The following is a 54,693-nucleotide window of genomic DNA, read 5'->3' on the forward strand; positions in this document are numbered from 1 at the left end:
TGCTGCAGCACAACGCCAAACCGAAGCCCTTCGTCTGGAGCAAGACCGCCGATGATATCATCACCCGCGAGCGCCGCGCGCTCGATGCTCTCGATGAAATCAGGGGAAATCGGTAGCAAATGTCAGACTCGGAACACTAGAGTCTGTCCGGCGCAGATAGAAGCGCCAGACAGGCTCCAGCTTCCTGGTTGGTCGCCCATCATGCGCCAAAACCGGCGCCCACTTTTGTCGGACAGGCTCTAGCGCCGCCCGCCCCCGGCGCAGCCGATGCAGCCCTGCACCCGCGGGTCAAGATCGAGCCGGGCCAGGCCGATGAACGCGCCGCAACTGCTGCAACAGCCGAAATCTTCGCCATCAAGGCGGGCAAGTGCTGCGCGGGTTGCGGTGATCTGGCCCTGCCGTCTTGTCTCACCCGCGGCCGCCATCGCCTGCCCCTGCATCGCGTCCATGCGCGACAGCCGACCGACCGCCTGCTGATCCAGCTCGACCGGGCGGCGGCTTGCGGCGGTATCGGATGACGCGCGCAGCAATTCTTCCATCTCGGCGCGCAGCCGGGCGGCGTAGCGGGCGCGAAGGGCTTCGGGCGTGGGTTCGGGCGCGGGCTCGGGGGTCATGCCCCATCCGACACCAGCAGCCCGCAGGGCGCAAGCCCTGCCTCAGCCAAGCGGTTGCGCGCGCTCTACCAGACGGGCAAAGAAACTCGCCCCCACCGGTGCCACGGCGTCATTGAAATTGTAGGCGGGGTGGTGCAGCCCCGCCCCCGGCCCCTGACCGAGAAAGAGATAGGCACCGGGGCGGGCTTCGAGCATGTAGGAAAAATCTTCCGCCCCCATCTCGCGCCCCGCCGCATCATTCACGCCCGCAGCCCCCGCCACCTCGCGCGCCACTTCGGCGGCAAAGGCGGTTTTCACGGGGTCATTCACCGTGGCCGGGTAGCCTTCGTGATAGTCCAGCCGCGCCGTCACCTCATAGGCCGCGGCCTGCCCGGCGACGATCTCGGCAATGCGCTTGCGCACCATGGCACGCACCGGCGCGCGGAAGGTGCGCACGGTGCCGTTGATCCAGGCGGTATCGGGGATGATGTTGTCGGCGGAACCGGCATGAATTTGCGTGACGCTGACCACCAGATCGTCAAGCGGCATGTGATTGCGGCTGACAATGGTTTGCAGCGCGCTCACAATGCCCACCGCCGCCACCACCGGGTCGGCAGTTTCGTGCGGGTAGGCTCCATGCCCGCCACGCCCCTGCACATGCACCTCGAAACTGTCCACCGCCGCCATCAAGGGGCCGGGGCAGGTATGAAAGCTGCCCTCGGCCTGCCCCGGCGTGTTGTGGATGCCGAACACCTGCGCGATCGCGAACCGCTCCATGATGCCCTCTGCCACCATCACCCCGGCACCGCCGCCGTTTTCCTCGGCCGGCTGAAAGATCAGCGCCACGCGACCGGCGAAATTGCGGGTTTCGGTCAGGTATCTGGCGGCACCAAGCAGCATCGTGGTATGGCCGTCATGGCCGCAGGCGTGCATCTTGCCGGGGTTCTGCGAGGCATAGGGCAGCCCGGTGATCTCGGTCAGCGGCAGCGCATCCATATCGGCGCGCAGGCCGATGGTCGGCCCCGGCGCGCGGCCATTGATGATCGCCACGATGCCGGTTTTCGCGATGCCTTCGTGGATTTCGTCGACCCCGAATTCGCGCAGCCGTGCTGCCACGAAAGCCGCCGTTTCGTGGCATTCGAAGGTCAGTTCGGGATGGGTGTGCAAATGCTGGCGCCAGGCGGCCATTTCGGGGGCATAGGCGGCGATGCGGTTGAGAACGGGCATGGGAACTCCGGTAGCTGTTTGGCGCACCCAAGCGGATCGGGCGACCGGATGCAACCGGGAACGGCGCGAAACGGGGGCGTCTGGCGGCCAAGCGCGGTGCCAGGTGCCGGGCTGAAACAGAAGGCGCGGGTTTCCGCCGAGTTTTTCGTGCGCAGCAGGCGCGTTGCCGGAGGAGACCTATGGCAGGTGGGCCCGGAACGTGGTATATATGTTTCAGTCGTGCACCAACCGAGGCCCTGCGGTTGCAGAGCGGCCGCACGTTCACCAGATCTACCCAGTCTTTCACAACGATCAGAATGAGGCGAGCACATGACGAAATTCACGATTTCCACCGCGGCGGTTATGCTTGCGGCGATGACGACTACGGCATTTGCGGGCGGCTACGTCGCCCCGGTGACCGAAGCGCCGGTCTATGCGCCGGTCGCGGTGCGCGCGCATGACTGGTCGGGTGCCTATGTCGGGCTGAAGGCTGGCCAGACTTCGGGCGACTGGGACTATAACAACTTTCTCACAGGCACGCTCGATTCCGGCACTACGATTGGCGGTTTTGCCGGCTACAACATGCAACGCGGCAATCTGGTATATGGCGCTGAAATTGGCCTGACCCATCTTGGCGTAACGGCGCCCACCTATCCGACTCTGGAATTCGGCAACGTCCTGGAAATCAAAGGCCGTCTGGGCTATGCCATGGACCGCGTGATGGTCTACGGCACGCTGGGCTACATGAGCGGCACCATCACCGATACCTCCGGCCCGACCGACTATGACGCGAACGGCATGACCTACGGTCTCGGCGCGGAATTCATGCTGACCGACCGGATTTTCGCCGGGCTGGAGTATCAGCGCGCCGCGCTGACCGGCACCTATATGGCGAACGAGGTCGCCGTCGATCTCGATACCGTCGCCCTGCGCGTTGGCTTCCAGTTCTGAACCAACCACTATCGGACCAGACCCGGCGAGCGTAACCCGCTCTGCCGGGTTTTCCTTTGCCGCCGGGGCCGCTAGGGTGCCGACACCAGCCGAGGAGCGCCCGATGCCCGCCGACCCGCAAGCCGACCCGTTGATCCATGACCCCGAGGGTGGCATTTCGCGGCTGCGCGCGATCATGGCGGCGCTGCGCGACCCCGCCAGCGGTTGCCCCTGGGACATCGCGCAAAGCTTTGCCTCCATTGCCCCCTACACGATCGAAGAGGCACATGAGGTGGCAGACGCGATCGCGCGCGGGGCCTGGGCCGAGCTTTCGGGCGAACTCGGCGATCTCTTGTTGCAAGTGGTCTATCACGCGCAGATGGCCGAAGAGGCGGGGCATTTCGGCTTTGACGCGGTGGTGCGCGGAATTTCCGACAAGATGGTGGCGCGGCACCCGCATGTGTTTGGCCAGGAAAGCCGCGACAAGACCGCGGACCAGCAGACCGCCGATTGGGAGCGGCTGAAGGCGGCGGAGCGGGCGGGCCGCGACGAGGCTGGCGTGCTTGACGGCGTGGCGCTTGGGCTGCCCGCGCTGACCCGCGCGCTCAAGCTGCAAAAGCGCGCGGCGCGGGTTGGTTTCGACTGGCCTTCGACCGATGAGGTGCTGGCGAAAATTGTCGAGGAGGCGGGCGAACTGGTCGCCGCACAGGAAAGTCTCGGGGCCGAGGCACTGGCCGAGGAATATGGTGATCTGCTGTTCGTGCTGGTCAACCTCGGGCGGCACCTGGGGCTGGATGCCGAGGCAACCCTGCGGCAGGCGAACACCAAGTTTACGCGTCGTTTCGGCTACATAGAAGCCGCTCTTCATGCTCGCGGCAAGCGCCCGGAAGCAAGCGATCTGGCCGAGATGGACGCGCTCTGGAACGCCGCCAAGGCGGCGGAGCGGGGCTGAGCGCAGGCCTCAGCCGAAAGCCTTGACCAGCATGTTGAGCGCCACCACCGCGAGGAACACGGCAAAGATGCGTTTCAGCGGCCTCGGGTTCAGCCGGTGCGCCAGCGCGGCCCCCCAGGGGGCGGTGATCAGGGTCATCGAAATCACCAGCAGAAATGCGGGAAGGTTGACCGCGCCGAATGTATAGGGCGGTGCCGAGGCCACCGGAACCGCCAGAAACGCCATCACCGAGGGCAGCGCGATGGTGATGCCAAAGCCTGCGGCGGTGGCCACGGCGCGATGAATCGGCACGCCGTGCAGGGTCATCAGCGGCACCCCGAAGGAGCCGCCGCCAATTCCCATCAGCACCGACAGAAACCCGATCGCCGGGGCCAGCGCCGCGCGCACCCGCGCGCCCGGCATGACGCTGCCAAGCCGCCACTCGGCGCGCCCGAAGGCCATGTACAGCGCAACGGTGAAGGCAAGCACGCCAAAAATCGCCTGTAGCGTCGGCGTGCGCAACTGCGCCACCACCAGCACCCCAAGCACCGCACCAACCGCAATTCCCGGTGCCCATTGCCGCAGGATCTGCCATTCGACCATGCCTTTTTTATGGTGCGAAAGCACCGAACGGGCCGAGGTCACGATGATCGTGGCAAGCGAGGTGGCAAGGCAGACCTGCATCAGCTCGGGGCTGGCGTAGCCGATGTTGGCGAACACATGGTAGAAGGCGGGCACCAGCACGATGCCGCCGCCCACGCCCAGAAGCCCGGCGATCAACCCGGCAAAGGCCCCCACCGCAAGCAAGGTGGCGATCATCGGGGCAAGGCTGGCAATCTCGGTCATGTGGGCGCTCCGGCTTGGTGCCACGCACTTAGCGCGGCGCGGCGACGAGTGCCAGACCGATCCTGCTGGCGCGGGCGGCACCGGGCCGCCCTGCCCCGGTCAGTCTTCGAAATAGCCGCGCGCGGCGTCGCGGTGGCAGGCGGCGCAGTTGGCCGGTGACTTGGCGCGTTCCCATTCGGCTTTCGAGACTTCGCCATCATGCTCGTTCTTCCACCACGGCAGGTCCGAAATCCGCAGCGGCGTCATGCTGTCGGTCACGTTGCGCAGGATGCGCGACGCGGTGCGCGCGCTGACCGCGCCCGAGTCGGTGGCATTTGCCACCAGGTAGGCGGTAATCGTCAGCCGGTTTGCCTCGCTGATCGTGGCATTTTCGCCGAAGTGGTCTTTCAGCCCGGCCATCACCGCCTCCCATGAGCGGGCCGGAAGAAAGCCTGCGGGAAAGGCCATGTGGCATTCGGTGCAATCGGTCAGCGTCGTCGGGTCGTTGACCGGGGTCATCTTGTCCTGTGCAGCGGCAGCAAGCGGCAGCGTGGCAAGCGCGAAGGCAAGCGGGGCAATGAAGCGGTTCATCGGTGGTCCTTTCGGTCAGATACTGGCGAAATAGGCAAGCACGTTTGCCTTTTCGGTTGCGGTGCATTCGCGGCCCAGAACGCTGTCGCAGTTGCGGCCAAACCACTTGTCGACAAAGGCGGTGTCGGTGAAACGTTTGGGGTTCACCGAAAGCGCCATCGGCGCGATCTCCTTGCCGGTGCGCGCCATGCCCGTCGCCTTGGGGTCGGCGGTGTGACAGGACGAACACGAAGGCGTATCGGCACCGCCGCCGCTTTGGGTTGCAAGGAAGAATGCCTTGCCGGTTTCGGCGTCGGCGGTGATGCCCGCTTCGGCCGCGAATTTGGAAATCAGCGCGGCGGCGCTGGTATCATTGGCATCCTGCGCGAAGGCAGCCGGGGCGGCGGCACAAAGTGCCGCGAGGGTGAAGGCAAGACGTCTCATTTCAAACTCTCCTTAGGAAGGTCGATGGCAAAGGGGCTGAAGCGCCCGGTTTCGGCGTCGGCATGGCAGGCTGCACAGTTCGAGCGGCTGCCGACCGCGCGGCTGGCAAAAAGTGCATCGGGGATGTCGTCGTGCAGGCGCTTCCAGCTTCGCGATCCGGTGATCGAATAGGGCGGCTGGGTTATGCGCGCGGCGATCCGGTAGGCGGGTTTGGTATCGGCGGTCTCTGAGGCATGGGCAACAAGCCAGTTGGTGATCGCCTCGACCTCGGCAGCGGGCAGACCGGCGTTTTCGCCGAAGTGGTCCTTCAGCCCCGCCATGATCCCTGACCAGGAGGCGGCGGGCAGCAGGCTTGGGTTATAGGCGATGTGGCATTCGGAACAGGCGGCCTTGTAGCCCGGATCGAGCGTGGCGACCGGCAGCCCGGGCACCGGGCGCGCCGCCTGGGCGCTGTTGAAAGCCCAGGCCCCGGCGGCAAGTGCCACGATCACCGCTGCGGCAAGCAGCGGGTGCGCAGGGCGCGGGCGGCTTTCATGGTCGCCCGGGCGCTTGGCCTTGGCCCCGGTCAGCATCGACCGGGTCAGGTTTTCGTGCGAGCGCTCGCTTTCGAACACCACTCCGGCAAGGTGCATGGCGACCAGCGCGAGAACGCCGTAGGCCAGCACCTCGTGCAGCCCCAACACAACCGAGCCTGCGCCAAAGCTGACGAATGGCGCGAAAGGACCGGATTTGTCGATGCCGCCGAGCACCAGAAGGCCGCTCACGGCAAGCCCCAGCACCAGCGCGAACAGCGCCAGCACCATCAGCGCGCCCAGGGGGTTATGGCCAAGGTGGCGGGTGCCGCCCGCAAGATGCGCGCGAATCGCGGCCCCGCTCGGCACAAAATCGGCAAAGCGCGCATGGGTCGTGCCGGTGAAACCCCAGACAATGCGTGCCGCTACCAGAGCCGCCGCCGCCAGCCCTGCGGATATGTGCAGGAGCAGAATGCGCGATTCGAGCATCAGCCCCGAAGCCGCTGCAATTGCCACCGCAAGCACCAGCGACCAATGGAAAACCCGCACGAAAATGTCCCAGACGCGGGTCTGGGGCTCGGTAACGGCGGGTTTGGGTGTGCTTTTGGCGGCGATTCCGGGGCTGGGCATCAGTCTGGCCTTATGCAAGCGGCCCTGTCGGGCGATCCTGCGCAATCCTTCGCATGGGGCACCTGACGCGCGCCTGACCCGCGTTGTCAGCAGTCTGTCAGATTGCGGCTGCGGGAAGGAGAAGGGCGGCGCGCAAGCCCGGTGCTGCATCGGAAAGCGTCAGCCCGCCACCCGCCGCCTCGGCAATTTCGCGGGCGATGGCAAGACCAAGCCCGGCACCCGCCGCGCTTTCATCGGCGCGCGCGCCGCGCGGCACCAGCGCCTCGATCTTGTCGGCGGGAATTCCCGGCCCGTCGTCGCAAACCTCGATCAATACCTGTTCACGCTGCCGCGTCGCGGTGAGGCGGACCGTCGCCTTTGCGTGCCGCGCCGCGTTTTCTGTGAGCGCCCCAAGCGCTTCGGTCAGATCGTCAATATCAACCGCGGCGTTCAGCCCCGGCGGCACATCGAAAATCCATTCAAGCGCGGCACCGCGCCCGCTGCGCCGGATCACCCGCAAGATCCGCGCCGCCGCCTCGGCCACATCCGCCCGCGCACTGGCCGCGCGCGCCGCGATACGGGCGCGTGAAAGCTCGCGGTCAATTGCACGGTGCATTTCGGTGGTGATTTCCTCGATCGCCCGCGCCGATTCCGGCTGTTTTGCCCGCCGCAGCCTTTCGGCCTCGCCCAAGAGCGCCTGCAACGGCGTTTTCAGCCCATGCGCAAGGTCGCCCGCCCGGGTCCGCGCTCGCGCCAACTCGGCCTCGCGCTCTGCCAGCAGCGCATCAACCTCGCCCGCGAGCGGCTGCAATTCGGTGGGAAAATCGGCACCAAGCCGCGCCAGCGCACCCGACCGCACCGCCGCCACCCGCGCTTTGACTGCGGCAAGCGGGCTGAGACCCACCCCGACCTGCACCCAGCCCGCCGCGATCAGCGCCACCGCGAGCAGCACCATATAGGGCGCAAGATCGGCCATGAAGGCGCGTTTTGCCGCCGCCAGTTCGTCCGCCGCCATCGCCACTGCGGCGCGCGCAGCAACGCCGCCAAGCCGCGCGGGCAGCCGCACCAGACGTTCGAACACCAAGAGCGGTTCGCCCGATGCCCCCGCCAGATGGTGGGTATGGCCCGCGCGGTCGTCCAGCACATCAACGGGCATCGGCAGGGTGTAATCCCAAAGCGAGCGCGAGCGCAGCACCGCTCCTTCGGCCTCGATCTGCCAGTAAAGACCGCCCAAAGGCCGCTGGAAACGCGGCTCGGCGGGCCCCGCTGCCACCTCGAGCGCGCCATCGGTGCCGCGTTCGATGCCCGCCAGAAGCTGGTCGAGGTGCACCCCGAGTTCCGCAACGGCGCGGCGTTCGACATGGGCGGCGAAGAGGTTGGACAGCGCCAGCGCCGCCAGGGCGAGCGACAGGAAAATTGCCCCGGCCCCCGCCAGCAGCAGCCGCATCCGAAGCGAAAGCCGCCTCATCCCTGCGCCTCCGCGCCTTGCAGAAAATAGCCAAAGCCGCGCCTTGTGCCGATGATGCCGGGGCCGAGCTTGCGCCGGAGCCGCGCCACCAGCGCCTCAAGCGCGTTTGCCTCGCGCGAGAAATCATCGCCATAGAGGTGTTCGAGCAACTCGCCGGGGGCCACAACGCGGGCATGGTGCAGCATCAGATAGCCAAGCAAGCGGTATTCGAGCGCGGTCACCGCCACTGGCACCCCGCGCCGCGCCACGGTCATGCGGTTGGCGTCAAGCGTGAGCTCGCCCGCGCTCTGCACCGCCCCACCCCGGCCTGCCGAACGGCGCACCAGCGCGCGGGCGCGCGCCACCAGTTCCTCCATCCGGAACGGCTTGGGCAGATAATCATCGGCACCCGCATCGATCCCCTCGACCCGCTCGCTCCAGGTGCCGCGCGCGGTCAGCACCAGCACCGGCATATCGCGCCCCGCTGCGCGCCAGCGCTTGAGCACGGTCAACCCGTCAAGCCGCGGCAGCCCGAGATCGAGCACGATCAGGTCAAAATCTTCGGTATCGCCCAGAAACCACGCAGCTTCGCCATCGGCGCAGGTCTGCACCACAAAACCGGCGGCCTGCAAGGCCGAGGTCAGATCGGTGGCGATGCGCGCGTCATCCTCAACCGCCAGAGCCCGCATTGCCTTCGCCCCCTTCGGGAACGGAACCGGGGTCGCCCTCGACCTTCAGCACCCGCCCGGTTGCCGCATCCACCTCGACCTCGATGATCCGGCCATCGGCGGTGATCAGCTTGAATTCATAAATATACTGCCCCTTCTCGCGCTCGAACTCCACCTTGATCAGGCGCGCATCGAACCGCGCCTCAATGAGCGCAAGCACCTCGGCCAGCGGCAGAACCTCGGCGCGGCGGAGCGCCTCTTGCGCGTCGTCATGGTCGTGCAGGCGCTTGCTGTCGGCAAGCGCCGGTTGGATCAGGCCAAGGGCGAGGGCAAGGGCGAAAGTCAAAGGGACGAGGCTGCGCGGCATGCGGCAGAAATAGCAGGGCGAGGCTGACACCGCGCTGACACAACGTATCAGGCGCGCGTCAGCACAACCATGGCAAGAAACCCGCACCGGGTGCCACCACACGCCCCTTTGCCGGAGGCTTCGAGAATGAGACGCACAATCCTGTTTTGTACCGCATTGGCCACCGCTGTCGCCTGTTTCGCACTGGGCAAGGCACAGGCAGAGGGTGCCGGAAACCCGCGCGCCGACACAGGCTTTCACATCGTTCTTGCCCCCGATGGAGCGCCGCTGCCCGATCCGGGCCTGTCGCCGCCATTCTGAGGCGCGTTCAGCCCAGCAGGTCGTGACAAAGCTCCAGCCCGCTGACCAGCGCATCAACCTCGGCGCGGGTATTGTAAAGCCCGAACGAGGCGCGGGCGGTGGCGGTCAGCCCAAGATGCGTCAAAAGCGGCATGGCGCAATGCGTGCCCGCCCGCACCGCAATGCCGCACTGGTCGAGAATCGTCGAAATGTCATGCGCATGCGCAGCACCATCGATCGTCAGCGAAAAGATCGCGCCCTTGCCCGGCGCGGTGCCTTGCAGGTGAAGCCAATTGAGCCCGGCAAAACGCGCCAGCGCATAATCGCGCAGATCGGCTTCATGGGCGGCCACATTACCCATTCCAAGCGCGCCGAGATAGTCAAGCGCCGCACCAAAACCGATCTGCTGCACGATGCCGGGGGTGCCCGCCTCCATCCGCGCGTAACCTTCGGCGTAGGTGGCGCTGTCGCAAGTGACTTCGCGGATCATGTCGCCGCCGCCGAGGAAGGGGCGCATTTCCGCCAAGCGGTCGCGCGCAATGAAGATCGCGCCGGATCCCGAGGGGCCGTAAAGCTTGTGCCCGGTGATGGCGTAGAAATCGCAGCCGATCTCGGCGACATTGACCGGCGCATGCACCGCGCCCTGACTGCCATCGACCAGAACCGGCACACCCCGCGCCCGCGCGCCACGGCAAATGGCACCGACATCGACCCTTGTGCCCAGCACGTTCGACATATGGGTAACCGCAATCAGCCGGGTGCGCGGCCCCACCGCCTCCAGCACCTTTTCGGCAGGCAGGCTGCCATCGGCTTCCGGTGCCACCCATTTCATCACCACCCCCTGCCTTTCGCGCAGGAAATGCCAGGGCACGATATTGGCGTGATGTTCCATCAGGCTCAGCACGATCTCGTCGCCCGGGTGCAGGCGCGGTGCCGCCCAGGCGTAGGAGACCATGTTGATGCCCTCGGTCGAGCCGGTGGTGAAGACGATCTCGTCTTCGCCCGCCCCGAGGAACCGCGCGACCTTGCCGCGCACCGCCTCATAGGCTTCGGTCGCAATCGTTGAAAGCGTATGCAAGCCGCGGTGGACATTGGCATAATCGTGTTCATAAGCGCGGGTCACCGCGTCGATCACCGCGCGCGGCTTTTGCGCCGAGGCACCGTTGTCGAGGTAAACCAGCGGCTTGCCGTGCACCTGCCGCGACAGGATCGGAAAATCGGCGCGGATGCGGGCCACATCATACATCGCTCATGCCCCCGCTGCGGGAACGAGGCCCAGCATGCCGAGCAATATGGCCACCACCAGAACCGCCATCAGAAAGGTCGCGGTGACCCCGAGGAATACCAGAAAACCGCTTTGAAAATCGTGCAGCGCTGCGGTGAACAGGGTCGTCATCCTGAGGAAAAGCACAAAGGCCACCAGCCCGAGCGCCGAAGCGAACAGCGGGAACAGCAGCATCAGCACCACCTGCGCCGCCTGCACACACAAAAGCGCCGCGTCGATCCAGACCGCCAGCGCCAGCGCCTGCGCATAGCGCCCTTTGCCGCCGAACACCCGCCCCAGCCCGGTCATCACCCCGGCCACCAGCAGCATTCCCGCCAATTGCACCAATGCCATGCGCAGGGGCGAGGCGGTCAGTGCCATCCAGGGGGTTTCGACCGGAACCGGAAAAAAGACTGTGGCGAACCAGCTCAGCACCGCCGAGGCGGCGGCCACCGCAACCGCCGCCTGCCCCAAAAGCGGCACCGGCAGGTCAAGCGCGATGACGCGCTGCGCCGCCTCGCGCGGGCGCTTCACGCTTTGCACCAGCAGGTCGGCGAAAAAGGCGATGTTGAGCGCCATCATGGTGCCTCGAACTCGGCGACCCGAAGCGAGGCACCCCAGATTGCAAGAAAGCCCACGCCCAGCGCCAGCCCGACGAGGTTGAGCGCCGGACCGGGGCCGATGAACCCCGCCACCAGCCCCTGCAACAACACCGCAGGCGAGACCGCAAGCATCGACCAGAACAACGCCATCCGCACCCGGAACCCGGTGCCGCGCCCACCAAAGGCACGCGCCACGATATGCGACAGCGCGGCGAGCGTGTAGGCGAGGAGTGGCCCGATGAAGATTGCCCCGAAAGCCGCACCGGCAATGCGCGCCTCAAGCGGAATGCGCTGCGCTTCGGGCAATGCCGCATCAAGATGCGCAAGCCGCGCCTGCGCGGGCCAGAGCGACACGAAGACCACCAGACAGGCGGCCATCAGCGTCGCCAGTGCCCAATCTTCGCGCGGACCGCCCGCCAGCAGCGCCCGCATCACCACGCGTGGCTGCCGCCAGCTTCGGAAAATGTTCGGAACAACCGCCATGCTACCCCCGATGCCCGGCCAGCCACTCTTCCAGCCGCGCCAAGATCTCTGCCGCAATCGCCGCATCGTCAACCTCGGCAATCGCGTCTGCAAGGAAGGAAAGCACCAGCAGCGCCACCGCCTCTTCGCGCGGCACCCCGCGCGAGCGCAGGTAGAAAAGCGCGGTTTCGTCGATGGCACCGGTGGTGGAGCCATGGCTGCATTTCACATCATCCGCATGAATCTCCAGCTCCGGCTTGGCCAGAAACTGGCATTCGTCATCAAGCATGAGCGCCTGGCTGATCTGGTAGCCGTCGGTTTTCTGCGCCCCCGGGCGGACCAGAATCTTGCCTTGAAAGACCCCCGTGGCACCATGCCGCAGCACCTTCTTGAACACCTGACGGCTTTCGCAGCCGACCGCACCATGGGTGATGAACACCGTGTCGTCATGGTGAAAGGCCCCATCGGCACCGTCGCCCAGGGCAGCCCCGGCGATATGCGCCACCGCACCATCGCCGATGATCTCGATCACCGCCTCGTTACGGGTCAACCGGCCATTCATGCTGAGCGTGAACGATTTGAACACTGCGCCCGCGCCCACCCGCGCGAAGATCGCGCTGATCACCCGGTGTTCGAGCGACCGCCCCTGCGGGCGGATATGGTGGAACCGCGCGCCCGCGCCGACATCGACCTCGAGCACCAGATTGGCCCGCGCACCGGCGGTGCCGGTTTCAAGCAGGGTCAGCTCCGCACCCGCCTCCAGCTTCACGACATGGTGGAGCATTGCCTCGGAAGTGCTTGAACTCTGGCGATAAGAAATGTGCACCGGTCGCGCTGCACGGGCGGTCACACGGATCATCAGCCCGGCTTGCGCCTCTGCCGTATTGCGCACAGCGAAAGGGCGGCGCACCGGCGACTGGCCCGCAGCTTCGAGGCGGCCGTAAAGCACCCCGGCCCATTCCGGCGCTTCGGACAGATGCGAAATCTCCACGCCTGCAAGCGCCGGGTCATCGGAAGCCGCGGCGTCGAAAACGCCGTCGGTAAACACCAGCCGCAGCTTGTCCATGCCGTCAAAAATCGGCTTGTCCACCCGGTAAGCCGCGGCTTCGGGCGTGGCTTGCTGGGCAAAAGCTGCCGGATCGGTCCAGCGCCAGTATTCATCACGCCGCCCCGGCAGGCCCATTTCGGCCAGCCGTGCCGCAGCGCTTGCGCGGGCGGCCTGCATCATTGAACCTCCGCCAGAATATCGGCGTAGCCGTTTTTCTCGACCTCGAGCGCCAGTTCCGGCCCGCCTGAACGGATGATCCTGCCATCGGCCATGATATGCACCACATCAGGTGCAATATGGTCCAGAAGCCTTTGATAATGCGTGATGACCAGGAAGGAACGCCCGGCATCGCGCAAGCCGTTCACGCCATCGGCAACCAGCTTCATCGCATCGACATCAAGCCCGGAATCGGTTTCGTCGAGAATGCACATGCGCGGTTCAAGCACCGCCATCTGCAAGATTTCGTTGCGCTTCTTCTCGCCCCCCGAAAAGCCGACATTGACCGGGCGTTTCAGCATTTCCGCGTCGATCTTCAGTATCTTCGCCTTTTCGCGCACCAGTTTCAGGAACTCGCCTGCCGCCACTTCCGGCTCGCCGCGCGATTTGCGCTGCGCGTTGAGCGCGGAGCGCAGGAACACCATGTTGCCAACACCGGGAATTTCGACCGGGTATTGAAAGGCAAGAAACAGCCCCGCCGCCGCGCGCTCCTCCGGGTCGAGTGCAAGCAGGTCCTGGCCGAGCAGCGTGGCACTGCCTGCCGTCACCTCATAGCCGTCGCGCCCCGAAAGCACATAGCTCAGCGTCGATTTGCCAGACCCGTTCGGCCCCATGATCGCATGCACCTGACCGGCACCGACGGTCAGATTCACGCCTTTCAGGATCGCTTTGTCTTCTTCCTGAAGTTTGACGTGCAGATTCTTGATTTCAAGCATTTATTCCTCGTTCAACGGATCATCCAGGGCGCAGGAACAGGCTGAGAAACCAGCCCATCCGCTGCGCGGGAAAAGGTTGCGGTGCAAGTTCGAAGCGCGCCATGCGACCGATCATCTCGGCGCGCGGGGCAAGGCTTTCAACCTCGTGATAGGCGGGGCGGTCGATATAATCATCGACCAGCACGGTCACCGGGCGCGTGATGCGCAGCGCCGCGGTGGCAAAACAGGCAGCGCGAAAGCGGCCATCGATCAGCACCACATCGGGGTGCACGAAATCTTCGCGGTCCCAGACCGAATTGGGGTAGCCCGGCCATTTGCGAAAGCTCGCATCATCAAGCGGTTTGCCCCATGGCCCGGTCGGGCCGATATCTGCATGGTGCAGGCGCAGATCGGCGGCAGGCGGATTTTCCGCAAACCAGCGCGCCATGCCTGCAAGCCACGCCTTGTCGCTTTCGACCGAAAACACCAGTTTGCCCGGCATTTCCGCCGCCAGAATGGTCGAACCGCCCGAACCGTATTCCAGAATGACCGCGGCACCCGCATAGGCGCGCGCCAGCGCCGCCGCCTCGTCGGGCGGCATGGTCAGCTTCGGGCGGACGGGCGCGGCAAGGTTCACCCGACGCTTCCTTCCAGTGAAATCGCAACAAGGCTCTGCGCCTCCATTGCAAATTCCATCGGCAAGGCCTGCAACACGTCCTTGCAGAAGCCATTGACGACCAGCGCCACCGCCGCCTCGGCATCCATGCCGCGCGAACGGCAATAGAAAAGCTGATCTTCATCGACCTTCGAGGTGGTGGCCTCGTGCTCGACGCGGCTCGAATGGTTCTTCACCTCGATGTAGGGAACCGTGTGCGCACCGCATTTGTCACCGATCAGCAAGCTGTCGCACTGGGTGTAATTGCGGCTGTTCTTGGCGCGCGGGTGCATCGAAACCTGGCCACGATAGGTGTTTTGCGCGTGCCCGGCCGAAATGCCCTTGGAAACGATCCGGCTGCGCGTGCCCTGCCCGAGGTGGATCATCTTGGTGCCGGTGTCGGCTTGCTGAAAGTTGTTGGCAATGGCGATCGAGTAGAACTCGCCCTGGCTTTCGTTGCCGCGCAGAATGCACGAGGGGTACTTCCAGGTGATGGCGGAGCCGGTTTCGACCTGCGTCCACATCACCTTGGCGCGGTCGCCCCGGCAGTCGGCGCGCTTGGTGACGAAATTGTAGATGCCGCCCAGCCCGTTTTCATCGCCCGGATACCAGTTCTGCACGGTCGAGTATTTCACCTCGGCATCTTCGAGAATGACGATCTCGACCACCGCCGCGTGCAGTTGCGCGATGTCGCGCTTGGGTGCGGTGCAGCCTTCGAGGTAGCTCACATAGGCCCCCTTGTCGGCGATGATCAGCGTGCGCTCGAACTGGCCGGTGTTTTCGGCGTTGATGCGGAAATAGGTGCTCAGCTCCATCGGGCAGCGGGTGCCCGGCGGGATGTAAACGAAGGAACCATCGGAAAACACAGCAGAATTCAGCGTGGCAAAGAAGTTGTCGGATTGCGGCACGACAGAGCCCAGATATTTCTTCACAAGCTCGGGATGCTCGCGGATCGCTTCCGAGATCGAACAGAAGATCACCCCGGCCCTGGCCAGTTCGGCCTTGAAGGTGGTGCCGACCGAGACCGAGTCGAATACTGCGTCAACCGCCACCCTGCGGGCATCGGCCGCAACCCCTTCGGCACCTTCAACCCCCGCCAGAAGCATCTGTTCCTTCAGTGGAATTCCGAGTTTCGCATAGGTGGCAAGCAGCTTCGGGTCAACGTCGTCAAGGCTTTTGGGCTTGGTCTCCATGCTCTTGGGCTTGGCGTAATAGTACTGGTCCTGATAGTCGATCACCGGGTAGCGGAGCATCGCCCAGCGCGGCTCGGTCATCTCGACCCAGCGCCGGTAGGCGGCCAGCCGCCATTCGGTCATCCACTCCGGTTCGCCGTTCTTCGAGGAGATGAGCCGCACGATGTCTTCGCTCACGCCCTTTGGCGCGTAATCCATCTCGATCTCGGTGGACCAGCCGTATTTGTAGCTGCCCATGCCCTGCACGGTCTCGACGGTTTCCCGGTCAACCCCTTCGCGGATCTCCTGCTCGCCGATCATTGCCTTGCCTTCCCGTCTTGTTCCAATGCCTTGCGGCCGGTTTCTCATGCGGCCCGCGCGCGGTGCCGGGCATAGGCTGTGCGCCAGCTTTCGGCAAAGCGCAAAACCTGATCGCGCGTCACCCCCGGCCCGATCGAAACCCGCACGGCAGAGCGCGCGGCCTCGCTGCCATACCCCATCGCCGTCAGAACGCGGCTGGCGCGCACCTTGCCCGAGGAACAGGCCGACCCTGCCGAAATGGCAAACCCCGCCAGATCCAGCCGCATCACCTGCGTCTCGCCGCGCCAACCGGGCGCGAGGATTGAACTCGTATTGGGCAACCGCCGGTTCCCCGAACTCTCCCGCCCGGGGAAAATAACATCATTGCCGCCAGCTTCCAGAGCGGATTCTAGAATATTTCTAATTTCGGCTACCTCGTCCCAGACCCCCGCCGCCAGATCGCGCGCGGCGGTCTCGGCGGCGGCTCCAAAACCGGCGATGCCGATCAGGTTCTCGGTGCCCGCGCGCCGCCCCATCTCTTGCCCGCCGCCCTTGATCTGGCTGGCAATCTCGGTGCCGCGACGCACCACCAGCGCGCCCACACCTTTCGGCCCGCCAAGCTTGTGCGCCGAAATCAGCCCGGCACCGATGCCGAGCCAGTTGAAGGCAAAGGGAATTTTCCCGAATGCCTGGGTCAGGTCGCTGACCGCGAGCGCTTCGGGCAGCACCTGCACCACGCCGGTTTCGGCATTCGCCAGTTGCAGCGCACTTTGCGCAGGATCGCTCACTGCCACTTGCCCAGAAGCATCGCAACGCAGCAGCGGATCGCACCATGCCCGCACCGCATCATGTTCGATGTCGGAACAGACGAGGCCCCGGCCCGCACATGCCAGCGCCGCCGCTTCGGTGGCCCCGGAGGTGAAGATCACATCGGCCCCTTCCGCGCCGAGCGCCGCCGCCACCTGCGCCCGCGCCCGCTCCAGCAGCCCGCGCGCGGCGCGACCTTCGGCATGCACCGACGAGGGGTTGCCGACCAGATCCATTGCCGCCGCCATCGCCGCGCGGGCCTCGGCGCGCAGCGGCGCGGTCGCGTTCCAATCGAGATAAACCCGTTCGCTCACGCTGCCCACCTCATTCATCGACCACCGCAAACAGCGTTGGCACCGCCTGGCAGGGTTTCAGCCCATTGCCGACCACATCGGCCAGCGTGGTCTGGTGCAAGAACACATAGACCTGCGCCGACAGGCTTTCCCAAAGCCGGTTGGAAAGGCTTTGCGCGCGGCTGCCTGATACACCGCCGGTCGCCCCCGCGCCTTTTTCCAGCGCCGAAACGGATTCATCCACCGCCACGAACACCTCCGAGATGCGAATCTCCGCCGGATCGCGCGCCAGCCGGTATCCGCCCCCCGGGCCGCGCACTGATCGCACCAGGCCCGCCCGTCGCAGCCGCACGAACAACTGCTCCAGATAGGGCAGCGAAAGATCCTGCCGCTTCGAGATCGCCGCCAGCGAGGTCATCTGATCCTCGCCCGCGGTCGCCAGATCGACCAGCGCCACCATCGCATAGCGTCCCTTGGTTGACAGTTTCACGCGCGCCTCCTGAACTCACTCGGTTCCGGGCCCCAATCGCCAGCGATGGCCCAACTTCCTTTAGCAGAGCATTGACCTTGCAAGGAAGGCCGCTTAACTCAATTCGACGCGGCAACCGGTTTTGGCCGGGAGTGCAACCGATCTAGGGTATCTGAGCGAATTCGTCAAGTATTTGCCGTGCCCGCAGCAGGAACAGGCGAACCCATGCCCGAAGTCATCTTTCCCGGCCCCGAAGGACGGCTGGAAGGTCGCTACCACCCCAATGGCGCACCCGATGCGCCGATTGCGATCATCCTGCACCCCGATCCGCAATTTGGCGGCACGATGAACAACCGGGTTGTCTACAACCTTCACTACAGCTTTCACCGCCTCGGCTTCACCGTTCTGCGCTTCAATTTTCGCGGCGTCGGGCGCAGTCAGGGCGAATATGACCAGGGCATCGGCGAACTCAGCGATGCGGCCTCGGCGCTTGACTATCTGCAGACGATGAACCCCAATTCAAAGCACTGCTGGGTCGCGGGCTTTTCCTTCGGTGCCTGGATCGGGATGCAGCTTCTGATGCGGCGCCCCGAAATCACCGGCTTCATTTCGGTTGCGCCGCCCGCCAACATGTATGATTTCAGCTTTCTGGCACCCTGCCCTTCCTCCGGCCTGATCATCAACGGCTCAATCGACCGGGTTGCGCCACCGAAAGATACCGCCAACCTCGTGGCCAAACTGCGCGAACAGCGCGGCATCACCATCACCCACGAACTGGTCGAAGGTGCCGATCACTTCTTCAAGGATGACGAGGCGCATATGAAGCCGATGATCGAGACGGTGCAGGCCTATGTGCGCCGACGTCTGGGCGAAGCCACGCGGTAACCTCATGGGACTTCTCGAAGACCTCGCCGACAAACTCGCCGCCGACACGCTCGACGCCATGGAGGCGCTTGATAACGACCGGCTTTATATCGACGTGGGCAAGGTGCTTGGCACCTCGTCGCCGACGATGCAGGAGACCTTTCTCACCTCGATCCGCATCCGCCTCGCCGAGCGGCGTGGTCGGCGTTACCTCGAAGCCACGGTCGCGGCGCTTCAGGCAGGCGCGCCCGCGCCCAAGGCCCCAAGGGACAGCGGGCTTTGAGCGACCGCCTCGCCGCGCAATTCGCCTTTCTTGACGAGGCCGACAAGCTCAAATCGGTGCTGCGCGCCAACACGCTTGCCGATGGGTCGAGGCGCGAGAATTCGGGCGAGCATAGCTGGCATCTGGCGCTTTACGCGCTGGTGCTGGCAGATCACGCCCCGGCCGGGGTAAATATCGACCGGGTGTTGCGGATGCTGATCCTGCACGATCTGGTCGAGATCGACGTTGGCGATGTGCCGATCCATTCGCTGAACGGTCAGGCGCACGGGTCTGCCGAAACCCAGGCCGCCGAAGCGCGCGCGGCGGCGCGGATTTTCGGCATGCTTCCCGGTGATCTCGGCGACGATCTTCTGACGCTCTGGCAGGAGTTCGAAGTGGCGACCAGCCCCGACGCCCTGTTTGCCAAGGCGCTCGATCGGGTGCAGCCGGTGATGCAGAACCTCGCATCGGGTGGCGGAACATGGAAAGACTACGGCGTCACCGCCGCGCAGCTCGACGCGCGCGTGGGGGTCAAGATCGCCCGCGCCGCGCCGCAGCTTTGGGCCTGGGTGCGCGGCAGGGTTCAACCCTGGTTTGAACAAACCTGACGGTACTGCCGCAGTTGCCTGTCCTGGCCCAGATTGCTTCGCGCTCGTGTCAATGTCGTTGCCGGGTCCTGATACGGTGCCCCCCCCCACCGCCTTGTGGTTCTTTGCGGCCCCACCTGCCCCATCGATGCCGTCGGGGCGATCACGTCGCAAGCGCCCGGTGAACGGCCCCCCGGCGCAAGCAGCCCGCGCAGGCGTCATGTTGTTCACCTCTGTTGCCACAGGCGCGGGCGCGGCGAAGAGCTGCGCTGCCCGGTCACCCCCCGCCCGCGCCCGCCAGCTGCGCGAACAGGCAAGGAAGCTTCTCCCCAGTCGGGATTTCCACCAGGCGATGGGGCGAAAGCCCGGGTTCAGCTGCCAAGCCGCGCCAGGGGTTGAAACACCGGACCCTCGGGCGTGTCGGCGAAATGGGCCCGAATGTGAAAGACCTTGGCCAGAAGTTCTTGCGTCAGCACCTCGCGCGGCGCGCCATCGGCCACCAGCCGCCCCTTCGAAAGCACCCAGAGCCGCGTGCAATGCCGCGCCGCCAGCCCCAGATCGTGCAGCGAGGCGACCACCGCCCCGCCCGCCGCCGCAAGCTCGACGAAAACCTGCATGGTGGCAATCTGCGCCTCGGGGTCGAGCCCGGCAGTCGGCTCATCCGCCAGCAGCAGCGGCGCTTCTTGCGCCAGCGCGCGGGCGATCAGCACCCGCGCCTGTTCGCCGCCCGAGAGCGCGGTCGCCGCCCGCCCGCGCAACTCCTGCAAACCCATCCGCGCCAGCGCCCGTTCAACCGCCGCGGTCCCCCCGGCACCGTGCGGCAAGCGCCCAAGCCGCACCACGGCTTCAACCGGCATTCCCCAGGCGATCTCGCGCGCCTGCGGCAACCAGGCCGCGGCCCGTGCCCGCTGCCCCGGTGCAAGCAGCGCCAGCGAGGCGCGCCCCTCGTGCGGCAAGAGCCCGAGCGCTGCGCGCAAAAGCGAGGTCTTGCCGGCGCCATTCGGACCCAGAAGCCCGATCACCTCGCCCGCCCGGACCTCGGCGCTGACCCCGCTTACCACCGCCACCCCGCCGCGCCGCACGGTCAGATCTTCCAGCCGAAGCAGCATCATGCGCCCTCCCTGCCGATTTGCCGGATCATCCGCAAAAAGAACGGCGCGCCAACAAGCGCGGTCAGCACGCCAAGCTTCAGGTCTCGCTCGGGCACCACAAGGCGCGTCGCAATATCGGCGGCCAGCAGCATTGCCGCGCCGCCAAGCGCCGAGGCGGGCAGCAGACGCGACGGCGCGGCCCCCACCGCGCGGCGCAGAAGATGCGGCACGACAAGGCCCACAAACCCCACCGCCCCGGTCACCGCCGTTGCCGCCCCGACCAGCGCGGCGGTGCCAACCACCACCCCAAGGCGCAGCCGCGGCAGCGACACGCCAAGGCTCGCCGCCGCATCCTCGCCCAGCGTCAGCGCATCAAGCCCGCGGCCCTGGCGCAGCAAGACGACCGCGCCGATGGCGATGAAAGGCGTCGCCAGTGCAACGTGCAACATCGAACGATCAGCAAGCGAGCCCATCATCCAGAACACGATCTCGGCGGCGGCATATGGGCTTGGTGCAAGGTTCAGCGCCAGCGCGGTCAGCGCGCCCGCCAGCGACGAAAGCGCGATCCCGGCAAGGATCAGCGTCAGCGCCCGCGCCTCGCGCCCCGCCAGCGCCAGCAGCAGCGCCACCGCCAGCCCGGCACCAAGCAGCGCCGCAAGCGGCAACGCCAGCGCAAAGGCCGCATAGGCCCCGGTATGAATGGCGATCACCGCGCCCAGAGCCGCAGCGCCCGAGGTGCCGATCAGCCCCGGTTCCGCCAGCGGATTGCGCAAGAACCCCTGCATCGCCGCCCCGGAAAGACCGAGCGCCGCCCCCACCAGAACCCCGAGCAGCGCCCGCGGCAGCCGGATTTCGCGCAACACCAGCCCCGCCGCGCCTTCACCGGACCAGAACGCGGCAAGGCTTGCGCGCGGCCCGAGGTCAGATGCGCCCAAGAGCAGCGAGGCCAGAAAAAGCGCCGCCACGAGCAGGACGAGCGAGCTGAGCAATAGGCGGTACTTCATTGTTTTTTCATCGTTTATCCAGTTTTGGTTCGGTCAAACTCCATGCCCCCGGCAGGCCATGCCAGTGAAGATGCCGCGCCACGTCGCGCGCAGCCGGCTTGCGTCAAACGCTCAAAAAGCGCGAAGCTTGGGCGGTAGCGACATGTTTTCATCGCATTTTTCGACTTTCCGATGCTGTCCGCCCGGCGCGGCCTTGGCTCCGCCGCGCGGGCCTCTGGCAATCTCGCGACATCACCGCGCAACTCATTGCTTTTCCTCTTGTTTGGCAGCTTCCATTTGCCGTCCCATCGCCGCAAGCTCGGCGACCGCGCCCAGCATGGCGGGTGCCGCGCAAACCCAGCGCGAGTCGTGAAGCCGCCGCTCGATCGACAGACCGGCAAGCGCCGGATGCGCCAGCATCTCTTCGGCGCGGCTTGCGCCGGGGGCCCCGGCGATCACCAGATCGGGCGCAGCCAGCACCAGCCGCTCCAGATCTAGCCGCCCGCCCCAATCGAGCCCCGGCCCGGCAACGATGTTTTCAAACCCGGCGAGGACGAGCATCTGCCCCTCCAGCGTCGCCGGGCCATAGCCATAGCCGCCCGGCCCATAGACCGCCGCGCGGGGCGCGTGCTCGGGGCGCTCGATCGCCGCCAGCTGCGCGTCGAAATCTGCAAGCACCCGCGCGGCGCGGTCAGGCTGGCCAAGTACCGCCCCCATTGTCACGATTTTCGCGCGGATATCGGGCACCGAAACGCCGGGCGAAAACCGCTCGACCCAGACCCCGAGCCGTTCCAGCATCGCCACGGTTTCGGGGTCGGACCAGATATCTGCCAGCACCAGATCGGGGTGGCGCAGATAGATGTCCTCGGCGCGCCCCGAGGTTTGCGCATGGCCCGCCGCCGCCGCCGCCAGCGCCGACATCGCCGGATCGGTCGCCAGCGGCGAAAGTGCTGCAATCTGTGCAGGGTCGGCGATCAGCAGCAGCAACTGATCGGTGCAGACGTTCATCGAGACCACGCGCGCAGGCGGGCTATCGGCCAAGGCCGTGGTTGCCGCAACACCCACGGCAAGCGCCAGCACCCGCAGCAAGCCGCGCGTGCCGGCCCCCCGCCGGGGATCAGAAGCTTTTGCGCAAGCCCACATAAACCGCGCGCCCCGATGTGCCATAGCCGTTCACCGTCTGATAGTCCGCATCAAGCAGGTTTTCGATGCGCAGGTAGGCCTCGGTTCCCGGCGCGAGGTCATAGTGCAGCGCGGCGGAAACTACCGTATAGTCTGGCAACGCCGGGCGGTCCGCCACATGCCGCGCCGCGAGGTTCAGCCGCAGGCCCTCGGCAAGCCGCGCCTCCAGTGCCAGCGCCAGCTGGTGGCGCCCGAAGCCCGCGCTCCAGGTATTGCCAAAGCTCAGCGGCGGCGTGGTGGCATCGGTAAAGGTGTAGCTCGCGGTGGCATCGATGCGCGCACCAAGCGGCACTACCGCCTCGATCTCCACGCCTTGCCGCCGGGTCCGCCCAGGCACCTGCGCGTAGCGGTCATCGAGATAGTCGTAGGGCGTGCCCATATCGGAAAAATCGATCAGGTTGTCGGTGTCGATGCGAAACAGCGTGGCGCGCAGGAAGGCGTCGCCCCCGAGCCGCTTTTCGAGCCCGAGGTCGAAGGAAAGGCTTTTTTCCGGCTCCAGCCCGGCATACCCGTAGGGTCCGAACAGTTCATAGCCCGAAGGTGCCCGAAACCCGGTGCCGACGGCACCGCGCAGCGTGACATCGCCGGCGAGCTGCCAGCTTGCCGCCAGCCGCGCCGTGTTCTGGCCACCAAAGCGCGAATGCTCGTCGTGGCGCAGCGATGCAACCACATCGAGCCCCGCGCCAAAGCGCTGCGCATATTCCGCAAACACCCCCGCCACCTGCGAGGCGGCACCCAGATCGACCGGGCCATAGCCGGTATCCCCTGCCTGCGCGTAGCTTTCATGGGTGAGGTCGGCACCGAAAACCAACCTCCCCTGCCCGATGTCGGTGGCGGCTTTCCAGGCGAGCGTCGAGCGGCGGCCGGAATAGTCAAGGTCCATGGTGCGCAGGGTCGAGCCGGATACCATCCAGAACGCATCATAATCGAGATAGGTCTCGGTGCCGAACAGGCTGCGTGCCATCGCGTAGTGGCTGAAGCTCAGGCTGTGTTCAACTGATCCGGCCTCGAACAGCGCATAGGCGCGGATGCCGGCCGAATTCTGGCGCGAGGTTTCATCGAAGCTTTCGCCATCGCCGAGCGTCACGCTGAAGCTACGCGTCGGGTCGGCGTAATATTGCGGATCCCATCCGCCTTTTGCAGCTTCGGCAAAGGCGGCAAAGCCCAGCGTCACGCCGCTTTCAAGCGTGGTCTCACCTTTCAACGAAACCCGCGCTGAACGGAAGCCATCGGCCTCGCTGCCCGCTGCCGCCGCCGAGAACCCCTCGGTGTGCAGTCCGGAAACGGTCAGGCCAAGGCTGCCGGTGGCACTGCGGCGTGCATGTTCAAAGCTGGTCGCAACGGTGCCGTAGCTGCCCGCCTCAACCGCCAACACCGACCGGGCGCCGGGCACCAGAAGCACCGGGCTTTCAAAGCTCAGCACCCCGGCCACAGCTTGCCCGCCATGCACCGCCGATTGCGATCCGCGCAGCAATTCCGCACGACCGAAACCGAGGCTGCTGAGCCGCCCAATGTCGAACGCCACCTGCGGCCCCGAGGGGTCTGACACGTCGATGCCATCGACCAGCACCTTGACGTAGTTCTGGCTGACGCCGCGCAGGGTAAAACCTGTCTGCCCGCCCAGCCCGCCGCGCGCCAGAATGCCGATACCGGGCAGCCGCGCGAGAAATTCGGTCAGCTGCAATTCGCCGGTGGCCTGCACCGCGCGCGTGGTGACAGTGGTGACGGTGGCACCGGTGCGCCCGGCTTCGCGTGGCTCCTGCCCTGCGCTGATGATGATGTCATCAAGTTCGATCAGTTCCAGCGCGGTGGCGGGCAATGCCGCAACAGATCCGGCGAGAATCGCAAGTGCAAGGGAATGTTTTCGCATGGTCAGGTCTTTCCATTCGCGCCCCATTTGGCGCTGCCCAATTCAAGCCTTTGGAAAGATTTACTTTCCGCCGACGGTGCCTATCACCTCAAGCGGAATGCCCGCCCCTCCGCGCACCCCGCGCGGCGGAAAAGAGTGATCACCTCGGCAGGTCTCCTGGCTCGCGGGTCAGGGCTTGGGCCGGCCTTCCCGGGGTGTGGCCCCCAGTGGCATGTGTCGGCCTTCGCTCGCCGCTTACAGTTGCGGGGGCAGCCCCGGAGTAGGCAGCAAGCGCTGCCGCACCGGGTTCCCTTTTCATCCGCCCCTCACGAGGCGAAACCGAAGAGGCTCTTTGATCGCGCTACGGCGCGCGGCTGTCAAGGGTGCGATTGCTCGGCCTGCGCCTCAGCGCGGCTGGCGCGGTTATGGCGCACCGAAGAAACCAGCGACAGGCCGATGAAACCGGCACCGAGAAGCCCGGTGACCATTTCCGGAATGTGCCACATGGTCTGCGCGAACATGATGAGCGACAGCACGAGGATCGACCAGAATGCGCCGTGTTCCAGATAGCGGAACTCGGCCAGGGTGTTCCTTTCAACCAGCATGATTGTCATCGAGCGTACATAGACGGCACCGATGCCAAGACCTATGGCGATCAGGAACAGGTTCTGCGTCAGCGCGAAAGCCCCGATCACGCCGTCGAAGCTGAAGGAAGCGTCAAGCACCTCAAGGTAAAGAAATGCGCCAAGCCCGCCTTTGGCCGCGGCGGTCAAGGCCGCCGCTTTCTGGTCAAGCACCTGTCCCAGCACCTCGACCAGCAGAAAGGTGAGCAGCCCGGCAAGCGATGCCAGCAGAAATTCGTGTTCGCGGTTATCCGGCAAAAGCAGCGTGCAAAGCATCACCACGATCAGGACCAGCGCGATCTCCAATCCGCGCACCGAGGCACAGCGGCGCAACTGGCATTCGAGCATGCGGATCCAATCGACCTCTTTGCCCTCGTCGATGAAGTAGCGCAGCGCCACCATCATCAGGAAAGAACCACCAAAGGCAGCGATGGAAAGATGCGCGTCCCCGATGATGCGGGCGTATTCGTCGGGCCGCACAGCGGCAAGGTGGATTGCCTCGAATGGCCCGATCCCGGCGGCCACCACCACGATCAGCAAGGGAAACGCCACCCGCATGCCGAATACCGCTATGACGATGCCCCAAGTCAGGAACCGGCGCTGCCAGACCGGTGTCATTTGCTTGAGCTTGTTGGCGTTGACGATGGCGTTGTCGAAAGAGAGCGAGATTTCCAGCACCGCGAGCACGGCGGCAATCAGGAAAAACGAGATGCCACCGGCCAGGCCGCCATAAATCACCCCAAGCCAATAGGCGAGGATCAGACCGGCCGCGGTGAATGCAAAGGCCCATCTGAAATAGTGGAGGGAAGCTTTCATCCGGGCTCCGATGCAGCGCCGCTCTGCGCGTGGTGCCGAGATAGGGCTGGCCAGGGGCAACGGCAAGGGTCAGGAGGCGCAACGCCACAGCCTGCGGCACGGCGGCAACGCATCGGCAGGGGTGCAGCCGATTGTCGCAGGTTCATCAGCGCGATTCGGTTTTGCGGCAATGTGGTTTATAGGTCGCGCAGTGTGTGACATAAGGGAAACAGGCAATGCGCGCGCTTTTGGGCGCGCTGGCTTTCGCCCTGACCTTCGGCATGGCAGCCGCGCAGGGGCGAAATGAGGCTTCGCTGACCCAACTACCGGAACGGCAGGCCTTCTCCAAACTTGTCGGGCCCTATGTTGCGCCGCTGGAGGCGATGAATCGCGGCACGCTTGCCTACAACTCGGTCGTTGCCGAGAATGCGGCGATGAATTTGGCAATGCTGGTGCAACTCGACCAGTCGCCGCTCTGGGCCAATGCGACCTCGGCGGGCATCACCAAAGCCAGCCTGACCGGGCCGGGTACCGCGCCCATTCCCGCCGCCGACAGCCGCGGGCTTGACGACATGTCAGCGGCCATCGTGGCGCTGGCACCGGTCGCCGCGACCGGGCTTGCCCCGATGCGCGACGCGCTTGCGAGTGTCGGCAGCAGTTGCCGCTCGTGCCACGCGGCCTATCCCGAGGTCAACTGACCGCCGGGCTATGCCTGCCCGAGCTTTGCCTGCCGTGCCGCGCGCAGGCGGGCGAAATCGTCGCCCGCATGATAGCTGGATCGGGTGAGCGGGGTTGCCGAAACCATCAGGAACCCCTTGCCATAGGCGGCCCCCTCGTAACCCTTGAATTCCTCGGGGGTCACGAAGCGGTCAACGCGGTGGTGTTTGGGCGTGGGTTGCAGATATTGGCCGATGGTCAGAAAATCGACATCCGCGGCGCGCAGATCGTCCATCACCTGGCGCACCCCCTGCGCGTCTTCCCCGAGCCCAACCATGATGCCCGATTTGGTGAACAGGCCGGGGTCAAGCTCCTTGGCGCGCTGCAACAGGCGCAGGCTGGCAAAATAGCGCGCTCCGGGGCGCACCGTGGGGTATAGCCCGGGCACGGTTTCAAGGTTGTGGTTGAACACGTCGGGGCGCGCGGCAACGACAGTTTCCAGCGCCTCCGGGCCGCATTTGAGAAAATCGGGGGTCAGCACCTCGATCGTGGTGCCGGGGGCGCGGTGCCGGATGGCGCGGATCGTGGCGGCAAAATGCTCGGCACCGCCGTCGGCCAGGTCATCGCGGTCAACGCTGGTAATGACGACATGTTTGAGCCCCAGCGTCGCCACCGCCTGCGCCACCCGCCCCGGCTCAAACGCATCGAGCGTGTCGGGCTTGCCGGTGGCGATGTTGCAGAACGAGCAGCCACGGGTGCAGATGTCCCCCATGATCATCATCGTCGCGTGGCCCGCGCTCCAGCATTCACCGACGTTCGGGCAGCCTGCCTCTTCGCAAACGGTGACCAGCCGGTTTGACCGCAGCGTATCGCGGGTGGTCTTGTAACCCTCGGATGTCGGGGCCTTGACCCGTATCCAGGCCGGTTTCTTCGGCTGCTCCTGATCGGGCCTGTGGGCCTTTTCCGGGTGGCGTTCGCCGGGGATCTTGAGGTCGCGCGACATGCTGGCTCCTGGCTGGCGGCAGGGCCGCAGCGACTGATCTAGTGCATCGGACGGGTTTTGTCCAAGGGGCAAGCCGCGCGAAAGGTTTGCTCAGGGCAACCGGGCGCGGGCGGCGGCGATCAGCCCTTGCCCGGCAGCCGTCAGCGCCCCGGCAAGCGGTTCAAACCAGCCCTCGCCCGAACTCGCGGCGCGGCGCACAAGCAACAGCTCCCGCGCCGGTTCGGGGGCGGCAAAGCGCGCGCAGACAAGGCCGGGCGTGGCTTCGCCCGCCAGCGCCAGCTCTGGCAGAAAGGTCAGGCCCGCGCCCTGCGCCACCAGGCCGCAAAGCGTGGCCAGCGACGAGGCCCCAAGGTCGAGCCGGGTGGTCGAGCGCGTCAGACCGCAGACATCAAGCGCCTGATCCGCAAGACAGTGGCCTTCGTCGAGCAACAACAATTCGTCCGGGTCGAGCGCGCGCGGGCGCAACGCCTCGCGCGCAGCACCAAGCGCGGCAAGGCGCGCCGCGCTGCCCGCAAGCAAAAAGCGGTCTTCGAACAGCGCCTGCGTAATCAGCCCCGGGTCGTTCACCGGCCCGGCGATCACCACCGCATCAAGCGCCCCCTCGGCAAGTGCAGCCAGCAGAAGCGCGGTCTGCGCCTCGCGCAGGCGCAATTCGCCGGTGCCGGAGATTTCCCTGAAGCGGGGCAGCAATGGCGGCAAAAGATAGGGCGCGACGGTGGGGATGATGCCAAGGTGCAACGCCGCGCCAAGGCCGAGATGCCGCGCCTCCGCCGCAAGTTCCTGCACCTCTGCCAGCACCCGGGCGGCGCGGCGCGCCAGCACCCTGCCCGCCCGTGTCGGCACCAAGCCACGCGGCAGCCGCTCGACCAAGGCCAACCCTAGCGCGCCCTCCAATGCACGGATCTGCATCGAAAGCGCGGGCTGGGTGACATGCACCTTTTCCGCCGCGCGCCCGAAATGCCCGGTTTCGATAAGCGCAAGGAAATAGGAAAGCTGGCGGAGCGTGATGTTCATAAGGCAATCTTATCGCATGTAGCAGAATATGCAATTTCCATTGATCGTCGCATGCCGTTAGGTTGCCCCGATCACAAGGAGTTTGCCATGTCCCGCCTGACCACCACTGCCGGTGCACCCGTTGCCGACAACCAGAATTCCGAAACCGCAGGCCTGCGCGGCCCGCTTTTGATGCAGGATTACCAACTGCTCGAAAAGCTCGCGCATCAGAACCGCGAGCGCATTCCCGAACGCACCGTGCACGCCAAGGGTTGGGGGGCCTTTGGCACCTTTACCGTCACCCATGACATCACCCGCCATACCCGCGCCTCGATCTTTGGCGCGGTAGGCAAGACCACGCCGATGCTGGCGCGGTTCTCGACCGTGGCGGGCGAGGCCGGTGCCGCCGACCACGAGCGCGACGTGCGCGGCTTCGCGCTGAAGTTCTACACCGATGAGGGCAACTGGGACCTTGTGGGCAACAACACCCCGGTGTTCTTCATCCGCGATCCGCTGAAATTCCCCGATTTCATCCACACCCAGAAGCGCCACCCGCGCAGCAATCTGCGCTCCAACACCGCGATGTGGGATTTCTGGAGCCTGGTGCCCGAAAGCCTGCATCAGGTCACGATCCTGATGAGCGACCGCGGCCTGCCGCAAGATCCGACGCGGATGAACGGCTACGGCAGCCACACCTATTCGCTGTGGAACGCAAAGGGCGAGAGGGTCTGGGTAAAGTTCCATTTCAAGACCCGGCAGGGCCATGCACATTTCACCAATGCCGAAGGCAACGCGATGATAGCCCGCAGTCGCGAAGGCTATCAGGAGGCGCTTTTTGGCGGTATCGAGGCCGGGCGGTTCCCGCGCTGGACGCTGAAAATCCAGATCATGTCCGAGGCGGAGGCGCAGCAAACCGCCTTTGATCCGTTCGATCTGACCAAGGTCTGGCCGCATGCCGATTTTCCGCTGCACGAGGTCGGCTATTTCGAACTCAACCGCAACGCCGACAACTACTTTGCCCAGATCGAGCAGGCGGCTTTCAGCCCCTCGAACAAGGTGCCCGGCATCGGCTTCAGCCCCGACAAGATGTTGCAGGCGCGCGTTTTCAGCTACGCCGATGCGCACCGCTACCGGCTTGGCACGCATTACGAGGCGCTGCCGGTCAATCAGCCCAGGTGCCCGGTTCACCATTACCACAAGGACGGCGCGATGAACTTCGTCGGCCCGCAAACCGGCGCTGTCGATGCCTATTACGAGCCGAATTCGGTGGGCGGGGTCACGCAAGACCCCGGCGTGGCCGAGCCAGCATTGCCGGTGTCGGGTGCCACCGGGCACCATGCCCATGCGCAGCAGATTGACGATTACGCCCAGCCGCGCGCCCTGCATGACAAGGTGCTGAACGCCGGGGAGCGGGCGCGGCTATATGCTAACACCGCCGCGTCGATGGCCGGAGTGCCGCAGCAGATCATCGACCGGGCGCTTGCCCATTACGATGCCATCTCGCAGGCTTACGGCGCGGGCATCCGCGCGGCGCTTGCTGCGGCAAACTAGTCTCAAGACCGGCGGGGTGCCTGCGCGGCACCCCGCCAGCGCTTGCCGCAACGCCTTCGCCAGCTTAGCAATGCGGCATTCGCCGGGCACCCGGGCCCGGTCAGCATGCGAGGGCGGATTGTGATCGAGCTTTTGGGCAACCCGGCGGTCTGGGCTTCGTTTCTGACCCTGACCGTTCTTGAAATCGTGCTTGGCGTCGATAACGTCATCTTCATCTCGATCGCCGCCGAGCGTCTGCCTGTGGCGGAGCGTCGCCGAGCGCGCTTTATCGGGCTTTCGGGGGCGCTGGTGTTGCGCATCGGGCTTTTGTTCTCGATCACCTGGATCATCGGCATGTCGGAACCGGTGCTGACGGTGGCGGGGTTCGGTGCCTCGTGGCGCGACATCATCCTGCTTGCGGGCGGGCTCTTTCTGATCTGGAAGGCCGCGACCGAGATTTTTTCCGAGGTCGAGGGCGAGACGCATGCCACCGCAGGCGCGGCAAAGGCGACGCTCTTCGCGGTGGTGGTGCAGATCATGGTGCTCGACCTCGTCTTTTCGCTCGACTCCGTCATCACCGCGATTGGCATCGCTGACCACATCGAAGTGATGGTGGCGGCGGTCGTGGTGGCAATTCTGGTGATGATGGTCGCGGCAGAGCCGATCGCCGAATTCATCGCGGCGCATCCTTCTACCAAGATGCTGGCGCTGGCATTCCTGTTGATGGTCGGCATGGCGCTGGTATCGGACGGCATGCACCACCATGTGGAACGCGGCTTCATCTACGCGGCGATGGTCTTTGCCGGAGGCGTCGAGGGGCTGAACCTCTGGCGGCTAAAGCGGCGCAACACAAGGTTGGCGCAATAGCTCTGGCGGCGCGGGCGGATTTTTCGCCGCCCGCGCATTTTTCCCTTGCGGCGCGCGCCATGACTTTATACATCCCCCGTCACCGAAACCGCCGCAGGGCGGGTAAGGGAACGGAGCGCGGGCGTAGCTCAGGGGTAGAGCATAACCTTGCCAAGGTTAGGGTCGAGGGTTCGAATCCCTTCGCCCGCTCCAAAACACGAAAGGCCCTCGGGAATCCGGGGGCCTTTCGTGTTTTGCACCCCCTGCTTGACAAGCCATACCACGCAGCCTCAGGTGCCGCGAGCAAAGAGAACCAGAGGGGACAGCCGGAACCATGCAGCAAGCAATCGGTGCCGCAATTCTGGCGCTCTACCTTGTGTGCTCGGCGCTTCTGGCCCCGGTGTTTCGGGTAATGCTGGCGCGGCGTGCGGCGCGCGGGCGCGAAGACAAGCGGCGGTGGCGCGAAAAACTGGGCGCGCCGGGCGCGCGCCGCCCCGAGGGCCAGCTTTTATGGCTGCATGCAGCCTCGGTGGGCGAACTGGCCTCGGTCACCGGGCTGATTGCCGCGCTCGCCGAGGCACGGCCGCAGACCGCGCTGCTGGTTACAACCTCGACCATGACCTCGGCGCGCCTTGCCGCTGAGCGGTTGCCCCGGCGGGTGCTGCACCAATATCTGCCGCTTGATCTGCCGGGCGCGGTGACGCGGTTTCTCGACCACTGGAGGCCCGATGCGGCGGTCTGGGTGGAAAGCGAGCTTTGGCCAAGGCTGATCGGCCAGACTGCCGCGCGCAGGATACCGATGTTGCTGGTCAATGCCCGCATGTCCGACCGCTCGGCACGGCGCTGGCAGCGGGTGCCCGCACTTGCGCAGCGGCTTTTGGCGTGTTTTGCGCAGGTTTTCGCGCAAGATGCACAAACCGCTCGGCATCTTGCGGCCTTGGGCCTGCCGCCCGCGCGGCTGCAAAGCCTCGGCTCGCTGAAGGAAAACACCAGCCCCCTGCCCTTCGATGCCGCCGAACGCGGCAGGCTGGCTGCGGCATGGGCGGGGCGGCCGAGGTGGCTGGCGGCCTCGACCCACGCCGGAGAGGAGGCAATGGTGCTGGCCGCGCACCGGCTTGCCGGGGCCGCGATGCCGGGCCTGCTGCTGATCCTCGCGCCGCGCCACCCCGAACGGGGGGCATCGGTTGCCGCCATGGCGCGGGCAGCGGGCTTTGCCCCCGCTGAGCGCGCGGCCGGGGTGGGCGATGCGGCCACCGCCGAGGTCTATCTTGCCGATACGCTGGGCGAGATGGGGCTTTGGTTCGACCTTGCGCCGGTCGCCTTTCTCGGCGGATCGCTGATCGCGGTCGGCGGCCACAACCCCTATGAGCCGGTGGCGCAGGGGGCGGCGGTTCTGCACGGCCCGCACACAGCCAATTTTTCCGAAATCTATGCCCGGCTCGATGCGGCGGGCGGCGCGCGCAAGGTGGCGGATGCCGAGGCACTGGCTGCGGCGATTGTGGACCTTCTGGCCGATGGCGGTGCGGCAGCGGCGGCGCAGGCGCAAGCCGCGCGCGGGGCGGTTTCAGCCAGCGCCGATGCGGTGCAGGCGGCACTGGCGGCGGCGATTGCCGCAACACTCGACCCTGCCGGGGCCGGTGCCGCCAGGCGCGGATGAAGCGGCAGACCCGCGCCGTTGTAACAGCCCGAAAACTTGCGTGAAGCGGTTTCCCTTGCGGCGCGCGGCGGCTTCGCTAAAACGGGCCACGCGTAGAAAAAAGGCATTGCAATGGCTGTCGCCGTCATCGTCCTCGCTGCAGGCCAGGGCACCCGCATGAATTCCGACCTGCCAAAGGTGTTGCATCACCTGGGTGCCGCGCCGCTGATCGCCCACGCGCTCGCCGCAGCCACGGCGATCGAACCGGCGCGGGTGGTGGTGGTGGCGGGCCACGAAGCCGAAGAGGTGCGCCAGGCCGTAGCCCTGTTCTGCCCCGAGGCAGAGGTGGTCATTCAGGCAGAGCAGCTCGGCACCGGCCACGCGGTGGCAACCGCGCTGCCCAGGCTTGACGGTTTCGAGGAGCGAGTGCTGGTGATCTACGGCGACACCCCGTTCATCCGCCCCGAGACCCTGCGCGACATGGTCGCGGCGCGCGCCGATGTCGTGGTGCTGGGCTTCGAGGCGGCCGAGCCGGGGCGCTATGGCAGGCTTGTCACCAGCCGGGCGGGGCTGGAACGGATTGTCGAGTTCAAGGATGCAACACCTGAAGAACGCGCCATAACCCTTTGCAATTCCGGCGTGATCTGCGCCAATGCCGCGATTCTCGCCCGGCTGGTTGCGGGGCTGACAAACGCCAATGCCGCAGGCGAATACTACCTGACCGACATCATCGCCGCCGCCCGCGCCGAGGGTCTTTCTGCCGCTGTCGTCACCTGCGCCGAGGCCGAGACCATGGGGATCAACACCCGCGCCGAGCTTGCCCGCGCCGAGGCGCTGTTTCAGGCCCGTGCCCGCGCCGAGGCGCTGGACAACGGCGTTACCCTGACCGCCCCGGATACCGTGTTCTTCGCGCTCGATACATGGATCGGGCGCGATGCGGTGATCGGGCCGAATGTGGTGTTCGGCCCCGGTGTCACCATTGAATCGGGGGCAGAGGTGCGCGCCTTTTGCCACCTTGAAGGCTGCCATATCTCGCGCGGGGCTACCGTCGGGCCCTTCGCTCGGCTGCGCCCCGGCGCGGAACTGGCCGAAGATGTGCATGTGGGCAACTTCGTCGAGATCAAGAACTCCATCCTTGATGAGGGCGTCAAGGTTGGCCATCTCACCTACCTTGGCGATGCGCATGTGGGCGAGCGTACCAACATCGGCGCGGGCACGGTAACCTGCAACTACGATGGCGTGATGAAACACCACACCGAAATCGGTGCCGATGCCTTCATCGGCTCCGATACGATGCTGGTGGCCCCGGTCAGGGTGGGTGCGGGCGCGCTGACCGGCTCGGGTTCGGTCATCACCGCCGATGTTCCTGCGGGCGCGGTGGCGCTGGGGCGGGCGCGGCAGGAAAACAAGCCCGGACTGGCGGCAAAACTCATGGAGCGGTTACGCGCCGAAAAGGCGCGCCGGGCCGGGGGCAAGGCCTGATGTGCGGCATTATCGGGATTCTGGGAAATCATGAGGTTGCGCCACTGCTGGTTGAAAGCCTGAAGCGGCTGGAATACCGCGGCTACGATTCGGCAGGCATCGCCACGGTGAACTCCGGGCGGCTTGACCGCCGCCGTGCGGTGGGCAAGCTTGCCAACCTCTCCGACCTTCTGGTGCATGAACCGCTGCCCGGCAAGGCAGGTATCGGCCATACCCGCTGGGCCACGCATGGGGCCGCAAACGAGGGCAACGCGCACCCGCACCGGTCCGGCCCGGTGGCGGTGGTGCATAACGGCATCATCGAAAACTACCGCGACTTGCGCGCCGAGCTGGCGGCGGCGGGCCTTCACCCCGAAACCGAGACCGATACCGAAACCGTCGCACTTCTTGCGCGGCTTTACATGGACAGCGGCATGAGCGCGCGAGCGGCCGCAGCGGCCACGCTCGCCCGGCTTACCGGTGCCTTCGCGCTGCTGTTCCTGTTTGACGGCGAGCCTGACCTGCTGATCGCCGCGCGCAAGGGCAGCCCGCTTGCCATCGGCCATGGCAGCGGCGAGATGTTCGTGGGCTCCGATGCAATTGCTCTGGCACCCTTTACCGACGCAATCACCTATCTGGACGAGGGCGATCATGCCTTTGTCAGCCGCGCCGGTGCCGAGATTTTCGACGCGCAAGGCCGCCGCGCCAACCGGGAAATGCAGCGCATCGACCTTGGCCAGACCCGCGTTGAAAAGGCCGGTTACAAACATTTCATGGCCAAGGAGATTGCCGAGCAACCTGCGGTTCTCGGCGATGCGCTGGCGCATTACCTGCAAGGCGGCAAGCTCAACCTGCCGGAGGGGCTGGATTTTTCCGGGACCGAGCGGCTGACGCTGGTGGCCTGCGGCACCGCCTTCTACGCCTGTTCGGTGGCGAAATACTGGTTTGAGGCGCTCGCGGGCCTGTCTTGCGAAATTGACGTCGCCTCCGAATTTCGCTACCGCGAACCGCCGTTGCCCAAGGGCGGAATGGCGCTTTTTGTCAGCCAGTCGGGCGAAACCGCCGACACGCTCGCGGCGCTGCGCTATTGCAAGGCGCAGGAGCAGAGGATCGTTGCCGTGGTCAATGTGGCCAGTTCGTCGATCGCACGCGAAGCCGACCTTGCGCTGCCGATCATGGCGGGCATCGAGGTCGGTGTGGCCTCGACAAAGGCCTTTACCTGCCAGCTTGCGGTGCTGGCGGTGCTGGCGCTCAAGGCGGGCGTCGACCGTGGCCGGATCGAACCCGAGGCGCTGGCTGGCCATATCGCCGCGCTCAATTCTCTGCCCGGCCTGATGAACCAGGCGCTGGCGCTTTCGGGCGAGATCGCGCGGCTGGCCGAACGCATTGCCGAGGCGCAGGATGTGCTGTTCCTTGGCCGTGGGCCAATGTTTCCGCTCGCCCTTGAAGGCGCGTTGAAGCTCAAGGAAATCAGCTACATACACGCTGAAGGCTATGCGTCGGGCGAGTTGAAGCATGGCCCGATAGCGCTGGTGGACCGGTTGGTGCCGGTGGTGGTGATGGCACCCCACGACCGACTTTTCGACAAGACCGTGTCGAACATGCAAGAGGTGATGGCGCGGCACGGGCAGGTGCTTCTGGTCTCGGATGCGGCCGGGTTGCAGGCGGCATCGGCGGGGGTCTGGGCAAGCTTGAAGCTGCCGCAGGTGGCCGAACCCTTTGCCCCCATCCTCTATGCGATCCCGGCGCAGCTTCTGGCCTATCATACCGCCATCGCCAAGGGCACCGATGTGGACCAGCCGCGCAATCTGGCAAAATCGGTGACGGTGGAATGATTGGAGCGGTTGAGCTTGCGGCGCTTTCGGCCCTGGCCGACCCGGTCCGCGCCGCAGGCTCCGCCGCCTATCACAAGGCACCGCGCCGCTATCTTGGCATTGCGGTGCCGCAGATCGAGGCTCTGGTGGCAGAGTGGCGGGCAGGCCTTGATGTGGCAGGAAGGGTGGCCTTGGCCGACGCGCTCTGGCGGTCTGACATTCACGAAGCGCGAATTGCGGCCGCAAAACTGCTTACCCAAGCGCGCATCGCCAATGACGGCGCGGTTTGGGCGCTGATCGCCTCCTGGGTGCCCGGGTTCGATGCCTGGGCAATTGCCGACCACGCTGCCGCCGCCGGGGCGCGCCGCCTTGTTGCCCATCCGGAACGGCTTGACGAGGTCGAGGCCTGGCTTGGGCAGCCGAACATGTGGGCGCGCCGGGCGGCGCTGGTTTTCACTCTGCCCTGGACCCGGCTGCCGCATCCGAAACCCGCCGACGAAGCCATTCGTGCGCGCGTGCTCGGCTGGGCCGCCCGGCTTGCCCCCGACCGCGACTGGTTCATTCAGAAATCGATCGCCTGGTGGCTGCGCGACCTTTCGAAGCATGATGCCAGCCGCGCCCGTGCCTGGCTGGCGGAACATGGCGCTGCGCTCAAGCCATTCGCGGTGAAGGAAGCCTCAAAGTACCTCGGCGGGTGATCGCATCACCGGCCATTCGGTATGCAATTGCATACCGCCCTTCCCAAACGCCGCGCACTAGGCTATGAGGCCGCAACCGAATCCCCCAACCCACGAGGCCCCCATGTCGAAAATCAAGGTAGCCAACCCCGTCGTTGAACTCGACGGCGATGAAATGACCCGGATCATCTGGGATTTCATCAAGAAAAAGCTGATCCTGCCCTATCTCGACATCGACCTGAAATATTACGACCTCGGCATCGAGGAACGCGACCGCACCAACGACCAGATTACCGTCGATGCGGCGCTCGCGATCCAGAAATACGGGGTTGGCGTCAAATGCGCGACCATCACCCCCGATGAGGCGCGGGTTGAGGAATTCGGCCTCAAGCAGATGTGGAAATCGCCGAACGGCACCATCCGCAACATCCTTGGCGGGGTGATCTTCCGCGAGCCGATCATCTGCCGCAACGTGCCGCGCCTGGTTCCCGGCTGGACCCAGCCGATTGTCGTTGGCCGCCACGCCTTCGGCGACCAGTACAAGGCCACCGACTTTCGCTTTCCCGGCAAGGGCAAGCTGACGCTGAAATTCGTCGGCGACGATGGCACGGTGATCGAGCGCGAGGTTTATGACGCGCCCGGTGCGGGCGTGGTGATGGGCATGTACAACCTCGACCAGTCGATCATCGACTTCGCGCGCTCGTCGATGAACTATGGCCTGCTGAAAGGCTGGCCGGTCTATCTTTCGACCAAGAACACCATCCTCAAGGCCTATGACGGCCGCTTCAAGGACCTGTTTCAGCAAGTTTATGAAGAGGAATTCGCCGAGGCATTCAAGAAGGCCGGGATCACCTACGAACACCGGCTGATCGACGACATGGTGGCAAGTTGCCTGAAATGGTCGGGCGGCTATGTCTGGGCTTGCAAGAACTACGATGGCGACGTGCAATCCGATACCGTTGCGCAAGGCTTCGGCTCGCTGGGCCTGATGACCTCGGTGCTGATGACCCCCGATGGCAAGACCGTCGAAGCCGAGGCCGCGCATGGCACCGTGACCCGCCACTTCCGCGAGCATCAGAAGGGCAAGGCGACCTCGACCAACTCTGTCGCCTCGATCTACGCCTGGACCGGCGGCCTCAAGCACCGGGCCAAACTCGATGACAACGCCGCACTGATGCGCTTTGCCACCACGCTGGAAAAGGTCTGCGTGCAGGCCGTCGAAGACGGTTACATGACCAAGGACCTCGCCCTGCTGGTCGGCCCCGAGCAGAAATGGCTCACCACCATGGGCTACCTTGAAAAGGTCGATGAATACCTGAACGCGGCGCTGAAGGGCTGATCCGCTGCCATGTCTCTGGGGGCCGGGTGCAGCAATGCACCCGGCCCTTTGTCGCTCACCAGAACTGCCCCCGCCCTACCGGTGGTGCGGCGCTAGGCGGCAGCCCGATATCGCGGCGGATGTGGGGGCTGAGCGCGCGCGCATCGCGCGGCTGCCGCCGCACCCCGGTCAGCGCGCGCAGTACCGCGCCAAGCACCCTCCAGGCACCCAATTCTTCGATCAGATCCTGCAATATCTGTGCGGAAACCGCCCCCGCACGGGCTTGATCTTGTGCCATTTCATGTTTCCGGCCGCTTGGGGGCGCACCGGCTCCTTGGGGAAAGGGGGACCGTGCCGAAACCTCGTGGCAGACCGCAAGGCGGTCAGGGGGCGCAGCCCCGCAAGGGTTCAGTCCGGGTCGGTTGCTGGAGTGTCAGGGCGCGATCTGCCCCGGAGTGCCTCAGCCTCGGCGGGCGAGAGGTTTCGCGCACCAAATGCCATACGGCGCGCGAATACGGGCCCGCGAAGCGGAGGCGGTCGGATGTGCCATGTGACGCCTCCCTTGCTGCGGTGCCGGTTCGCGGCCAAGTGCCACAGTTTGCGCGCCCGGCCAAGCCCGAGGCCGTAACCGTGGCCACAAAGCCGCAAAGGCTGTGGCGATTTCACAACAGGCGCGTTCCGGCGCAGCCCCTTGCATGTTTGCTTCAGCGCAAATATCCCACCGGGGTCCGGGGGTGTGAAACCCCCGGCACCGAACTCCGGGGCCCCGATGACCGATGCCACCCACCACACCCCGCTTGAAGACGCGCAAGGCATCGCCTATGGCGCGGGCATGGCGGCCTTCGCCATCGTCATGCTGACGCATCTGGGCTTTGTCACCGGCCAGACGGCGGGGCTGGCGGTGCTCATTTCCTATGCAACCGGCTGGGGCTTCGGGCCGGTGTTCTTTGCCATCAACCTGCCCTTCTACTGGCTCGGCTACCGCCGCATGGGCTGGGTCTTCACGCTCAAGACCTTTGCCGCGGTGGCGCTGGTCTCGGTGCTGTCCACGCTGATGCCGCAATGGGTCAGTTTTACCTACCTCAACCCAGGCTTGGGCGCGGTGATGATCGGCTTCATGTCCGGGGCGGCGCTGCTCGCGCTTTTTCGCCACGGCGCAAGCCTCGGCGGGGTCGGCATCGTGGCGCTTTACCTGCAAGACCGCAGCGGCTTTCGCGCCGGCTGGACCCAGCTCATTTTCGACGCCTGCCTGTTCAGCGTGGCACTTGCGCTGCGCGAATGGCACACCGTCGCCTGGTCGTTCCTTGGCGCACTGGTGCTCAACCTGGTGATCGCGATGAATCACCGCCGTGATCGCTACATTGCGGCCTGACGCATGGCGCGCCGATTTGCCGCGGTCGGGCGCGCATTCGACTGGCCAAGCGCGCCCGGATCGATTATGCGCTGGCCCGCAGCATGAATTTGGCGGACATAATGGACCTTCGCAATATCGCGATCATCGCACACGTTGACCACGGCAAGACCACCCTGGTTGACGAACTGCTCAAGCAGTCGGGCACCTACCGCGAAAATCAGGCCACGACCGAGCGGGCGATGGACTCGAACGATATCGAGCGTGAGCGTGGCATCACGATTCTGGCCAAGGCCACCTCGGTCGAGTGGAAAGGCGTGCGCATCAACATCGTCGATACCCCCGGCCACGCCGATTTCGGCGGCGAGGTGGAACGCATCCTGAGCATGGTCGATGGCGTCTGCCTCTTGGTCGATGCCGCCGAAGGCCCGATGCCGCAAACCAAATTCGTCACCTCAAAGGCGCTGGCGCTGGGGCTCAAGCCCATCGTCGTGCTCAACAAGGTCGACAAGCCGGCGGCCGAGCCTGACCGCGCACTCAACGAGGTGTTCGACCTTTTCGCCAACCTCGGTGCCTCGGATGCGCAACTCGACTTTCCCCATATCTACGCCTCGGGCATCGGCGGCTGGGCCGATCTTACGCTCGATGGGCCGCGCAAGGATCTGTCGGCGCTCTTTGATCTGATCCTGGCGCATGTCGAGGCACCGCGGCAGATTTCGCGCCGCGACGAGCCGTTTCGCATGCTGGCCACCACGCTCGGGCTTGACCCCTTCATCGGCCGCATCCTGACCGGCCGCGTCGAATCCGGCCGCCTCAAGGTCGGAGAAACCCTGAAGGCGCTCAGCCGCACCGGCGAAAAGCTGGAGCAATTCCGGGTCTCGAAAATCCTCGCCTTCCGCGGGCTTTCGCAAACCGCCATCGACCTCGCCGAAGCGGGCGATATCGTTACCGTCGCGGGCATGTCCAAGGCCAACGTTGCCGATACGCTCTGCGATCTTTCGATCGATGTTGCGCTGCCCGCGCAGCCGATCGACCCGCCGACCATTTCGGTGACCTTCGGTATCAACGACAGCCCGCTGGCGGGGCGCGACGGGGCCAAGGTGCAGTCGCGGGTGATCCGCGACCGGCTGCTGCGCGAGGCGGAATCGAATGTGGCGATCAAGGTCGAAGATACCCCCTCGGGCGACGCCTTCGTGGTCTCTGGCCGCGGTGAATTGCAGATGGGCGTGCTGATCGAGAACATGCGCCGCGAAGGCTTCGAGCTTTCGATCTCGCGCCCGCGGGTGATCTTTCGTGACATCGACGGCGAACGCCACGAGCCGCTTGAAGAGGTCATCATCGATGTCGATGACGAATACGCGGGCGCGGTGATCGACAAGCTCACCTCGGCGCGCAAGGGCGATCTGGTCGAAATGCGCCCGGCCGGTCACGGCAAGACCCGGATCGTGGCACATGTGCCCTCGCGCGGGCTGATCGGCTATCAGGGCGAGTTCATGACCGACACCCGCGGCAATGGCGTTCTGAACCGCATCTTTCACAGCTGGACCCCCTATCGCGGCCCGATCCAGGGCCGCAGGCAAGGCGTGCTGGTGTCGATGGAGGCGGGGGTTTCGGTGGCCTTCGCGCTCTGGAACCTTGAAGACCGCGGCAAGATGTTCATCGGCGCGCAGGAACAGGTCTATGAGGGCATGATCATTGGCGAACACAGCCGCGACAATGATCTCGACGTGAACCCGCTCAAGGGCAAGAAGCTGACCAACATGCGCGCCTCGGGCACCGACGAAGCGGTGCGCCTGACCACCCCGGTGCGGATGAGCCTTGAAGCAGCCATCGCCTATATCGACGATGATGAACTGGTCGAGGTCACGCCCAAGGCCATTCGCATGCGCAAGCGCTACCTTGACCCGCATGAGCGCAAGCGCGCGGCCAAGGTGGGCTAGGCGCGGCTGTTGCTCCTGCCCGCTTTGGTGCTGGCCTCCGGCGGGGATATTTCTTTCTGAAGCAGATGCTTCAGAAAGAAATATCCCCCGCGGAGCGCAGCCACCGCGCTCAGAGCGCCAACCCGTGCCGCCCCGCCAGATCGGTGAAATATTGCCAGGCGACGCGGCCCGAACGGGCACCGCGCGTTGCCTGCCATTCGATGGCCTCGGCGCGGAGCCGGGCGGCATCGACCGCCAGACCGTAGGCGGCGCAGTAGCCTTCGATCATCGCCAGGAATTCGTCCTGTCCGCAGGGATGAAAGCCGAGCCAGAGGCCGAAGCGATCAGAAAGCGAAACCTTTTCCTCGACCGCTTCCGAAGGGCTGATCGCGGTAGAGCGTTCGTTCTCGATCATCTCGCGCGGCATCAGGTGGCGGCGGTTCGACGTCGCGTAGAAAAGCACGTTGGCGGGCCGCCCTTCGATGCCGCCATCGAGCACCGCTTTCAGGCTCTTGTAATGCTGATCATCGGCCGAAAACGACAGATCATCGCAAAAAAGCACGAAGCGGCGCGGGCTTGCAGCGCGCAGATGCGCGAGCAGGCGCGGCACCGAGGGCAGATCGTCGCGCCCAAGTTCGACCAGCGTCAGGCTGTGCCCACGCGCCAGCACCGTCGCATGCACCGCCTTGACCAACGATGATTTGCCCATGCCGCGCGCGCCCCACAAAAGCGCGTTGTTTGCCGCGCGACCACGGGCAAACTGTTCGGTATTGGCCAGAAGCGTGTCGCGCGCCCGGTCGATGCCCAAGAGCAGCGCCAGATCGACGCGGCTCACCTCGGCCACCGGCTCCAGCCGGTCTGGTGCGGTGTGCCAGACAAAGGCAGCGGCAGCATCAAAATCGGGGCCGGGGGCGGGCGCGGGGGCCAGCCGCTCAAGGGCTGCGGCGATGCGGTCCAAGGGATCGCTCACTTCGCGGCCTCTTTCTCCTCGACCTCGTCCTCCTCGTCCTCGACCCAGAGCCCCTCGGCGCGCAGCCGCGCTTCACGCGCCTTCTCCATGCGCTGCACCAGGAAGATCGAGACCTCATAGAGACCATAGACCACGACGAAAAGCACAACTTGCGAAATCACGTCGGGCGGGGTCGCAACTGCGGCAAGCGCCAGAATGCCGACTATCGCGTAGCGCCGCACCCGCTTGAGCGCAGCGGCACTCACCAGCCCCGCCTTGCCCATCAAGGTGAGCAGAACCGGCAACTGAAAGCACAGACCGAAGGCCAGAATGAACTTGATTGTCAGGCCGAGATATTCCTGCACCGAGCCTTGAAACACGATACCCGCCTCGGCGAGCGGGGCCAGATCGGCCGCCGCGCTATCCGGCGGCAGCGGCACGAGCGGCCCTTGCTGGAAACCGAGGAAGAAGGTGAAGGCCATCGGCAGGATCACGAAATAGGCGAATGCCGCGCCCAGAAAGAACATCGCGGGCGAGGCAACGAGGAAGGGCAGAAAGGCGTTCCTCTCGGTCTTGTAGAGCCCCGGTGCCACGAACCGCCAGAGCTGATAGCCGATGATCGGAAACGACAGCGCGAAGCCGCCAAGAAAAGAGATGCTGACAGCGACGAAAAAGCCTTCCTGAAGCTTGATCAGCACCAGCCCGCATTCCTGCCCGCGGGCATCAAGTGCCGCGCAGATCGGGCGGGTCAGGAAATTGAAGATCGGGTTCCAGACGGTGAAACAGAGCAGCATCGCCACGGTAAAGGCCAGCACCGCCCAGATCAGGCGGCGGCGCAGTTCGGCAAGATGCTCGATCAGCGGCGCGGAAGAGGCATCGACCTCGTCGGGGGTTGCGGCACTCATGCATCACCCTTCGGCGCTGCGGCAGCTGCGCGCGCGGCGCGCGGACGGGGCGGGGGTTTTGCGGCTGCAGATTTTGCGGCGGCGGGTCCAGTGGCGGCGGGGGCCGGTGCGGAAGCGGCTGCCGGGGCGGGCTTTGCGGCGGGGGCAGCAGTCGGCGCGGCACCTGCCAGCGCCTCGTGGGCGCGAGAGCGGGCGGGCTTGGCCCCTGTTGCAGCGGTTGTCGGCGCGGCCTCGGGATTTGCCGGATTTGCCGTAGCTACGGGGGCGGCTGCAGGCTTCGGCTCGGGCAGCGGGCCGGGCGTATAGCCGCCCTTGAGTTTCGGGTTCCAGCGCTTGAGCGCGTCTGCCGCGTCGTCAAGCGCATCAAGCCCGAGCGCCTTTTTCGATGTCAGCCCCTTGATGTCATTAGCTGTTTCGCGCATGCCGGTGGCGTCTGCCGCATCTTCCATGGCGCGGGAAAACTCGCGCGCCATGCCGCGCGCCTTGGCGGTAAAGCGGCCAAGGGTGCGGAACATGCCGGGCAGGTCCTTGGGGCCGACCACGATCAGCGCCACAATGCCGATCACCAGCAATTCGCTTCCGCCGATGTCAAACATCCTGCCCGGGCCTCCGCGCCAGTCGTGCCGCGCCTGTTGTCAGACCTTGTCCTTGGGCTTTTCAGCCTCGGGGGTCACGTCGCGCGCGGTATCGGCGGCGACATTTTCGATTTCCGCCTGGCCTTCCTTGATGCCGCGCTTGAACGAGGTGATGCCTTTGCCGACTTCGCCCATCAGCGACGAGATCTTGCCCCGCCCGAACAGCACCAGTACCACCACTGCAATCAGCAAAAGCCCCAGCGGGCCGATATTGTTGAACATGGCTCTTCCTCCTGCCAGTCGCGCCCTGGCGGGGCGCGGTGTATGCACCCATGTATGGCCAACAGGGCGGCAATCAAAGCCCCTTTGACGCGCGGCGGCGGATTTTTTCCGTTGCCGCGCTTGCGCAATCGGCGCGGCTGCGCCAGCTATGGCCAGAGGGAGAACCATGGATACCGCATTTGCCCTGACCGCCTTTGTCACGCTGTTCGTGGTCGTGGACCCGATCGGCCTTGCGCCGCTGTTCGTGGCGCTGACCGGCGGCATGGAGCCTGCGGCGCGGCGGCGGGTGGGCTTGCGCGCGGTGCTGATCGCGGCGGTGCTGATGACACTCTTTGGCGTTCTGGGCGACAGGCTGCTGGGTGCGGTCGGAATTTCGCTGCCCGCTTTCCGGATTGCCGGCGGGGTGCTTTTGTTTCTCACCGCGCTCGACATGCTTTTCGAGCGTCGCACGCAGCGGCGCGAGGGCCAGCACCCGAGCCACGCCGACGACCCTTCGGTGTTTCCGCTGGCAACGCCGCTGATTGCTGGCCCGGGGGCGCTTGCAACCATGATCCTGCTGACCGGGCAGGCGGGCGACTGGACCGGGCTTTTGCAGGTGCATCTGGCCATGGCGGCGGTGCTGGCGCTGGTTTTCGTGCTGTTCCTCGCCGCCGCGCCGATCGAGCGGGCATTGGGGCGCACCGGAACCATGGTGGTAACCCGCCTGCTGGGCATGTTGCTCGCGGCGCTCGCGACCCAGTTCATTCTCGACGGGCTGCGCGGTGCCGGGATCGTGGGGGCCTAGGCGATGGATGGCGATACCATGGCACGCTTTGGCTACCTTGCGTTGCTGCTGCTGGCGGTGGGCGGCTATGTCGTGGCCGAGTTTCGCCGCCGCCCCGGCAAGACCGTGCAGCAGGCGATGGTCTGGGGTTTCATCTTCGTCGGGCTGATTGCCGGGGCGGGCCTTTGGTCCGACATCCGCCGCGAGGTGCTGCCGGTGCAAAGTCTCGATGCCAGCGGCCGGATCGAGGTGCCGGTTGCCGCCGACGGGCATTTCTATCTGGTCGCGGAACTGAACGGCGTCGCCGTGCGCTTTACCGTCGATACCGGTGCCAGCGACATCGTGCTCAGCACCCGAGATGCCGCCCGCATCGGTCTCGACCCGGCGCGCCTTTCCTATTACCAGCGCGCCGAAACCGCGAATGGCACGGTCGAGACCGCGCCGGTTTTCATTGGTACGATGGCGCTTGGCGGGGTGACCGACCACGATGTGCGCGCCGTGGTGAACCGCGGCGAAATGGCAAGTTCGCTGCTGGGAATGGCCTATCTGGCGCGATTCTCACGGCTGGAAATGACCCCGCGCAAACTGGTGCTGGAGCGGTAGAAAGCTGCCCCCGGCGGGAATACTTTGACCAAGGCTGCGCGAATGCCTTGCCCAAATATCCCCCGCCGAGCGCGCTTCGGCTTCAGCCGGGTGCGCGCTCTGCCTTTTTTTCCCAGCGCCCGCCAACATCGCTCCAGTATTGCGCGGGCAGGATTTCCGAAAGCTGCCGCCACTGCGCGCGGGCATGCTCCAGCGCCTCGGGCAAGGCACCGTCAAAGATCACCCAGACCCGTTGCAGCGCCGCCGCCTCGGCGGGGTCCACCTCGGCCGCGTCGATTGCCATCAGCGCCATCGGCGTGTTGGCGGCGGGGCCGGGCCCGTGGGTCAGCAGCATTGGCTGGCGCGCGTCGGCAGGGCCACCGCAAAGCCCGTGCGGCAGGAAGCCTTCGCCCTGGCCAAGCCAGAGCTGGCCGTCAAGCTGCTCCATCCGGGCCCGGTCGGTGCCGCGCAGTTCCACCCGCCAGCCCTGGGCAAGCGCCCGCGTGGCAAGCGTGGCGACCAGCGCCGCGAGCGGCGAAGCGCCAAGCTGGTAGAACAGCGCCTGTGCCATGGCTCAGCGGGCCTCGTAGCCGTCGCGGATCAGCCGGTCGAGCGTCATCACCCCCCAGCCACTCGCCCCCTTGGGCGCAAGCGTGGTTTCCTCGGGCGGCAGTGCGACACCCGCGATGTCGATATGCGCCCAGGCGGTTTCCGGTTTCACGAAACGCGCGAGGAATTGCGCGGCGGTGATCGCGCCCGCAGGACGGCCGACCGAGTTGCGCATATCGGCAATGCGCGACTTGAGCTTGGCGTCGTAGGCAGGCCCCATCGGCATGCGCCAGGCCCCTTCGCCTTCGGCAGCCGCGGCCTTGAGCAGCGCCGCGGCCAGCGCGTCATTGTTCGAGAACACGCCGGCGTTCTCGTGGCCAAGGCCGATGATGATTGCACCGGTGAGGGTGGCGAGGTTGATCATTGCAGAAGGCTTGAAGCGTTCCTGCGCGTACCAGAGCACATCGGCCAGAACCAGCCGGCCCTCGGCATCGGTATTGATCACCTCGATCGTGTCACCCTTCATCGAGCGCACGACATCGCCGGGGCGTTGCGCCCGCCCGTCGGGCATGTTCTCGACCAGGCCGACGATGCCCACGACGTTGGCCTTGGCACCGCGCAGCGCCAGTGTCCGCATGACCCCGGCCACCACCCCTGCCCCGCCCATGTCCATGGTCATTTCCTCCATGCCGAGCGCAGGCTTTATGGAAATGCCGCCGGTATCGAACACCACGCCCTTGCCGACCAGCGCCAGCGGTGCCTCACCCGCGGGGCCGCCATTCCACTGCATCACCACCACCTTGGAGGGGCTGGGCGAACCCTGCCCAACGCCAAGCAAAGCCCCCATGCCGAGCAGTTTCAGCGTGCCTTCCTCAAGGATTTCAACTTCGAGGCCAAGTTCGTGCATCGCCGCAAGGCGGGCCGCGAAATCATCGGTGGTCAGCACGTTTGCAGGTTCGTTCACCAGATCGCGGGTGAAAAACACGCCTTCGGCCAAAGCCGCCATCGGGCGGGCAAGGCCGGCCACCGCCTCGGGGTTGGCAACCTGAAAGCCGACTTCGCCGAACAGTTTCGGGGCGTCGGTCTTGTGCGCGCCGAACTCGTAGGCCCGCAGCGCCAGCCCGAAGCTGATTTCATGCGAAAGCCGGTGCGCCCCGGTCAGCACCAGCGCACCCGCTGCGCCCAGCGCCTTGGCGATTGCAGCGCCTGCCTTGCGCGCATCGGCGACACTGGCGCGACGCGCCAGCCGCACGATCTGCACCGCCTCCGCCGAAAGCCCTGCGGGAAAGCCCAACTCCAGCGCCTCGCCCGGCTTGAGCTTGGCGAAAGCCTCGCTCGCCACGGCGCGGCTGATCGCGCCGCGCAAACGGCGGTCGATCGGGCGTGCGGCAGCGGCAATCGGCTCTCCCGGTTCGCCCAGGAGCACCAGTCTGCCCGTGGCAGCCGCAAGCGCCGCAGAGTCGATGTCACGAAAGTGGATGGCGACGGGATGCGGCATGGCGGATTCCTTCACGGGTGTTTCAAATCTGTCGCGGAGCCTAGCGAGGTGACGCGAAAATGAAAAGCCAGCGCAGCCCGGGCTTTTCCGCAGCGTCCGATGGGGCTAAGACTTGGGAAACGTCCAGGGAGATGCGCAACCTTGTCCAGACTGGACCGATACCTGCTGGCACAGCTGATGGCGCTCTTCGGCTTCTTTGCCCTGGTGCTGGTGGCCATATATTGGCTGAACCAGGCGGTGCGGATGTTCAACCAGTTGATTTCCGATGGCCAGTCGGCGCGCGTTGTGCTGGAGCTGACCTCGCTTGCGCTGCCTATGGTGATCGTGCTGCTGTTGCCGCTTTCGGCCTTTGCCGCCGCCGTCTATGTGCTCAACCGGCTGATCGGTGAAAGCGAGTTGGTGGTGATCCAGGCAACCGGCACCTCGCCCTGGCGGCTGGCGCGCCCGGTTCTGGTGTTCGGGGTGATCGTTGCGCTCATGATGGCGATACTCGTGCATCTGCTGGTGCCGATGGCGCGGGCGCGCACGCTGGAGCGGCGCGCCGAGATCGCCGAAAACGTAGCAGCACGCTTTGTGACCGAAGGCAAGTTTCAGCATCCCGCCCCCGGGGTGACCTTTTTCATCCGCGAAATTTCGCCGCGTGGCGAGCTTCTGGATATTTACCTCGCCGACAGCCGCAGCAGCAACGCAACCGTGTTCCTCGCCAGCAAGGCGGTGATCGTGCGCGGTGAGGCAGGGCCGAAGCTGGTGATGATCGAGGGCCGCGCGCAAAGCCTGCGCGCCTCGGACGGTCGGCTGTCGGTCACCCGGTTTGCCGATTTCACCTATGACCTCGGGGCACTGATGGCGGCGGGCGGCGGGCGCACCCCCGGGCTTGGCGAAATGACCACCGCGCAGCTTTTGCGCAACGGCAGCTCGGCGCGCGGCGGCGACACCCCCGGCGCGGTCTCGCGCGAGCTGGCGCGGCGCTTTGCGGCACCGCTGCATGCCCCGGTGGCGGCGCTGATTGGCTTCGCGGCGCTGCTGCTTGGCGGCTTCAGCCGGCTTGGCATCTGGCGGCAGATCGTGCTGGCGGTGGTGCTGCTTTTAGTGCTGCAATCGCTGGTCAATTTTGCCGATACCGTGGCGCAGCGCGCGCCCGGCCTCTGGCCGCTGATCTGGCTGCCGCTTCTGGGCGGGGCGCTGGCTGCGGTGGCGATGCTGTGGCTGGCACGGCGGCACAGGCGCGCGCCGGGCCGCGCAAACCGGCGCGCGGGCAGCGCCGCCGGGGGGGCTGCGGCATGACCCTCACGCTCTATTTCGCCCGGCGGTTCCTGCGTTCCTTCTTCTTGGTGACGGCGTCCTTCTGCGCCGTGCTGTTTCTGGTCGATATCATCGAACAGATCCGCGATTTCGGCGGCACCGAGGCGAGCTTTGGCCAGATCGCATGGCTGGCGGCGCTGAACGTGCCGGGTGGTCTTGGGCTGATCCTGCCGCTGGTAACGGTGCTGGCGGGGGCGGCGATGTTCCTTGGGCTGGCCCGCAGTTCAGAGCTTGTGGTGGCGCGCGCCGCAGGCCGATCGGCGCTGCGCATGGCACTGGCCCCTGCGGTGGTTGCCTTGCTTCTGGGCATGCTTGCGGTGGCGGCGCTGAACCCGATCACCGCCGCCACCGCAAAGCGCTTTGACGCGCTGTCGGACCGGTTGCTGCGCGGCGGCGGTCAGGCGGTGTCGATCGGCCGCGAAGGGGTCTGGTTGCGCCAGAGCGGCTCGGCATCGGAAGGCAGCGAAATTGCGCGCCACCAGTCGGTGATCCATGCCGAACGCGCCAATTCGGATGCGACCGAGCTTTATGACGTGACGCTGATGGAATTCTCTTTCGATCTCGGCCCGTTCCGCTATCTGAAGGCAGAGAAGGCGCAGCTTGTTCCCGGGGCCTGGGTGATGACCGGGGTCAAGGAATGGCCGCTGGCGGCGAGCGCCAACCCCGAGACCGAGGCAGTGCTGCACCAAAGCCTGCGGGTGCCGTCGGATCTTACGGCAGACCGCATTCGTGACAGTTTCGGCGCACCCGCCGAAGTTTCGATCTGGGATCTGCCTGAATTCATCGCAGCGCTGGAGCGGGCGGGGTTTTCCTCTCGCCGCCACGCCGTCTGGTTTGAAATGGAGCTGTCGCAGCCGCTGTTGCTTGCGGCGATGGTGCTGATCGCCGCTGCCTTTACCATGCGCCACGCCCGCCGCGGCGGCACCGGAACCATGGCGCTGATGGCCTTTGGGGCCGGTGTCGCGGCGCTTTTGCTGCGCAATCTGGCGCAGGCAATGGGCGAAAACAGCCTGATCCCAGTGACCCTGGCCGCCTGGGCCCCGCCGCTGGTGGTGCTGATGGCGGCGCTGACGCTGATCCTGCATCTGGAGGATGGCTGATGGCAGCGGCGCGGCCAGGCCGGGGCGGAACTGCGGCGGCGCGCGCGCTGCTGCTGTCGCTGGCGCTGGCACTGGCGCTTGCCCCGGTATCGGCCCCGCAAGCCGAGGCGCAGAGCACCGCCGCAACCGCCGCGACCCTGCTTGCCGACCGCATCCATATGGCCAACTCCTCGGTGCTGATCGCCGAAGGCTCGGTTGAAGTGTTCTACAACGGTGCCCGACTCAGCGCCTCGCGCATCGCCTATGACGCGGCCACCGACAGGCTCCTGATCGAAGGGCCGCTGCGGCTGACCGCTCCGGGTGCCACCGAGGCGGTGATTCTGGCCGACAGCGGCGATCTTGCGGCGGATCTGCGCGATGGCGTGCTCCGCGGCGCGCGCATGGTGCTGGCGCAGGAATTGCAGCTTGCCGCCAACACCATCCGCCGCAGCGACGGGCGCTACACGACGCTTGAAGAGGTCGTCGCCTCGTCGTGCCAGATCTGTGTGCTCAACCCGACGCCGCTTTGGGAAATCCGGGCACGCCGGGTGACCCACGATTCGGTCGAGAGAGAAATCGTTTACGAGGGTGCCCAGTTTCGCGCTTTTGGCGTGCCGCTGGCCTATATTCCGCGGCTGCGCGCCCCCGACCCCGGCGTCGAGCGCCGCAGCGGCCTGTTGCAGCCGCGCCTGCGCACCACCTCGGCGCTCGGCACCGGCATCAAGTTGCCGTATTTCTGGACCCTTGGCGACGCCCGCGACCTGACCCTGACGCCTTACATCTCGGCAGAGCGCACCACCACGCTTGAGCTGCGCTACCGGCAGGCATTTCCCATGGGTCAGATGCAGATTGATGCCGCAGTGTCGCGCGATGACATTTTGCCCGGCGAAACCCGCGGCTATGTCTTTGTCGATGCGGGCTTCGCCTTGCCGCGGGGCTTCGCGCTCGATCTCGACCTGCGCACCGTCACCGACCGCGGCTATCTGCTCGACTATGGCATTTCCGGGGCCGACCGGCTCTGGAGCGGCGCAACATTGCAGCGGATCCGGCCCGACCAGATGATCTGGGCACGGCTTGGCAATACCAACAGCCTGCGCGACAGCGAAAGCAATGCAACACAACCGATGCTGGCAGGCACGTTCAGCTGGACCGAGGTGCTGCACCCGCGCCTGCTCGGCGGCGAGTTGGTGGTGCAGGCCGGGCTTGGCGGCTACCGCCGCCCCTCGGAAGCCGCGTTCGACGGGCCGGAAGATGACGACCTCGTTTCCGACGGGCGCGATGCGTTGCGCGCCACGCTCGCGGCGGAGTGGCGGCGCAACTGGCTGCTGCCGGGCGGGGTGCAACTGAGCGGCGTTGCGGCCTTGGGTGCCGATCTGCATTCAGTCGGCGACGATGCCGCCTACGATTCGGAAATTCTTGCGCTGCGCCCGGCGGTTGCGGTGGAGTTGCGCTGGCCCTGGGTGCGCAGCCGCGGCACCGCCACCGAAGTGATCGAACCGGTTGCGCAATTGATCTGGAGCCGCAGCGATCTGCCTGCAGCGCCGAACGAAGACAGCGTGCTGGTGGAATTCGACGAGGGTAACCTTTTCTCGCTCTCGCGCTTTCCCGGCGAGGACGCGCGCGAGGCGGGCTTGCGCGCCAATCTCGGCATCGGCTGGACCCGCCATGATGCAGCAGGATGGTCAGCGGGGGTGCTGGCCGGGCGGGTTCTGCGTGCCGAGGATTTCGGCCAGTTCGGCATTGGCAGCGGCCTGTCGGGGGTCCGGTCGGATTGGCTGTTGGCCACGCATCTGCAAACGCCGGGCGGCATCGGGCTGACCAACCGCGCGCTTTTTGACGATGCGTTTTCCTTCACCCGCGACGAGTTACGCCTGACCATGGTGCGGCAGAAAATGACACTGGAAGCGGGGTATATCTGGATGCAGCCCGCCCCCGCCGAAGGGCGACCGCTGGCCACCAAGGAATTGCAGTTCGACACCGGCTGGACGTTCGACAGCGGCTGGCGGGGCAGCCTTGGCGCGCGCTACGATTTCGTCGCCGAACGCGCCGCCGAGGCGAACCTCGGGCTGAGCTTCGTGAACGAATGCGTGCTGGTCGATCTTTCCCTCTCGCGTCGTTTCACGTCCTCGACTAGTGTGACCCCGCAAACCGTTATCGGCCTGTCGCTTGAACTGGCAGGTTTTGGTGGCAGCAGCGGCGGCCAGCGGCGGAGTTGCATGCGCTGATGCGCAGTTGCGCCGGGGCTGCCCGGGGTGATACGGGGGTTGGCAAAGCGGACGGACCTGACAATGCGCGTATTCTTCTGGCTCTTCACCCTTCTGGCGCTGATCGCGCCCGCAGTTCCGGCAGCGGCACAGGGCAACCCCTTCCGCCCGGTGGTTCTGGTCAATGACCTTGGCGTCACCGGTTTCGAGATCGAACAGCGCAAGCGGTTTCTGGCTCTGCTGCACGCCCCCGGCAACCTTGATGAAGAAGCCGAAAAAGTGCTGATCGCGGAACGCGTGCAAATGCAAGCCGCGCGCGCTGCGGGAATGGTGCTCAGCCGCGAACAGGTAAAGCTGGCTATGGAAGAATTTGCCAGCCGCGCCGACATGACCGCCGACCAGCTTCTGGTCGAGCTTGCCAACGCCGAGATCGAGCCGCAAACCCTGCGCGATTTTGTTGAAGCCGGTGCAACATGGCGCGAACTGGTGCGGGCGCGTTTTGCCGGGCGGGTCTCGGTTTCCGAGGCCGAGATCGACCATGCGCTGTCGCCCCTGTCCGACCGTGGGCGCGGCACCCGGGTACTTTTCTCCGAAATCGTCATTCCGGCACCGCCCGGGCAGGAACCGCAGGCGATGGCCATTGCCGCGCAGGTTTCGGCCCTGCATGGCGAGGCGGCTTTTGCCGAAGCCGCGCGTTCGGTCTCGGCCGCCGGGTCGCGCACCGAGGGCGGGCGGCTCGAATGGATGGCGCTCGACACCCTGCCCGCGCCCTTGCGCGCGGTGCTGGAGCCACTGGCACCCGGCGAGGTTTCGCAGCCGGTCACGCTGCAAGGCGCGGTCGCGGTGTTCCTGCTGCGGGCAATCGATGAAAACGGTCATGTCGCGACGCTGCCGCAAGCGATCGACTACGCGCAGTTCCTGATCCCCGGCGGCCAGAGCGCCGAGGCGCTGGCCGAGGCCGCGCGCGTGCGCGCCAAGGTCAACCGTTGCGGCGATCTTTATGGCGTGGCCAAGGGCCTGCCGGAAGCCCGGCTCCTGCGTGAAACCCGTCCGCAGGGTGCGATTCCCGCAGAGCTGGCGCGCGAGCTGGCGCGGCTTGATACCGGCGAGATTTCGACCAACCTCACCCGCGATGGCAACCTGGTGGTTCTGATGCTGTGCAACCGCGAACGGGTTCTGCCTGCGGGCACCGCCGCACCCACCCGCCGCGAAGTGGCCAACGCGCTGATCAACGCGCGGCTTGCGGCCTATGCCGAGGGCTATCTTGCCGACCTGCTTGCGGCGGCGATCATCCGCAGGCCATGACCGACCGCCAGCCGGTGATCGTCAGTTGCGGCGAGCCTGCGGGCATTGGCCCCGAGGTCGCGGCAAAGGCCTGGGCGTGGCTGCGGGCGCGGCTTCCCTTTGTCTGGCTGGGCGACCCGGCGCACCTGCCTGCGGGCACCGCGTATAAACACATAACACACCCGAGCGAAGCCGCCGATGTGGCAGCCGAAGCGCTGCCGGTGCTGCTGCACGGCTTTCCGGCCCCTGCCACGCCCGGCCAGCCTGCGCCTGCCAATGCGGCCGAGGTGATTGCGGTGATCGCCCGCGCGGTGGCGCTGGTGCAGGCGGGCGAGGCCGCAGCACTTTGCACCGCGCCGATCCACAAGGGCGCGCTTCACGCGGGCGCGGGGTTTGCCTTTCCGGGCCATACCGAATACCTCGCGCATCTTGCCGGTGGCGTGCCGGTGGCGATGATGCTTGCCTCGGAAGCACTTGCCCCGCCGCTGCGGGTGGTTCCCGCCACTATCCACATAGCACTTCGCGAGGTGCCGAAGGCCTATACACCCGCGCTCTTGCGCCAGACCGTCGCGCTGACCGACGCGGCCCTGCGCCGCGATTTCGGCATTGCCCTGCCCCGCATTGCGGTCGCCGGGCTCAACCCGCATGCGGGCGAAGCGGGGGCGATGGGCGACGAGGAAACCCGCTGGATCGCACCGCTGGTTGCGGCGCTGCGCGCCGAAGGCTTCACCCTCAGCGGCCCGCACCCCGCCGATACGCTGTTTCACCCTGCTGCCCGCGCGCGCTATGATGCGGTGATCTGCGCCTATCACGATCAGGCGCTGATCCCGATCAAGACGCTCGATTTCGCAGGTGGCGTCAACCTGACGCTCGGCCTGCCGTTCGTGCGCACCTCGCCTGACCACGGCACCGCCTTCGATATTGCGGGCCAGGGCATTGCCGATGCGTCGAGCATGATTGCCGCGCTTGAAATGGCGGCGCGCCTTGGTGCCGCCCGGCGCGGGGCCGCCCGCGGATGAGCGCCATCGACAGCCTGCCGCCGCTGCGCGAGGTGATCGCGCGCCATGAGCTCAGCGCAAGAAAGGCGCTGGGGCAGAATTTCATTCTCGATCTCAATCTGACCGCCAGAATCGCGCGGCTTGCAGGCGATCTTGCCGGGGTGGACGTGCTGGAGGTCGGCCCCGGCCCTGGCGGCCTGACGCGGGGGCTGCTGGCAATGGGCGCGCGGCGGGTGCTGGCGGTCGAAAAAGACCCGCGCTGCCTGCCCGCGCTTGCCGAAATTGCCGCCGCCTACCCCGGCAGGCTGGAGGTGCTTCACGCCGATGCGCTGGCTATCGACCCGCTGGCGTATCTCAATCCGCCGATCCGCATCGTCGCCAACCTGCCCTACAATGTCGGCACCGAACTGCTGGTGCGTTGGCTCACGCCGCCGGTCTGGCCGCCGGTTTGGCAAAGCCTGACGCTGATGTTCCAGCGCGAAGTGGCCGAGCGGATCGTGGCAAAGCCGGGTAGCGAGGCCTATGGGCGGCTGGCGCTTCTGGCGCAATGGCGCTCTGATGCGCGGATCGTGCTGAGCCTGCCGCCGGAGGCCTTTACCCCGCCGCCCAAGGTGCATTCGGCTGTGGTGCATCTGACCGCGCTTGCGGCACCCCGCTTTGCCGCCGACCCGGCGGTGCTGAACCGCGTGGTGGCCGCCGCCTTCAACCAGCGCCGCAAGATGCTGCGCTCGGCCTTGCGCGGCATTGCCCCCGACATCGAATCCGTTCTGGTTGCGGCGGGGATTGCACCCACCGCGCGGGCGGAAGAGATCGGGCTGGAGCAGTTTTGCGCGCTGGCGCGGTTGCTGAAAACCTGACGCCGCAGGGGTGCGGAGGTGACCGGCGCGCGATGCGGATCGGCTATTCCGGTGCGACGTC

The 54,693-nt window shown here is 65.9% G+C and carries 57 protein-coding genes, 1 tRNA gene and 1 riboswitch (1 of these 59 only partly in view); of the genes, 25 read left to right on the forward strand and 33 right to left on the reverse strand.

The features are described from left to right. Positions 1–239: 239 nt before the first annotated feature. Both Q8J98_RS09075 and Q8J98_RS09080 read right to left on the reverse strand, forming a co-directional pair. A complete protein-coding gene (locus Q8J98_RS09075) occupies positions 240–614 on the reverse strand; it encodes a TraR/DksA family transcriptional regulator (RefSeq protein WP_305294055.1) in 375 nt (124 codons plus the stop codon). Between the two features lie 42 nt (positions 615–656). Continuing rightward, the gene (locus tag Q8J98_RS09080) at positions 657–1,820 is read right to left on the reverse strand and encodes a M20 aminoacylase family protein (protein ID WP_305294056.1); all 1,164 of its coding nucleotides are present in this window, start codon (positions 1,818–1,820) and stop codon (positions 657–659) included. Positions 1,821–2,129: 309 nt separating this feature from the next. Here Q8J98_RS09080 and Q8J98_RS09085 point away from each other — a divergent pair, with 309 nt between their 5' ends. After that, positions 2,130–2,750, forward strand: coding sequence for an outer membrane protein (locus Q8J98_RS09085; RefSeq protein WP_305185314.1), 621 nt, complete (start codon positions 2,130–2,132; stop codon positions 2,748–2,750). Between the two features lie 103 nt (positions 2,751–2,853). Beyond that, complete coding sequence (gene mazG / locus Q8J98_RS09090; RefSeq protein ID WP_305294057.1) at positions 2,854–3,681, forward strand: nucleoside triphosphate pyrophosphohydrolase; 828 nt, start codon at positions 2,854–2,856, stop codon at positions 3,679–3,681. Between the two features lie 9 nt (positions 3,682–3,690). On the opposite strand, the gene Q8J98_RS09095 is transcribed toward mazG, so the two are convergent. The 7 genes from Q8J98_RS09095 to Q8J98_RS09125 all read right to left on the reverse strand — a co-directional run bounded on the left by Q8J98_RS09095 (position 3,691) and on the right by Q8J98_RS09125 (position 9,081). Further along, positions 3,691–4,506 carry a sulfite exporter TauE/SafE family protein gene (locus tag Q8J98_RS09095; protein WP_305185316.1) on the reverse strand — a complete coding sequence of 272 codons (816 nt, stop codon included), beginning with the start codon at positions 4,504–4,506 and terminating at the stop codon, positions 3,691–3,693. Between the two features lie 99 nt (positions 4,507–4,605). Next, positions 4,606–5,076 (reverse strand): diheme cytochrome c, encoded by a 471-nt coding sequence (locus Q8J98_RS09100; protein WP_305185317.1) that lies wholly within the window; start codon positions 5,074–5,076, stop codon positions 4,606–4,608. Between the two features lie 15 nt (positions 5,077–5,091). Further along, a complete protein-coding gene (locus Q8J98_RS09105) occupies positions 5,092–5,499 on the reverse strand; it encodes a DUF1924 domain-containing protein (protein ID WP_305185318.1) in 408 nt (135 codons plus the stop codon). After that, a complete protein-coding gene (locus Q8J98_RS09110; protein ID WP_305185319.1) occupies positions 5,496–6,641 on the reverse strand; it encodes a cytochrome b/b6 domain-containing protein in 1,146 nt (381 codons plus the stop codon). The genes Q8J98_RS09105 and Q8J98_RS09110 overlap by 4 nt, the downstream gene beginning before the upstream one ends. A gap of 97 nt (positions 6,642–6,738) precedes the next feature. After that, positions 6,739–8,088, reverse strand: coding sequence for a sensor histidine kinase (locus tag Q8J98_RS09115; RefSeq protein WP_305185320.1), 1,350 nt, complete (start codon positions 8,086–8,088; stop codon positions 6,739–6,741). Then, a complete protein-coding gene (locus Q8J98_RS09120) occupies positions 8,085–8,756 on the reverse strand; it encodes a response regulator transcription factor (protein WP_305185321.1) in 672 nt (223 codons plus the stop codon). Before Q8J98_RS09120 ends, Q8J98_RS09115 begins: the two co-directional genes overlap by 4 nt. Then, positions 8,737–9,081 (reverse strand): PepSY domain-containing protein, encoded by a 345-nt coding sequence (locus Q8J98_RS09125; protein ID WP_305294058.1) that lies wholly within the window; start codon positions 9,079–9,081, stop codon positions 8,737–8,739. Before Q8J98_RS09125 ends, Q8J98_RS09120 begins: the two co-directional genes overlap by 20 nt. 147 nt (positions 9,082–9,228) lie before the next feature. Here Q8J98_RS09125 and Q8J98_RS09130 point away from each other — a divergent pair, with 147 nt between their 5' ends. Further along, on the forward strand, positions 9,229–9,402 hold the full coding sequence (locus Q8J98_RS09130) for a hypothetical protein (protein WP_305185323.1): 174 nt from the start codon (positions 9,229–9,231) through the stop codon (positions 9,400–9,402). A 7-nt stretch (positions 9,403–9,409) separates the two neighbouring features. Here Q8J98_RS09130 and Q8J98_RS09135 read toward each other — a convergent pair whose 3' ends face one another. Genes Q8J98_RS09135 through Q8J98_RS09175 form a run of 9 tightly spaced genes read right to left on the reverse strand, consistent with a single transcriptional unit; the run spans position 9,410 to position 17,385 of the window. Beyond that, on the reverse strand, positions 9,410–10,627 hold the full coding sequence (locus Q8J98_RS09135; RefSeq protein WP_305294059.1) for an aminotransferase class V-fold PLP-dependent enzyme: 1,218 nt from the start codon (positions 10,625–10,627) through the stop codon (positions 9,410–9,412). A gap of 3 nt (positions 10,628–10,630) precedes the next feature. Continuing rightward, positions 10,631–11,227: a Yip1 family protein gene (locus tag Q8J98_RS09140; RefSeq protein WP_305294060.1), complete on the reverse strand. Its 597-nt coding sequence runs from the start codon at positions 11,225–11,227 to the stop codon at positions 10,631–10,633. Then, on the reverse strand, positions 11,224–11,730 hold the full coding sequence (locus Q8J98_RS09145) for a YIP1 family protein (protein ID WP_305294061.1): 507 nt from the start codon (positions 11,728–11,730) through the stop codon (positions 11,224–11,226). The genes Q8J98_RS09140 and Q8J98_RS09145 overlap by 4 nt, the downstream gene beginning before the upstream one ends. A gap of 1 nt (position 11,731) precedes the next feature. Further along, a complete protein-coding gene (locus Q8J98_RS09150) occupies positions 11,732–12,937 on the reverse strand; it encodes a SufD family Fe-S cluster assembly protein (RefSeq protein ID WP_305294062.1) in 1,206 nt (401 codons plus the stop codon). Next, positions 12,934–13,689: a Fe-S cluster assembly ATPase SufC gene (sufC, locus tag Q8J98_RS09155; protein ID WP_305185328.1), complete on the reverse strand. Its 756-nt coding sequence runs from the start codon at positions 13,687–13,689 to the stop codon at positions 12,934–12,936. The genes Q8J98_RS09150 and sufC overlap by 4 nt, the downstream gene beginning before the upstream one ends. 19 nt (positions 13,690–13,708) lie before the next feature. After that, positions 13,709–14,305 carry a hypothetical protein gene (locus tag Q8J98_RS09160; RefSeq protein ID WP_370868076.1) on the reverse strand — a complete coding sequence of 199 codons (597 nt, stop codon included), beginning with the start codon at positions 14,303–14,305 and terminating at the stop codon, positions 13,709–13,711. Then, the gene (sufB, locus tag Q8J98_RS09165; RefSeq protein WP_305294063.1) at positions 14,302–15,816 is read right to left on the reverse strand and encodes a Fe-S cluster assembly protein SufB; all 1,515 of its coding nucleotides are present in this window, start codon (positions 15,814–15,816) and stop codon (positions 14,302–14,304) included. The genes Q8J98_RS09160 and sufB overlap by 4 nt, the downstream gene beginning before the upstream one ends. A gap of 44 nt (positions 15,817–15,860) precedes the next feature. Further along, a complete protein-coding gene (locus Q8J98_RS09170; protein ID WP_305294064.1) occupies positions 15,861–16,916 on the reverse strand; it encodes a cysteine desulfurase family protein in 1,056 nt (351 codons plus the stop codon). A gap of 10 nt (positions 16,917–16,926) precedes the next feature. Beyond that, entirely contained in the window at positions 16,927–17,385 is a 459-nt protein-coding gene (locus Q8J98_RS09175) for an Rrf2 family transcriptional regulator (RefSeq protein WP_305294065.1), read from the reverse strand. A gap of 204 nt (positions 17,386–17,589) precedes the next feature. On the opposite strand from Q8J98_RS09175, the gene Q8J98_RS09180 reads away from it, so the two are divergent. The 3 genes from Q8J98_RS09180 to Q8J98_RS09190 are packed head-to-tail and all read left to right on the forward strand — an operon-like array spanning position 17,590 to position 19,098. Further along, complete coding sequence (locus tag Q8J98_RS09180) at positions 17,590–18,249, forward strand: alpha/beta hydrolase (protein ID WP_305294066.1); 660 nt, start codon at positions 17,590–17,592, stop codon at positions 18,247–18,249. Positions 18,250–18,253: 4 nt separating this feature from the next. Further along, complete coding sequence (locus tag Q8J98_RS09185; protein ID WP_305185335.1) at positions 18,254–18,511, forward strand: hypothetical protein; 258 nt, start codon at positions 18,254–18,256, stop codon at positions 18,509–18,511. Next, on the forward strand, positions 18,508–19,098 hold the full coding sequence (locus Q8J98_RS09190; RefSeq protein WP_305294067.1) for an HD family hydrolase: 591 nt from the start codon (positions 18,508–18,510) through the stop codon (positions 19,096–19,098). Before Q8J98_RS09185 ends, Q8J98_RS09190 begins: the two co-directional genes overlap by 4 nt. Before the next feature lie 350 nt (positions 19,099–19,448). On the opposite strand, the gene Q8J98_RS09195 is transcribed toward Q8J98_RS09190, so the two are convergent. The 5 genes from Q8J98_RS09195 to Q8J98_RS09215 all read right to left on the reverse strand — a co-directional run bounded on the left by Q8J98_RS09195 (position 19,449) and on the right by Q8J98_RS09215 (position 25,621). Next, positions 19,449–20,189: an ABC transporter ATP-binding protein gene (locus Q8J98_RS09195; protein WP_305294068.1), complete on the reverse strand. Its 741-nt coding sequence runs from the start codon at positions 20,187–20,189 to the stop codon at positions 19,449–19,451. Continuing rightward, positions 20,186–21,172, reverse strand: coding sequence for an iron ABC transporter permease (locus tag Q8J98_RS09200; protein ID WP_305294069.1), 987 nt, complete (start codon positions 21,170–21,172; stop codon positions 20,186–20,188). Before Q8J98_RS09200 ends, Q8J98_RS09195 begins: the two co-directional genes overlap by 4 nt. A 243-nt stretch (positions 21,173–21,415) precedes the next feature. Beyond that, positions 21,416–22,231 (reverse strand): ABC transporter substrate-binding protein, encoded by an 816-nt coding sequence (locus tag Q8J98_RS09205; RefSeq protein ID WP_305294100.1) that lies wholly within the window; start codon positions 22,229–22,231, stop codon positions 21,416–21,418. Positions 22,232–22,268: 37 nt separating this feature from the next. After that, a complete protein-coding gene (locus tag Q8J98_RS09210) occupies positions 22,269–24,203 on the reverse strand; it encodes a TonB-dependent siderophore receptor (RefSeq protein WP_305294070.1) in 1,935 nt (644 codons plus the stop codon). A gap of 128 nt (positions 24,204–24,331) precedes the next feature. After that, a riboswitch (cobalamin riboswitch) is annotated at positions 24,332–24,541 on the reverse strand. 18 nt (positions 24,542–24,559) lie between these two features. Next, positions 24,560–25,621, reverse strand: a complete 1,062-nt coding sequence (locus tag Q8J98_RS09215) for a DUF475 domain-containing protein (protein WP_305294071.1) — start codon at positions 25,619–25,621, stop codon at positions 24,560–24,562. 215 nt (positions 25,622–25,836) lie between these two features. Between Q8J98_RS09215 and Q8J98_RS09220 the strand changes: the two genes are divergently transcribed. Beyond that, positions 25,837–26,298, forward strand: coding sequence for a cytochrome c (locus Q8J98_RS09220; protein ID WP_305294072.1), 462 nt, complete (start codon positions 25,837–25,839; stop codon positions 26,296–26,298). Positions 26,299–26,306: 8 nt separating this feature from the next. Here Q8J98_RS09220 and lipA read toward each other — a convergent pair whose 3' ends face one another. Then, a complete protein-coding gene (lipA, locus tag Q8J98_RS09225) occupies positions 26,307–27,260 on the reverse strand; it encodes a lipoyl synthase (RefSeq protein WP_305294073.1) in 954 nt (317 codons plus the stop codon). 90 nt (positions 27,261–27,350) lie between these two features. Further along, the gene (locus Q8J98_RS09230; RefSeq protein ID WP_305185344.1) at positions 27,351–28,274 is read right to left on the reverse strand and encodes a LysR family transcriptional regulator; all 924 of its coding nucleotides are present in this window, start codon (positions 28,272–28,274) and stop codon (positions 27,351–27,353) included. A gap of 87 nt (positions 28,275–28,361) precedes the next feature. On the opposite strand from Q8J98_RS09230, the gene Q8J98_RS09235 reads away from it, so the two are divergent. The 8 genes from Q8J98_RS09235 (at position 28,362) to Q8J98_RS09270 (ending at position 37,556) form a co-directional block, all read left to right on the forward strand. Beyond that, positions 28,362–29,804 carry a catalase gene (locus tag Q8J98_RS09235; protein WP_305294074.1) on the forward strand — a complete coding sequence of 481 codons (1,443 nt, stop codon included), beginning with the start codon at positions 28,362–28,364 and terminating at the stop codon, positions 29,802–29,804. 105 nt (positions 29,805–29,909) lie between these two features. Further along, the gene (locus Q8J98_RS09240) at positions 29,910–30,650 is read left to right on the forward strand and encodes a TerC family protein (RefSeq protein ID WP_305294075.1); all 741 of its coding nucleotides are present in this window, start codon (positions 29,910–29,912) and stop codon (positions 30,648–30,650) included. 117 nt (positions 30,651–30,767) lie between these two features. Further along, positions 30,768–30,842: transfer RNA gene (locus tag Q8J98_RS09245), tRNA-Gly, on the forward strand. Between the two features lie 121 nt (positions 30,843–30,963). Then, positions 30,964–32,286 carry a 3-deoxy-D-manno-octulosonic acid transferase gene (locus Q8J98_RS09250; RefSeq protein WP_305294076.1) on the forward strand — a complete coding sequence of 441 codons (1,323 nt, stop codon included), beginning with the start codon at positions 30,964–30,966 and terminating at the stop codon, positions 32,284–32,286. 111 nt (positions 32,287–32,397) lie between these two features. Next, complete coding sequence (gene glmU, locus Q8J98_RS09255; protein ID WP_305294077.1) at positions 32,398–33,747, forward strand: bifunctional UDP-N-acetylglucosamine diphosphorylase/glucosamine-1-phosphate N-acetyltransferase GlmU; 1,350 nt, start codon at positions 32,398–32,400, stop codon at positions 33,745–33,747. Beyond that, positions 33,747–35,561: a glutamine--fructose-6-phosphate transaminase (isomerizing) gene (glmS, locus tag Q8J98_RS09260; RefSeq protein WP_305294078.1), complete on the forward strand. Its 1,815-nt coding sequence runs from the start codon at positions 33,747–33,749 to the stop codon at positions 35,559–35,561. The genes glmU and glmS overlap by 1 nt, the downstream gene beginning before the upstream one ends. Further along, a complete protein-coding gene (locus tag Q8J98_RS09265; protein WP_305294079.1) occupies positions 35,558–36,238 on the forward strand; it encodes a DNA alkylation repair protein in 681 nt (226 codons plus the stop codon). The genes glmS and Q8J98_RS09265 overlap by 4 nt, the downstream gene beginning before the upstream one ends. Before the next feature lie 103 nt (positions 36,239–36,341). Then, positions 36,342–37,556 (forward strand): NADP-dependent isocitrate dehydrogenase, encoded by a 1,215-nt coding sequence (locus tag Q8J98_RS09270; protein WP_305294080.1) that lies wholly within the window; start codon positions 36,342–36,344, stop codon positions 37,554–37,556. Between the two features lie 55 nt (positions 37,557–37,611). On the opposite strand, the gene Q8J98_RS09275 is transcribed toward Q8J98_RS09270, so the two are convergent. Further along, entirely contained in the window at positions 37,612–37,833 is a 222-nt protein-coding gene (locus Q8J98_RS09275; RefSeq protein WP_305185351.1) for a hypothetical protein, read from the reverse strand. Positions 37,834–38,304: 471 nt separating this feature from the next. On the opposite strand from Q8J98_RS09275, the gene Q8J98_RS09280 reads away from it, so the two are divergent. Further along, positions 38,305–38,907, forward strand: coding sequence for a YitT family protein (locus Q8J98_RS09280; protein ID WP_305294081.1), 603 nt, complete (start codon positions 38,305–38,307; stop codon positions 38,905–38,907). Between the two features lie 101 nt (positions 38,908–39,008). Continuing rightward, positions 39,009–40,826 (forward strand): translational GTPase TypA, encoded by a 1,818-nt coding sequence (gene typA, locus Q8J98_RS09285; protein WP_305294082.1) that lies wholly within the window; start codon positions 39,009–39,011, stop codon positions 40,824–40,826. A 109-nt stretch (positions 40,827–40,935) separates the two neighbouring features. On the opposite strand, the gene Q8J98_RS09290 is transcribed toward typA, so the two are convergent. Genes Q8J98_RS09290 through Q8J98_RS09305 form a run of 4 tightly spaced genes read right to left on the reverse strand, consistent with a single transcriptional unit; the run spans position 40,936 to position 43,516 of the window. Continuing rightward, positions 40,936–41,775: an ATP-binding protein gene (locus tag Q8J98_RS09290; protein ID WP_305294083.1), complete on the reverse strand. Its 840-nt coding sequence runs from the start codon at positions 41,773–41,775 to the stop codon at positions 40,936–40,938. Next, positions 41,772–42,659, reverse strand: coding sequence for a twin-arginine translocase subunit TatC (gene tatC, locus Q8J98_RS09295; protein ID WP_305294084.1), 888 nt, complete (start codon positions 42,657–42,659; stop codon positions 41,772–41,774). Before tatC ends, Q8J98_RS09290 begins: the two co-directional genes overlap by 4 nt. Further along, positions 42,656–43,255: a Sec-independent protein translocase protein TatB gene (tatB, locus tag Q8J98_RS09300; protein ID WP_305294085.1), complete on the reverse strand. Its 600-nt coding sequence runs from the start codon at positions 43,253–43,255 to the stop codon at positions 42,656–42,658. The genes tatC and tatB overlap by 4 nt, the downstream gene beginning before the upstream one ends. A gap of 39 nt (positions 43,256–43,294) precedes the next feature. Beyond that, complete coding sequence (locus tag Q8J98_RS09305) at positions 43,295–43,516, reverse strand: twin-arginine translocase TatA/TatE family subunit (protein ID WP_305294086.1); 222 nt, start codon at positions 43,514–43,516, stop codon at positions 43,295–43,297. Between the two features lie 166 nt (positions 43,517–43,682). Here Q8J98_RS09305 and Q8J98_RS09310 point away from each other — a divergent pair, with 166 nt between their 5' ends. Next, a complete protein-coding gene (locus tag Q8J98_RS09310; RefSeq protein ID WP_305294087.1) occupies positions 43,683–44,300 on the forward strand; it encodes a MarC family protein in 618 nt (205 codons plus the stop codon). A 3-nt stretch (positions 44,301–44,303) separates the two neighbouring features. Next, entirely contained in the window at positions 44,304–44,882 is a 579-nt protein-coding gene (locus Q8J98_RS09315; protein ID WP_305294088.1) for a TIGR02281 family clan AA aspartic protease, read from the forward strand. 82 nt (positions 44,883–44,964) lie between these two features. On the opposite strand, the gene Q8J98_RS09320 is transcribed toward Q8J98_RS09315, so the two are convergent. Both Q8J98_RS09320 and Q8J98_RS09325 read right to left on the reverse strand, forming a co-directional pair. Further along, positions 44,965–45,432, reverse strand: coding sequence for a DNA polymerase III subunit chi (locus Q8J98_RS09320; protein ID WP_305294089.1), 468 nt, complete (start codon positions 45,430–45,432; stop codon positions 44,965–44,967). 3 nt (positions 45,433–45,435) lie between these two features. Beyond that, complete coding sequence (locus Q8J98_RS09325; protein WP_305294090.1) at positions 45,436–46,908, reverse strand: leucyl aminopeptidase; 1,473 nt, start codon at positions 46,906–46,908, stop codon at positions 45,436–45,438. Between the two features lie 141 nt (positions 46,909–47,049). Between Q8J98_RS09325 and lptF the strand changes: the two genes are divergently transcribed. From lptF to rsmA, 6 genes are all read left to right on the forward strand, one after another. After that, positions 47,050–48,192: an LPS export ABC transporter permease LptF gene (gene lptF / locus Q8J98_RS09330; RefSeq protein ID WP_305294091.1), complete on the forward strand. Its 1,143-nt coding sequence runs from the start codon at positions 47,050–47,052 to the stop codon at positions 48,190–48,192. Further along, positions 48,189–49,310, forward strand: a complete 1,122-nt coding sequence (gene lptG / locus Q8J98_RS09335) for an LPS export ABC transporter permease LptG (protein WP_305294092.1) — start codon at positions 48,189–48,191, stop codon at positions 49,308–49,310. The genes lptF and lptG overlap by 4 nt, the downstream gene beginning before the upstream one ends. After that, positions 49,310–51,514: an LPS-assembly protein LptD gene (locus Q8J98_RS09340; protein ID WP_305294093.1), complete on the forward strand. Its 2,205-nt coding sequence runs from the start codon at positions 49,310–49,312 to the stop codon at positions 51,512–51,514. Before lptG ends, Q8J98_RS09340 begins: the two co-directional genes overlap by 1 nt. A gap of 63 nt (positions 51,515–51,577) precedes the next feature. Next, positions 51,578–52,798, forward strand: coding sequence for a peptidylprolyl isomerase (locus tag Q8J98_RS09345; RefSeq protein WP_305294094.1), 1,221 nt, complete (start codon positions 51,578–51,580; stop codon positions 52,796–52,798). After that, the gene (gene pdxA / locus Q8J98_RS09350; protein ID WP_305294095.1) at positions 52,795–53,796 is read left to right on the forward strand and encodes a 4-hydroxythreonine-4-phosphate dehydrogenase PdxA; all 1,002 of its coding nucleotides are present in this window, start codon (positions 52,795–52,797) and stop codon (positions 53,794–53,796) included. The genes Q8J98_RS09345 and pdxA overlap by 4 nt, the downstream gene beginning before the upstream one ends. After that, positions 53,793–54,632 carry a 16S rRNA (adenine(1518)-N(6)/adenine(1519)-N(6))-dimethyltransferase RsmA gene (gene rsmA / locus Q8J98_RS09355; RefSeq protein ID WP_305294096.1) on the forward strand — a complete coding sequence of 280 codons (840 nt, stop codon included), beginning with the start codon at positions 53,793–53,795 and terminating at the stop codon, positions 54,630–54,632. Before pdxA ends, rsmA begins: the two co-directional genes overlap by 4 nt. 43 nt (positions 54,633–54,675) lie before the next feature. On the opposite strand, the gene Q8J98_RS09360 is transcribed toward rsmA, so the two are convergent. After that, on the reverse strand, positions 54,676–54,693 hold the end of the coding sequence (locus tag Q8J98_RS09360) for a DUF4167 domain-containing protein (protein ID WP_305294097.1). Its footprint extends 789 nt past the window's final position; the window shows 18 of its 807 coding nt (coding positions 790–807); the start codon falls outside the window, past its right edge; its stop codon occupies positions 54,676–54,678.

The organism is Phaeovulum sp. (assembly GCF_030684035.1).
Taxonomy (GTDB): domain Bacteria; phylum Pseudomonadota; class Alphaproteobacteria; order Rhodobacterales; family Rhodobacteraceae; genus UBA6213.

Bases quoted from the DNA above. Each gene is read 5' to 3' on its own strand.
- glmU (WP_305294077.1), top strand. From the start codon at position 32,398: ATGGCTGTCGCCGTCATCGTCCTCGCTGCAGGCCAGGGCACCCGCATG.
- Q8J98_RS09085 (WP_305185314.1), top strand. From the start codon at position 2,130: ATGACGAAATTCACGATTTCCACCGCGGCGGTTATGCTTGCGGCGATG.
- pdxA (WP_305294095.1), top strand. From the start codon at position 52,795: ATGACCGACCGCCAGCCGGTGATCGTCAGTTGCGGCGAGCCTGCGGGC.
- sufB (WP_305294063.1), bottom strand. From the start codon at position 15,816: ATGATCGGCGAGCAGGAGATCCGCGAAGGGGTTGACCGGGAAACCGTC.
- Q8J98_RS09105 (WP_305185318.1), bottom strand. From the start codon at position 5,499: ATGAGACGTCTTGCCTTCACCCTCGCGGCACTTTGTGCCGCCGCCCCG.
- Q8J98_RS09250 (WP_305294076.1), top strand. From the start codon at position 30,964: ATGCAGCAAGCAATCGGTGCCGCAATTCTGGCGCTCTACCTTGTGTGC.
- Q8J98_RS09150 (WP_305294062.1), bottom strand. From the start codon at position 12,937: ATGATGCAGGCCGCCCGCGCAAGCGCTGCGGCACGGCTGGCCGAAATG.
- Q8J98_RS09080 (WP_305294056.1), bottom strand. From the start codon at position 1,820: ATGCCCGTTCTCAACCGCATCGCCGCCTATGCCCCCGAAATGGCCGCC.
- glmS (WP_305294078.1), top strand. From the start codon at position 33,747: ATGTGCGGCATTATCGGGATTCTGGGAAATCATGAGGTTGCGCCACTG.
- Q8J98_RS09195 (WP_305294068.1), bottom strand. From the start codon at position 20,189: ATGATGCTGCTTCGGCTGGAAGATCTGACCGTGCGGCGCGGCGGGGTG.
- Q8J98_RS09340 (WP_305294093.1), top strand. From the start codon at position 49,310: ATGGCAGCGGCGCGGCCAGGCCGGGGCGGAACTGCGGCGGCGCGCGCG.
- Q8J98_RS09325 (WP_305294090.1), bottom strand. From the start codon at position 46,908: ATGCCGCATCCCGTCGCCATCCACTTTCGTGACATCGACTCTGCGGCG.
- Q8J98_RS09075 (WP_305294055.1), bottom strand. From the start codon at position 614: ATGACCCCCGAGCCCGCGCCCGAACCCACGCCCGAAGCCCTTCGCGCC.
- sufC (WP_305185328.1), bottom strand. From the start codon at position 13,689: ATGCTTGAAATCAAGAATCTGCACGTCAAACTTCAGGAAGAAGACAAA.
- Q8J98_RS09315 (WP_305294088.1), top strand. From the start codon at position 44,304: ATGGATGGCGATACCATGGCACGCTTTGGCTACCTTGCGTTGCTGCTG.
- tatC (WP_305294084.1), bottom strand. From the start codon at position 42,659: ATGAGTGCCGCAACCCCCGACGAGGTCGATGCCTCTTCCGCGCCGCTG.
- Q8J98_RS09305 (WP_305294086.1), bottom strand. From the start codon at position 43,516: ATGTTCAACAATATCGGCCCGCTGGGGCTTTTGCTGATTGCAGTGGTG.
- Q8J98_RS09200 (WP_305294069.1), bottom strand. From the start codon at position 21,172: ATGAAGTACCGCCTATTGCTCAGCTCGCTCGTCCTGCTCGTGGCGGCG.
- Q8J98_RS09220 (WP_305294072.1), top strand. From the start codon at position 25,837: ATGCGCGCGCTTTTGGGCGCGCTGGCTTTCGCCCTGACCTTCGGCATG.
- Q8J98_RS09270 (WP_305294080.1), top strand. From the start codon at position 36,342: ATGTCGAAAATCAAGGTAGCCAACCCCGTCGTTGAACTCGACGGCGAT.
- Q8J98_RS09240 (WP_305294075.1), top strand. From the start codon at position 29,910: ATGCGAGGGCGGATTGTGATCGAGCTTTTGGGCAACCCGGCGGTCTGG.
- Q8J98_RS09130 (WP_305185323.1), top strand. From the start codon at position 9,229: ATGAGACGCACAATCCTGTTTTGTACCGCATTGGCCACCGCTGTCGCC.
- Q8J98_RS09095 (WP_305185316.1), bottom strand. From the start codon at position 4,506: ATGACCGAGATTGCCAGCCTTGCCCCGATGATCGCCACCTTGCTTGCG.
- Q8J98_RS09320 (WP_305294089.1), bottom strand. From the start codon at position 45,432: ATGGCACAGGCGCTGTTCTACCAGCTTGGCGCTTCGCCGCTCGCGGCG.
- Q8J98_RS09180 (WP_305294066.1), top strand. From the start codon at position 17,590: ATGCCCGAAGTCATCTTTCCCGGCCCCGAAGGACGGCTGGAAGGTCGC.
- typA (WP_305294082.1), top strand. From the start codon at position 39,009: ATGGACCTTCGCAATATCGCGATCATCGCACACGTTGACCACGGCAAG.
- Q8J98_RS09120 (WP_305185321.1), bottom strand. From the start codon at position 8,756: ATGCGGGCTCTGGCGGTTGAGGATGACGCGCGCATCGCCACCGATCTG.
- Q8J98_RS09110 (WP_305185319.1), bottom strand. From the start codon at position 6,641: ATGCCCAGCCCCGGAATCGCCGCCAAAAGCACACCCAAACCCGCCGTT.
- Q8J98_RS09310 (WP_305294087.1), top strand. From the start codon at position 43,683: ATGGATACCGCATTTGCCCTGACCGCCTTTGTCACGCTGTTCGTGGTC.
- Q8J98_RS09235 (WP_305294074.1), top strand. From the start codon at position 28,362: ATGTCCCGCCTGACCACCACTGCCGGTGCACCCGTTGCCGACAACCAG.
- Q8J98_RS09280 (WP_305294081.1), top strand. From the start codon at position 38,305: ATGACCGATGCCACCCACCACACCCCGCTTGAAGACGCGCAAGGCATC.
- Q8J98_RS09145 (WP_305294061.1), bottom strand. From the start codon at position 11,730: ATGGCGGTTGTTCCGAACATTTTCCGAAGCTGGCGGCAGCCACGCGTG.
- mazG (WP_305294057.1), top strand. From the start codon at position 2,854: ATGCCCGCCGACCCGCAAGCCGACCCGTTGATCCATGACCCCGAGGGT.
- Q8J98_RS09345 (WP_305294094.1), top strand. From the start codon at position 51,578: ATGCGCGTATTCTTCTGGCTCTTCACCCTTCTGGCGCTGATCGCGCCC.
- Q8J98_RS09135 (WP_305294059.1), bottom strand. From the start codon at position 10,627: ATGTATGATGTGGCCCGCATCCGCGCCGATTTTCCGATCCTGTCGCGG.
- tatB (WP_305294085.1), bottom strand. From the start codon at position 43,255: ATGTTTGACATCGGCGGAAGCGAATTGCTGGTGATCGGCATTGTGGCG.
- lptG (WP_305294092.1), top strand. From the start codon at position 48,189: ATGACCCTCACGCTCTATTTCGCCCGGCGGTTCCTGCGTTCCTTCTTC.
- Q8J98_RS09185 (WP_305185335.1), top strand. From the start codon at position 18,254: ATGGGACTTCTCGAAGACCTCGCCGACAAACTCGCCGCCGACACGCTC.
- lipA (WP_305294073.1), bottom strand. From the start codon at position 27,260: ATGTCGCGCGACCTCAAGATCCCCGGCGAACGCCACCCGGAAAAGGCC.
- Q8J98_RS09100 (WP_305185317.1), bottom strand. From the start codon at position 5,076: ATGAACCGCTTCATTGCCCCGCTTGCCTTCGCGCTTGCCACGCTGCCG.
- Q8J98_RS09210 (WP_305294070.1), bottom strand. From the start codon at position 24,203: ATGCGAAAACATTCCCTTGCACTTGCGATTCTCGCCGGATCTGTTGCG.
- rsmA (WP_305294096.1), top strand. From the start codon at position 53,793: ATGAGCGCCATCGACAGCCTGCCGCCGCTGCGCGAGGTGATCGCGCGC.
- Q8J98_RS09215 (WP_305294071.1), bottom strand. From the start codon at position 25,621: ATGAAAGCTTCCCTCCACTATTTCAGATGGGCCTTTGCATTCACCGCG.
- Q8J98_RS09230 (WP_305185344.1), bottom strand. From the start codon at position 28,274: ATGAACATCACGCTCCGCCAGCTTTCCTATTTCCTTGCGCTTATCGAA.
- Q8J98_RS09265 (WP_305294079.1), top strand. From the start codon at position 35,558: ATGATTGGAGCGGTTGAGCTTGCGGCGCTTTCGGCCCTGGCCGACCCG.
- Q8J98_RS09115 (WP_305185320.1), bottom strand. From the start codon at position 8,088: ATGAGGCGGCTTTCGCTTCGGATGCGGCTGCTGCTGGCGGGGGCCGGG.
- Q8J98_RS09275 (WP_305185351.1), bottom strand. From the start codon at position 37,833: ATGGCACAAGATCAAGCCCGTGCGGGGGCGGTTTCCGCACAGATATTG.
- Q8J98_RS09140 (WP_305294060.1), bottom strand. From the start codon at position 11,227: ATGATGGCGCTCAACATCGCCTTTTTCGCCGACCTGCTGGTGCAAAGC.